Genomic DNA, 55,426 nt, shown 5'->3' with positions numbered 1-55,426 from the left:
GCGGCCCGCAACGCGGTCGACTGCGCCCTCTGGGATCTCGACGCTAAGCGTTCCGGCATCCGTGCCCATGTGACCGCAGGCCTCACCCGCTGGCCGCCGGTGACCACCGCCTACACGATCAGCCTCGACACGCCGGACGGTATGGCCGAGGCCGCCGCAAAGGCTGCAGAGCGGCCGATCCTGAAAGTGAAATTCGGCGCTCCCGACGGTGACATCGAGCGGATCAAAGCCGTGCGCCGGGCGGCCCCCCAGGCAACTCTGATCGCCGACGCCAACGAGGGCTGGACCGAGGCCAATATCGAACAGCACCTCGCCGCCTGCGCCGAGGCCGGCTACGCCCTGGTCGAGCAGCCCCTGCCGGCCAAGGAGGATGGTTATTTAAGCCGTATCTCCCGTCCCGTGCCGATCCTGGCGGACGAGAGCGTGCACGACCGGGCGAGCCTGGACCGGCTAGTGGGGCTCTACGATCTCGTCAACATCAAGCTCGACAAGACCGGAGGCCTTACAGAAGCCCTGGCCCTGGCCGATGCTGCGGAGGCCAAGGGCTTTTCCATCATGATCGGCTGCATGGTCGGCACCTCGCTCGCTATGGCGCCCGCCCTGGTGCTCGCGCCCCGCTCCCGCTTCGTCGATCTCGACGGCCCGCTCCTGCTGGCCAAGGACCGCGAGCCGGGCCTGCGCTACGAGGGCAGCATCGTCTATCCGCCGGAGCCCGCCCTCTGGGGCTGATTTTTCTGCATCCGTACGACGATCAGCATCAGCAGAACCCCGATGGCGCCCAAGGGAGCCATCGCGGCAAAGACGCCCGCCCCTACTTCGCTGTAGATCAGACCGCTCACCATGGTGGAGACGGCCGTGGTCAGGGCCGCGAGCGATCCGTAGATGCCCTGCGCCCGGCCCCTGGCCTGCATGGGGGCAAGCGCCGTCAGGGCCGCCATGGTGCCGATATGGGTCGCGGCAAACGACAGGGCGTGCATGGCCTGGAGCACGAACATGAGTTCGATGCCGGGCTGGAGGGACATGATCGTGAAGCGGACCACCGCCGCGGCCGACCCGATCAGGATGAGCCCAACGCCCGATCCGCGCCCGACCGCCTGGCCAAGGAAGAGGAAGACCAGGATCTCGGTGATCACGCCGGCGGCCCAGAAATAGCCGATGACTTCATCGGAGAAGCCGATGGAGCGCCAGTAGATGCTGGCGAAGGCGTTCAGCGCACCGTGGCTGCCCTGGGTCGCTGCACCCGCGATCAGTACGATCCAGAGGATCGTCGACAGTTTCGGAGGTGCGCTGTCCTTCCTGGGCTCAGCTTCGACCGAGGGTTCGGGAATGTCGTGAGGAACCACCATGAGGGTGGCGACGGTGCCCAAGACCGGAATGAGCGTCAGTGCAACGATCACGGCATCCGCCCCGAAAGCCCCCACCAGATAGCCGCCGATGATGTTTGTCACGAAGAAGGCCACCGACCCGGCACCCCGGATCCGGCCGTAGTTCAAGCCTGGATGCTTCTGAACCGCATTGGTGGAGACGAGGTCGTTGCCCGGAATGATGCAGGATTGCGCAACGGCCACGAGGGCCACGAGGGCGATGATCGCGACGCTGCTGTCGCTGAGCAGGAACAGGGGAAAGCCGATCAGCTGACCCAGATGACTCGCCAGGAGCAGCCGCCGCGCCCCGAAGGAGCGATCCGCGAGGCTCATGAGCGGCGCGGTCGCCAGAATGCGCACGATGATGGGAATGGCGACCACGAACCCGATCAGCGTCGGGGACAGATCTTTGCTCTGCAGCCAGAGCGGGAAGAACGGCAGGTACATCCCATGGCTGGTGAAGCTTGCGGCCTGAAGGGAGCCCAGCCGGAATTCGAGAGCAGTGAGCGGACGCATCGCCGAGGGGGTCTTCCGGGGTCGAAAATGGCGCAAATCAACAAGAATACGGTGCAAGACCCCCTCTCTAAAGCGTTAGAGGGGTTGAGCGTGCACCGGCTTTGGACCCATCTGATGAGAGAGTGGAATCAGCCCCTGGCGCAGATGGATCCCGGCACCATGCCTGATGAAGAGACAGACGTCACGCTCAGCGACCTGGATTTCGACACCATCGAAGCCGCCGTCATGGAGACTGCCCGCGGCCGCTGGTTCCTGAAGGAATACGCCAGGCGCAACCGCAATGCCGATACCCAGGCCGTGCTGGAGGCCTTGTATCAACTGAAGGACAGCCCGCTCGACGCCAGCACCGTGGCGCCGCTCAAGGCCTATCTGGAGGAGATGGCCGCCACCATTCGGCGGACCATGGAGGAGGTGCGATCCTTCTCCGCGACGGAGTCAGCCGACCTGTCGGAGGCGGAGCTTCAGCAGGCCGCCGAACAGCGCATCCGGCACATGATCCAGACGATCCTCTATGTCGAAGGGCGAATCCAGCACATGATCGACCTCGACAAGGTCGAGATCGAACGGACAACCGTCTCGTTGGAATCCGGCCCTTTCGACGGTGAGAAGGCCCGGCACCTCCATCCTCACCCTGCTCTCCTGATGTAGCGAAGGCTAAGGCCCTGCGTGGGCGATCTCGATGTTGGAGAAGAATTGCCGGGCGCTCTCGTGCCAAGTGAAGGTTTCCCCATAAGCCCGGCACCGATCTTTGGGGATGCTGAGCGCCTCAAGGGCTGCCTCCCTTAAGCTCTCCTTGAGGATTCCGCAGCCGGACGCGCCGATCACATCCATGGGCCCCGTCACCGGAAAGGCCGCGATGGGCAGTCCGGAGGCGAGCGCCTCGAGCAGGACGATGCCGAACGTATCGGTGAGGCTCGGGAAGACGAACACATCCGCTGAGGCATAGACCCGCGCGAGATCTTCGCCCGTCAGTGGGCCGAGGAAGCGGACCGCAGGGTATTTGGCCTCCAGCTCCCGGCGCGAAGGGCCATCGCCGACCACCACCTTGGTGCCCGGAAGGTCCAGCCTCAGAAAGGCCTCCAGGTTCTTCTCCACGGCAACGCGGCCGACATAGAGGAAGACCGGTGCCACCGCGTCCAGAACCCGCTCCCTGCGCGGCCGGAACAGAGTGGTGTCGACGCCGCGGGTCCAGCGCATGATGTTTCTGAAGCCACGTCCCGTCAGTTCCCGCTCAAGAGAGGGTGTGCTCACCATCATGGCGCGAGCACTTTGATGAAAGCGCAGAAGCGCCTGGTAGGACCAGGATTCAGGGATCGGCGTCCGGGCTGCAACATATTCGGGAAAGCGCGTGTGATAGCTGGTGGTGAAAGCCCGTCCCTGCCGTGCGCAGGCGAGGCGCATGGCCAGACCGATCGGCCCCTCGGTCGCGATGTGGACATGGGTGGGCTTCACCTCGTCGAGTATGCGGGCGACGGTCCCTGGCCGTGTCAGCGAGAGACGAATTTCCGGATAGGTCGGCATGGGAAGGGAGCGGAAGCGCTCCGGCGTGAGGAAGACGACTTGGGCGCCATAGCGCGGCGCCTCCTCGACCATGTGCTCCAGCGAGCGCACCACGCCGTTGATCTGCGGCCGCCAGGCGTCGGTAGCGATCAGCACGCGCATCAAGCGGCCCTCTCGCTGACCGCAGGATTCATGACGTTCTGTTCTGCAGCTTTCTCCAGCTGGACATCCGTCCACCGGACCAGCTGGAAGGAGCCGTTGTAATGCTCCACCACGGCGGTGCAGGACTCGACCCAGTCGCCGGTGTTCACATATGCGACCCCGAACTGGTCGTGCATGACCGCATGGTGGATATGCCCGCAGATCACGCCGTCGGCTTCATGGCGCCCGGCCTCTGCTGCGAGCAGTTCCTCGAACCGACTGATGTAGTTGACCGCGTTCTTGACCCTCAGCTTGGCCCAGGACGACAGGGACCAGTAGGTCAGCCCGAGCCGGCGCCGGATCATGTTGAGATGGGTGTTGATGAAGAGGGCGGCCGTATAGGCGCCGTCCCCGAGGAGCGCCAGCCAGCGGGCGTGCCGGACCACGAGATCGAACTGGTCCCCATGGATCACGAGGTAGCGCTTGCCGTCGGCGGCCTCGTGCAGGGCGTAATCCGCCAGCTCGATGCCCCCAAGATTGACCCCGAGATAGTCGCGCAGGAACTCGTCGTGGTTGCCGGGAAGGTAGATGAGGCGGGCGCCTTTCCGGACTTTGCGCAGGAGCTTCTGCACCACGTCGTTATGCGCCTGCGGCCAGTACCAGCCCGATTTCAGCTTCCATCCATCGACGATGTCGCCGACGAGATAGATGGTGTCCGCATCATAGGCCTTGAGGAAGTCGAGCAGGGCCTCTGCCTGACACCCCCTGGTGCCGAGATGGAGGTCCGACAGGAACAGCGTTCGCACGCGTATGGGATCTGGATCCTGAGCCATGGGCTTTCCCGACGAGTTTGCCGGTTCCAGCCAGACCGGATTCGCGTCTCGTCCCCGTGACGGTTTCCCTGCAGATTTGTGACGGTGCACAAAATCGATTCCAACACGGCTCGATTTGCCATAGAGGCTCCGTCGCGGATTGGACGGAGATCATGATGAGCGTGCCTGACATCGTAGGCCTCGTGGGCGTTGCAGCCTATTTGTCCGCCTACGGCCTGCTGCAGATCGGTATTCTGAAGGTGGAGGATCTGCGTTACGCTCTTCTCAATGCCCTTGGGGCGCTTCTTATTCTTTACTCGCTGATCTTCGATTTCAATCTGGCGTCCTTCGTGACGCAGGCCGCTTGGCTTGTTCTTACGCCTTTAGGCTACATACGCTCACGCATAAGGAAACCCGGGGCAGCCTGAGAATGCTTCGGCATCATGGCTCATCGCAACACGGAAAGAGGTCTTTGAGTTCGAGCCCATGCACCCGGCGCAGGGGCTTTCGACCTGAATGAGGCTTCACGCGGCCGCCTGACCGTGGTTGTCTGCACTCCCCTCGCCCATGCCAGCCTCATGACGATGCGCCTCCTGTGAAACCTCTCCTAGGGATATCCCTCAAGGTCCTCTCCGCCCTCGTCTTCACGATGATGTCGGCGACGCTCAAGACGATGATGATCCGCTACCCCGTGGGAGAGGTCGTGTTCTTCCGCTCGGCTTTCGCGCTGCTGCCGCTTCTGGTCTGGCTCAAATGGCAGGGGGATCTCATCAATGCGGTTAGGACGAAGAACGTAGTCGGGCATTTCAAGCGCGGCTTCATCGGCACGAGCGGCATGTATCTCGGCTTCGCAGCGCTGTCCTACCTGCCGCTCCATGACGCCATCGCCATCGGATATGCCTCCCCGCTCATCGTCGTGATCCTGGCGGCGCTTCTCCTCAACGAACGGGTTCGGGCCTATCGCTGGACGGCCGTCGGCGTCGGGTTCGTGGGCGTCCTGATCATGCTCGCGCCCTATCTGAAGCTTGAGACCTTCTCAGGCGGTTTGGCTGCCGGTCCGAGCCTGGGAGCGATCTGCGCGTTCGCAGGCGCCTTCTGCTCTGCAGGAGCCATGATCCAGGTTCGCCGCCTGACGGCCACTGAGAAGACGGGCGCCATCGTGTTCTATTTCTTCATCCTGGCGTCTGTCCTGTCCCTCTGCACGATCGCCTTCGGCTGGCGCATGCCCGATGCCCAGGATTGGGCCCTGTTCGTGGTTGCCGGGATCCTCGGTGGGATCGGGCAGATCCTGCTCACCCAGAGCTATCGTTTCGCGGACACGTCCGTCATTGCCCCCTTCGAGTACACCACCATGATCTGGGCGCTTCTGTTCGGCTGGTTCGTGTTCGGGGACCTGCCCACCGCGACCGTGCTTACCGGCGCCACCATCGTGGCGGCGACAGGCCTGTTCATCGTGTGGCGCGAACACCAGCTCGGATTGCTGCGCACCAAGGAATTCCAGGCTTCGCCCCAGCGGCCAGGGGTCTGAAAGCCTCAGCTAGAGACGACCATGCCTTGGCAGCGCTTGACCCGCCCTGCCGATTACCCCACAACCGTTTTGAGGAACGAGCGTACGGTTTTTCAGAACAGAGGCAGCAATGGGCGTCGAGGGCAAAGAGCGGAGCAGGGAGCTGGAAACGGGCGCGCAGGTTCTGTCCGGCAACATGGGCAAGACGATCCAGCGCCTGCGCAAGGCCTACAACCTGTCTCTGTCGGAGCTTGCCGAGCAGTCCGGGGTCGCCAAGTCCATCATCAGCCAGATCGAGCGCAACGAGACCAACCCGACGCTGGCCACCATCTGGCGGCTGAGCCAGGCCCTCGACGTCTCGATCGAGCGGGTTCTGGCCTCAGGGGACGAGGAGCCCTTCATCGAGAAGTCGTCCAAGGCCGACACGCCGATCCTCGTTTCCGAGGACGGCAAGATGCGGCTTGCCATCATTGGCTGGTTGAAGACCATCGAGTGGCTGCAATGGTACGACGTGCAGTCGGAGCCCGGCGGCGTGCTCGATTCCGACAGCCACCAGCGCGGCTCGGTGGAATGCCTGTCGGTCCTCGAGGGCGAGTTCGAGGTCGAGGTGGGCGGCGTCGTCCAGCAGGCGAAGGCCGGCGAAAGCCTGCGCTATCGCTGCGACCGCCCCCATTCCGTGCGCTGCATCGGCGACAAGCCCGGCCGCGCCACCATGGTCTGCATCCTCAAAGCCGCCGTGATGGATTGAGGTCTGTCCTCAACCCATCCCCAGGCTCTTCCACAGCTTATTCAGCCCCCTTGAAGCCCTGCCTCGGCGGCAGGGACAGAAGGTACTCCGCCATGGCCTGACGGTCCGCGTCGGGCAGTTGGGCCGTGTTGGCGACCACGGCGCCCATCGGTCCGCCGACCGTATCGAACAGCGGCGTCTCGCCGGTCTTGAGCAGTGTCGCCAGTTCCTCAGGGCTCCAGCCGCCAATGCCGGTCTGGTGCGGCGTGATGTTGGGAACGACGCCCCTGCCCTCCGGGTCAGGACCACCGGCGAAGCGGCGCTCCTCGATGATGGCGCCGGCAACATTGCGCTCGCTGTGGCACTCGACGCAGTGTCCAGGGCCATTCACCAGATAGGCTCCCCTGTTCAGGCTGGCCGATTTCGATGCATCCGGCGTGAAGACCTGTCCGTCAAGGAAGGCCAGCTTCCACAAGCCAATACCCCGGCGGATGTTGAAGGGGAACGGCAGTTCGTGATCCCGCACCCGGCCTTCGACGGCGGGCAGCGTCTGCATGAAGGCGAAGAGATCGGAAAGGTCCTCCGCATTCATGCGCTGATAGGACGTATAGGGAAAGGCCGGATAGTAGTGGCGTCCATCCGGAGACACGCCCTCGCGCATGGCGCGGATGAAGTCCGCCGTCGTCCAGGAGCCGATGCCGTCCTGTTTGTGGGCTGAGATGTTCGGGACATGGAAGGTGCCGAAGGGAGACTTCAGGGCATAGCCGCCGCCGAGCCGCAGCTTGTCGTCGTTGTTGGGAACGGCATGGCAGGAGGTGCAGCCTCCAGCGAAGAACAGGACGCGACCGTTCTCCGCATTCGGGGTCCGGTTGGCATCCGGTGTGTGCGCTTCAGCGCGGATGAAGCGATAGGCCGACGGCGAGGTGAGGGCCACGAAGCCGATCACGCCGAGGATAATCAGGGCAACCAGCCCGATGAGCGCCTTACGCATCGCCTGCTCTCCAAATGAAATAGGCGGCCCAAAGGCCGCCCATTACTCAGCATTGTCCGATCAGGAGGTCTTCTTACGGAACTCGTTATGGCAGGCACCGCAGTTCTGAAGCACCTTGGGCATCTCGGTCTTGAAGGAGGCCTCGTCCTTGATCGTCGTCATAGCGGTCTGAGCGTCCTGGCTCATCTTATTTCCGAGCGACTCGAACTTGGCCTTGTTCTCCCAGATTGTCGGCAGGGCCTCGGTCTTCTCCGCGTTCTTCGAGCTTTCCGGGAAGAGCGTGACGAACTTCTTGGGGTTCTCGGCAAACACCTTCAGGCCGGCCTGGACTTTGGCAAGATCGAAGGGCTCCTGCCCGCGCATCATGGCGCCGATGGGCCGGGTCTGCGCGCCCATCTCCTTCATCAGAGCCTGACGCTGCTCGACCACATTGCTCTGGGCAATGGCGGCGGTCACTCCGATCGCCAGAAGGCTGGCGACGAACATTGTACGCTTCATATATGTTTTTCCCTCATGGGCGCGATAGACAGGCTCCTGACGAACCATCCTCGGCGGGGCAACATTAGCGCATAAGTTCACAAGCTTGAGCACTCTACTTTAGAACACATCTATGTGATCGTGCGGGGTCTGGAGTCTCACTCAACGGGCTCGCCCGCAGAAGCCCAATCCTTGAACCCGCCCTTGTAGTGCTCGCGGATGTCGCGACCTGCACCTTGAGCAAGCTCGATGGCCCGAACGGACCGGACGCCTGCCGCGCAGGAAAAGACGATTCGCTTACCCTCCGGCAGAGTTGTTGGATCGAACACCGACAGCGGATGGGACACGGCGCCCGGAATATGGCCGGCGGCGAACTCATGCGGCTCACGGACATCGACCAGGACGAAGGAGCCTTCCTGAAGCCCCTGCTTGATGGCCTCGCGGTCGAGATCGATGACTTGCGGCGCTTCGCTCATGAAAAGTCCTCCCTGCGTTCGGTGTTTCATACCGGGATCACAGGGAGGAGCGCAATCAGGCCGCTCTCAGGCGAGAGGGGGGATCCGAAGCACCCAGCCCGGCTGGATCATGTCGGGATCCTTGACCGGGGGCGAATTGGCTTTGACGATCTCCGTATACTTCGCGCCCTTGCCCTTGCCGTAGTGCTTCTCGGCGATCTCCCAGAGCGTGTCGCCCTTCTGCACCGTGTACATGGTGGACTCGGCCGAAGGCTGCTGAATCTGGAGTTCGGAAGTGTCGACCTCGGCCACGCCATAGGTGTTGCCAAGCGACAGGATCAGCTTCTCGGCCTCTTCCTGGCTCATGGCCTGGCCCGACAGCTTTACCTTGTCGCCCTCGACCTGGATCCCGAGCTTGCTTGCATCGAAGCCGTGTCCCTGGACCTCCTGCTGCAGTTTCTCCGGGGTGGCCGCGGCGGCACTTCCGCCGAAGATCTTCGCTCCGGCCTCCTTGATGAACTTGAACAGACCCATGTCGTCCTCCTCTCACTGTGCCCAGCTGTAGACAGCCAAGCTGAGACGATGACGCGCAGGGGCCCGAACGGTTCCGCTCTAGGCGAGGCTCGAGAACACATCCGCCAGCGAGGGCAGCCGATCCTTGAGCCGCAGAAGCCCGATCAGCTCGATCTGCACGATGGCCGTGGCGAACTCCCGCTCCGGGTCATGTTCGAGCCGCTCCTCGAAAGCCGTGAGGATCTCGTCCTTGGAACGCCCCTTGACCGCCATGATGAACGGGAAGCCGAATTTCTCCTTGTAGAGGTCGTTGAGGGCCAGGAAACGGTCGCGCTCCTCCTCCGTCAGGCTGGTCAGCCCCGCGGAGGATTGCTCGTTGCGGGAATCCGCCGTGAGATCGGCGAGCTTGAGGCGTCCGGCAAGATCCGGATGGGCATTGATCAGCGCCAGCTTCTGCCCGTGGTTTGCGCCCGAGAGCACATGCACCATCGCGGCATGAAGCCCTTCGGCCGTGTCCTGCCCGGTGGTGAGGCCGGCGTCAAAAGCGCGCTCGGCGATCCAGGACGAATGCTCGAAGATGTCGCCGAAGGCCTCCACGAAGAGCGCACGGGTCATGGTGCTGGGCTTCAGTCCTGCCGGGCGGTGCTGCCGGAGCCAGTGGCGTGCGATATCGATGCGACGGGCCACCCAGACATCCTCATGGGATGCGACATAGTCCAGAAAGCGCGCCAGCGCCGCTGCTCGCCCGGGACGCCCGACGAGACGGCAATGGAGACCAACTGAGAGCATTTTCGGCGCAGTCTCGCCTTCGGCGTAGAGCGTATCGAACGAGTCCTTCAGATAGGCGAAGAACTGGTCGCCCGCATTGAAGCCCTGCGGCGTCGCAAAGCGCATGTCGTTGGCGTCCAAACTATAGGGCACGATGAGCTGCTGCCTGTCGCCGTGCTGCTCCCAGTAGGGCAGCTCGTCGGCATAGGAATCGGCGCTGTAGAGGAAGCCGCCCTCCTCCGCCACGAGGCGATTGGTGTGCTCCGAGGTGCGGCCCGTATACCAGCCGAGCGGCCGCTCGCCCGTCACTTCGGTGTGGATGCGGATCGCCTCCTTCATATGCGCCCGCTCTTCCTCCGAGGAGAAGTCGCGATAGTCGATCCACTTGAGCCCATGGCTCGCGATTTCCCAACCGGCCTCCTTCATGGCCGCGACCGCTTCCGGGTTGCGCATCAGGGCCGTGGCAACGCCATAGACCGTGACAGGCATGCCGCGTTCGGTAAACATCCGCCACAGGCGCCAGAAGCCGGCGCGGGAGCCGTACTCGTAGATCGACTCCATGCTCATGTGCCGCTGGCCGGGCCAAGCCTGAGCGCCGACGATCTCCGACAGGAAGGCCTCGGAGGCGCGGTCGCCATGAAGGATGTTGTTCTCGCCGCCCTCCTCGTAGTTGATCACGAACTGCACGCAGATGCGGGCGCCGTTCGGCCAGCGCGGATGTGGAGCGTTGCGGCCATAGCCGACGAGGTCGCGGGGATAGGAGGTCGGCATGGTCAGCTTCCTCGATAGGTGGAATAGCTCCAGGGGGAGGCGAGGAGCGGAACATGGTAATGGCCATCGGGCTCGGCGATAGTGAAGCGGATGGGCACGACGTCCAGGAACGGCGGATCGGCCATTGCGGACCCGAGCGCCTTGAAATAGGCCCCGATCTCGAAAACGAGCTCATAGGTGCCGATGCGGAAGGCATCGCCGATCATCAGCGGCGCATCCGTGCGCCCATCCGCATTGGTGACGGTGCGCAGGATCAAGCGGCGCCCCTCGCCCTCGATGGCGAACAGCTCGATGGCGACGCCGCGGGCGGGCTTGCCGTTGACGGTATCCAGAACGTGGGTGGACAGGCGGCCCATGAAACCTCGCGGATAGAGAAGGGACGGAACGAGCCTGGAACTCTTTCGGGCCTGAGCGTTCCGCGTCAAGCCGCATCCACTGACGCCGCGCGGAAAGGGAGGATTCTCCGGACAGGGTTCCTGTTGAAAAAGCTGCCGCCACGGCCTATCGCAAACCCAGCCGCCGCCCTAGGCTAAGCATTCCTTCATCAATCAAGCAGCTGCATGATCGACCCGCAAATCTCCGAATGGATCAGCCAGATCATCCGCTGGGTCCATGTGATCACAGCCATCGCGTGGATCGGCTCGTCCTTCTACTTCATCCACCTGGACCTCAGCCTGAAGAAGCGGGACGGTCTGCCTGAAGGCGTTGGCGGCGAGGCCTGGCAGGTCCATGGCGGCGGGTTCTACAACATGCGCAAGTATCTCGTTGCGCCGCCCGAACTGCCGAAGGAGCTGACCTGGTTCAAGTGGGAGAGCTATTCCACCTGGATCAGCGGGTTCTTCCTCATCGTCTGGGTGTATTATCTCCACGCCGATCTCTATACCGTCGACCCGGCCGTGCGCGCCCTCGAGCCTTGGCAGGCTGCAGCCATCGGCATCGGCGGCCTTGCCCTCAGCTGGATCGTCTACGAGGGCCTGTGCCGCTCCCCGCTAGGACGGAATGGGCTTTTGCTGGGCGCCGTGCTTTTCGTCTACATCCTGCTGGCGGCCTTCGCCTTCACCCAGGTCTTCAACGGGCGCGCCGCCTTTCTGCACACGGGCGCGATGATCGCCACCTGGATGTCGGCGAGCGTTTTCTTCATCATCATCCCGAACCAGAAGAAGGTGGTGGCCACCCTCCTGGCCGGGCGAATTCCCGACCCGAAGCTCGGCAAGGAAGCCAAGCTCCGGTCGACCCACAACAACTACCTGACGCTGCCCGTCATATTCCTGATGCTGTCGAACCACTATCCCCTGGCATGGTCGTCCACCTATTCGGTCGCCATCGTGGGGCTGATCGTGATTGCCGGCGCGGCGATCCGGCATTTCTTCAACTCGCAGCATGCGGGCAAGGGCTCGCCCTGGTGGACCTGGGCCCTGGCTGCGCTCTGCCTCTGGGCCGCGATATGGCTCTCGATCATCGGCAAGCCCGGTTATGCCAATCTGGCCGGGGCTCCGGCCGATGCGACGCCTGAGGTCGTGACGGCTTCCTTCGACGAGGCTGTCCTGGCGATCCAGTCCCGCTGCTCCATGTGCCACGCGGCAGAGCCCGTCTGGGACGGCATCGCAATCGCCCCGAGAGGCGTTCGCCTCGATACGCCGGAAGAGATCGAGCGGCATCGGGACATGATCCGGGTTCAGAGCGTGCTCACCCATGCCATGCCGCCCAACAACATCACCGAGATGACCCTCGACGAGCGTAGGGCTGTGGCAGCCTGGCTGGCGGCCCGCGACACGGCCACCCGATGAGTTTCCGCATCGTGCGGCCAGCAATCTATGATGGAGAAGACGAGTGACCGAACTCACCCTGGAAGCAGCTCAGAAAATTGCCGCCACCGCCCTCAAGACGGCGCGGGAGAAATCCTTCAAGCCTCTCGCCGTGGTGGTTTATGACGACCGTGGCGCGCTCAAGGCCCTCCTGGCGGAGGACGGCACCAGCATCAAGCGGGCCGAGATCGCCATGGGCAAGGCCTATGGCGCCCTGGCGCTCGGCATCGGCTCCCGCGCCCTGCACAAGATGGCAACCGACCGCCCCTACTTCATCGCGTCCGCCACCCACGCGGTGGGCGGACAGCTCGTCCCGGTTCCGGGCGGCGTGCTGATCAAGGACGGTCAGGGCCGGATCCTGGGATCGGTGGGCGTTTCAGGCGACACATCCGACAATGACGAGATCGCCGCCGCCGCCGGGATCGAGGCCGTCGGTCTGGTCTTCGACACGGGCGCCTGAGCCGTCTTCACAGGCTCAACCCCTTGTTATCCCAGTAATTCCTTAATTTTTTGGATAGTACTGGACATAAACAGTTGATTGATCAACAAATAGGACAAGGTTACTGCCTTACCGGCTTTGACCGAAACATTTAAAAAACCCTGAGATAATCAGAAAGGGAACGCGTCCAATGTCATCATGGTTGAAACGTACCGCTCTGGCGGCTGCCGCAACGGTAGCTTTTTCGAGCTTCGCGGTCGCCCAAGTCGTCTATAACCGCGGCAATACCGGCGATCCGGAGACGCTCGACACCCACAAGACGTCGACCGTCCAGGAATCCCACATTCTGCGCGACATGCTTGAAGGTCTCGTGGCCTACAACGCCAAAGCAGAAGCCGTTCCAGGACAGGCTGAGAAGTGGGAAATCGGCGACGACGGCAAGACCTATCGCTTTACGTTACGTAGTGGCCTGAAATGGTCGAACGGCGATCCGATCACGGCTGAGGACTTCGTCTATTCCTATCGCCGCATCATGGATCCGGCGACGGGCTCGAAGTACGCCAACATCCTCTACCCGATCAAGAACGCCGAGAAGATCAACAAGGGCCAAGCCAAAGTCGAAGAACTGGGCGTGAAGGCCGTCGATGCGAAGACGGTCGAGATCACTCTCGAGTCCCCGACCCCCTATTTCATCGAGCTGCTGACCCACCAAACCAGCCTGCCCGTGCACAAGGCCTCGGTCGAGAAGTTCGGCAAGGACTTCGTGAAGCCGGGCAACATGGTGTCGAACGGCGCCTACAAGCTTGCCGAGTTCGCTCCGAACTCGCACATCAAACTCGTGAAGAACGAAAACTATTGGGACGCAAAAAACGTCAAGATCGACACGGTCAACTTCATCCCGCATCCTGACCTTGCCGCCGGCGTGCGCCGCTATGAAGCCGGTGAACTCGACAGCATGGATGAGCTTCCGGCCGACCAGATCAAGGCGCTCAAGGAGCGCTTCAAGGAGCAGGTCAGGCTGGGTCCGTATCTCGGCACCTGGTTCTTCATCGTGAACTCGTCCAAGGCGCCCTTCAACGACGTGAAGGTGCGTCAGGCCCTCTCCATGCTGATCGATCGCGAGTTCGTCGCCGAGCAGATCTGGGGCCAGACTATGCAGCCGGGCTACTCGTTCATGCCTCCGGGCGTGGGCAACTATGGCGAGCCGGCCTACATGAGCTACAAGGACCAGTCTCCGATCGACCGTGAAGAGGCCGCCAAAAAGCTTCTGACGGAAGCAGGCTTCGGCCCCGGAAAGCCGCTGAAGGTCGAGGTCCGCTACAACACCACGGACAACAACCGCAACTCGGTGATCGCTATTGCCGAGCAGTGGAAGCAGGCCGGCGTCGAAACCTCGTTCATCAACACGGACGGCAAGACCCACTTCGCTCACCTGCGCGACGGCGGCGATTTCGACGTGGCCCGCTACGGCTGGATCGCTGACGTCAATGATCCGAGCAACTTCCTGTTCCTGCTCAAGAGCGACAACAAGGGCTTCAACGCGGGCAAGTACAACAACCCGCAGTTCGACAAGCTTCTCGATCAGGCCGCGACCGAACTCGACCTGAAGAAGCGCGCCGACATTATGAGGCAGGCCGAGGCAATCGCCATGAAGGATATGCCCTGGATCCCGATCATGTACTACGGCAAGAGCAACCTGATCTCGCCGAAGATCCAAGGCTTCGTGCAGAATACGCGCGGCGTCTATCCGTCGCGGTTCCTGTCGAAGACGCAGTAAAAATAATTCTGACAAAGGGGCGGTCTGTTCTTCAGGCCGCCCTATTCTTTTACTGTTATGCTGTAGCAGCAGGAGGAGCTTGCCGTGCTCTCCTTTATCCTTCGCCGTTTTTTATCGGCCATCCCTACCCTCTTCATCATCATCACGATCTCCTTCTTCCTGATCCGGCTTGCTCCTGGCGGACCGTTCGATCTGGAGAGGCCCCTCGAGGCCAAGGTGATGGAGAACCTGAACCGGATCTATCAGCTCGATAAGCCGCTCATTCAGCAATACCTGCTTTATCTGGGGTCCGTTCTGCAGGGTGATTTCGGCCCCTCTTTCATCCTCCGTGACTTCTCGGTTGGCGAGCTCTTCGCTCAAGGACTGCCTGTTTCCATGACGCTAGGAGCCTTGGCTCTAACCTTCGCCATCATCGTCGGGGCCACCCTCGGCTCCATCGCCGCTTTGCGCCAGAACAGCACCATCGACTATCTGGTCACCGGCTTTGGCGCACTAGGCCTGACCATTCCGAGCTTCGTGGTGGCCCCGATCTTCCAGATCGTCTTCGGCCTAGCGCTGGCCTGGTTGCCGGTTGCCGGGTGGGGCAACGGGAATTTGCGCAACCTCATCCTTCCGGTTCTGGTCCTCGCATTGCCGCAGGTTGCGGTCGTTGCCCGCATGACCCGCGCGGCCATGATCGAGAACCTGCGGTCGAACCATATCCGCACCCTGCGGTCGCTGGGCCTCCCCACCCGGGTGATTGTTGCCCACGCCCTGCGCGGCGCTGCTCTGCCGGTGGTATCCTATCTCGGCCCCGCGGCAGCCGCCCTGCTGACGGGATCGGTGGTGGTGGAAACCATTTTCGGCCTGCCGGGGATCGGGCGCTATTTCGTCGAAGGCGCACTCAATCGCGACTACACGCTCGTGATGGGCACGGTCGTGGTGGTTGCCGTCTTCGTTCTGCTCTTCAACCTCGTGGTCGATATTCTCTACGCCCTTATCGATCCGCGCATTCGCTACGAGTGAGGTCCGCCATGGCTGAAGGCGCCGTTCTTCCCGTCGAGACCATGACGGGACCTGTCACAACCGGACGTTCCCTCTGGGCCGAAGCCCGTGGGCGTCTCGTCCGCAACCGGGCGGCTCTCACAAGCATCATCGTGCTGGGGCTGATCGCGCTCGCCTGTATCTTCGGACCGTTCCTCACCGGTCACCCCTTCGACCGGGTCTATCCGGACTACGTGAAGGTGCCTGCGAGCCTTGAGGCTTATCCCAAGGCCGACCAGATCGAGCCGAACATTGAGCGCATCGGAGCGCGCGTTCGCGCGAAGGCCGAGAATATCACCATCGACGGCGACGTCGCTCACATGACGCTCGTAAGCTCCAGCTCCCGTCCGATCGACGAGCGGCTTCTCGCCTATTTCGAGCGCTCCGACCTGTTCGGGCCCGCCAAGGTCGTCGAGAAACAACAGGATGGCCAGCGTCTCGTTGTCGATGTGCCGCTCAAGCGGCAACACTTCCTCTTCGGCACGGATACCAACGGGCGCGATCTCCTGACCCGCACCATGAAGGCCGGTCAGGTGTCGCTCGCCATCGGCCTGCTCGCCACCTTCGTGGCCATCCTCATCGGCGTGATCTACGGCGCGACCTCGGGCTATCTCGGAGGACGGATCGACCTCGTGATGATGCGCGTCGTCGACATTCTGTACTCGCTGCCCTTCATCTTCTTCGTCATCATGCTGGTCGTGTTCTTCGGCCGCAATTTCGTGCTCATGTTCATCGCGGTCGGCGCGGTCGAGTGGCTCGACATGGCCCGCATTGTCCGCGGGCAGACGCTGTCGATCAAGCGGCAGGAATATGTCCAGGCCGCCGAGGCCTTGGGGGTCGAGAGCAAGGGCATCATCAGGCGCCACGTGATCCCCAATACCCTGGGACCCGTGGTCGTCTATATGACGCTTCTCGTGCCGAAGGTGATCCTGCTGGAGAGCTTCCTCTCCTTCCTGGGGCTCGGGGTTCAGGAGCCCTATACCAGCCTGGGCGTTCTGATCTCGGAAGGCGCCAAGAACATCCAGGGCGCCACCTGGATGCTGATCTATCCCTCCATCACGCTTGTCGCGATCCTGTTCTGCCTGAACTTCATCGGCGATGGCCTGCGCGATGCTCTTGACCCGAAGGATCGCTGACATGGCCGAACCTGTTCTTTCCGTTCGCAACCTTCATGTCCGCTTCCGCACCGGCGACGGCATTCTCCATGCGGTGAAGGGCATCGACCTCGACATCAACCCGGGCGAGACCGTCGCCATCGTGGGCGAATCCGGCTCGGGCAAGAGCCAGACCATGATGTCGGTCATGGGCCTGCTCGCCTCGAACGGCTGGGCTGAGGGTTCGGTCAAGTATCGCGGCGAGGAGCTGGTCGGCCTTTCTCCCGGCAGGCTCAACCACTACCGCGGCTCCAAACTGACGATGATCTTCCAGGAGCCGATGACGTCGCTCGATCCGCTCTACCGGATCGGTGACCAGCTTGCTCTTCCGCTCACCACCCATGGCGGCCTGAGCAAGGCCGATGCGCGCAAGCGCGCCATCGAGCTGCTGGAGCTCGTGCGCATCCCGGATCCTGCCCGCCGGATCGACGCCTACCCGCATGAGATGTCCGGCGGCCAGCGTCAGCGCGTAATGATCGCCATGGCGCTTGCCAACAATCCCGACGTGCTGATCGCCGACGAGCCGACAACGGCCCTCGACGTGACGGTCCAGGCCCGCATCCTCGAACTGCTGGCAGATCTGCAGAAGCGGCTCGGCATGTCCATCGTGTTCATCACGCACGATCTCGGTGTCGTCCGCCGCTTCGCCGACCGGACCTATGTGATGAAACGCGGTGAGGTTGTCGAAAGCGGCCGCACCGCCGACATCTTTGCGGCCCCTAAGCATCCCTACACCCAGATGCTCATCGACTCCGAGCCGACCGGCCGCAAACAACCTGTTGCGCCCAACGCTCCGGTGATCCTGGACGCGCAGAACATGTCGGTTCAGTTCACCCTGGAGAAGAGCTTCTTCGGCAAGGCGACCCATGTGCTTCGCGCCGTCGATGACGTGAGCCTGAGGGTTCGCGCCGGCGAGACGGTGGGCGTGGTGGGAGAGTCGGGCTCAGGCAAGTCGACGCTTGGCCGCGCCATCCTGCGCCTGCAGCCGGCCTCCGGGCTTGTCCGCTTCGAGGACCGCAACCTCATGCCCCTCGATCGCCATGGCATGCAGCCTCTGAGGCGGCACCTGCAACTCGTGTTCCAGGACCCCTTCGGCTCCCTCTCCCCGCGCATGACGGCCGGCGAGATCGTGACCGAGGGCCTCCTCGTCCATGAGCCGAGCATTTCCCGCAAGGAGCGCGATCGACGCGCTGCCCAGGCGTTCGACGAGGTGCAACTCGATCCCGCGTGGCGCAACCGCTTCCCGCACGAGTTCTCCGGCGGCCAGCGCCAGCGCATTGCGATTGCCCGCGCCATAATCCTGCATCCGAAGCTCGTGGTTCTCGACGAGCCGACATCGGCTCTCGACCGTTCGGTGCAGAAGGAGATCGTCGAGCTTCTGCGCAACCTGCAGAAGGCTCATGGCCTCGCCTATGTCTTCATCAGCCACGACCTCGCCGTCGTGCGCGCCCTCTCGGACGAGATCATGGTCATGAAGAGCGGCAAGGTGGTGGAGCGCGGCACGGCCGAGGAGATCTTCGACCGGCCCAGCGAGGAATACACCCGCGACCTGATCGCGGCCGCCTTCCTCACCAAGGGCGACAAGACCGAGGCGGCAATCCAGCCCCTGGCCTCCTGAGGGTTGGAACCAGAGACCATGGCGTGGATTTGACTCCACGTCATGGCAAAGCTCGCAGCCTATCGCGCCAAGCGCGACTTCACCAAAACCTCGGAGCCGGCAGGCAAGGCCTCCCGGCGTCTGGGCGCCTCGTTCGTCGTGCAGAAGCACGATGCCTCCCGCCTGCACTATGATTTCCGCCTTGAGCTCGATGGCGTGCTGAAGAGCTGGGCGGTGGCCAAGGGCCCCAGCCTCGTCAAGGGCGAGAAGCGGCTGGCGGTCGAGGTCGAGGATCATCCGCTGGCATATGGCGGCTTCGAAGGCACTATCCCCGACGGCCAATATGGTGGCGGTACCGTGCTGTTGTGGGATCGGGGAACCTGGGAGCCGGAAGGTAATCCCCAGGAGGCGTACGAGAAAGGCCGCCTCACCTTCCGCCTCGAGGGCGAGAAGCTGAAAGGCACATGGCATCTCGTTCGCATGGCGAAGCGTCCGCGCGAGCGCCAGCCGTCCTGGCTGCTGATCAAAGCCGACGATGCGCAGGCAAGGAGCGAGGACGACCCGGACATTCTCGAGGAAGCGCCGCTCTCGGTGAAGACCGGGCGCTCGCTTGAGGAAATTGCGCCTGGACGTTCCACCAAGAGTCCCGCGAAACAGAAAGCCACCGCGAAAAAGGCTCCGCCGGCGAAGATTGCAAAGCCTCCGAAGCGCGCCTCAAGCGCAAAGACGGCAAAGGCTGGCGACATCGTAATAGCTGGCGTGCCTCTTACCCATCCCGACCGCGTGCTGTGGGAGGATCAGGGGCTCACGAAGCAGGAGTTGGCGGAATTCTACCTCGACATCGGCGAGTGGCTCCTGCCGCATCTGGCCAACCGCCCCCTCACCCTCATCCGCTGTCCAGGCGGCACGGAGAAGAAGTGCTTCGTCCAGCGGCATTCGTGGGCGGGCATGAGCGACTTCATCCACCGCACCACGATTCCGGACAACAGCGGCACGCAGGAAGCTTTGACGGTCACCGACATCCAGGGCGTGATCGCCCTTGTGCAGTCGGGCGTTCTGGAGATGCATGTCTGGGGCGCAACCCTCGCCGATCTCGAACGCCCCGACCGCCTCATCTTCGATCTCGATCCCGGCGAGGGCGTGGATTGGCCGCGCGTGATCGAGGGCGCTCTTGCGGTTCGCGAGCGTTTGAAAGCCCTGGGACTGGAGAGCGTCGTCAAGACCACGGGCGGCAAGGGCCTGCATGTGGTCGTGCCCCTGACGCCGAAGGCGCCTTGGAAGGAGGCGCTCGCCTTCTCCCGCGGCGTCGCCGAAGCCATGGCGGCCGACGAATCGGATCGCTACACCACCACGTCCGTCAAGCAGGAGCGCGAGGGCCGCATCTTCATCGACTACCTGCGCAACAACCGCGAGGCCTCGGCCGTCGCGCCCTACTCCACCCGCTCACGCCCCGGCGCGCCTGTCGCAACGCCGGTGCTCTGGGAAGAGCTTTCGCCCGATCTCAGGCCCAACGGCTTCACCGTCGAGAACCTGGGCAAACGCCTCTCCTCGCTCAAGAAGGATCCCTGGGCGGCTATTGGCAAGATCGATCAGGCCCTGCCTGAGGCCAAACCCGCGAAACGCACATCGCGCAAGAAGTAGCGTTCAGAAGACCGGAGCCTTGATCCCTTCCGCCTCGAGCGCCTGTTGCACCGCAGGCCGCGCCAGAACGCGTTCGGCGAAGGCGTTCAGGTTCGGCAGGCTGCGCGGCGGACGCGGCATGCCCCGACCCCAGCGGATCAGCATGAACAGGAAGAGATCGGCGGCGGAGAACCGATCTCCGAGAAGCCATGTCTTGTCGCCGAGCTGCTCGGAAATCACGTCGAACATGTGATTGAGGCGTTCATTGGCCGCCTGCTTCACCGCCGGTGCGGCGGCCTCGTCGCTCACATGCTCATGGGGATAGAACCAGGCCCGGTATTCCGCCTGAGGCGTGTTCGTCAGGTGGATCATCCACTTGTAGAACTCGGCCCGCTCCGCAGTTCCGACGGCAGGCGCAAGACCGGCCTGCGGGAACTTGTCGGCCAGATGCATGGCAACGGCAGCCGTCTCGAACAGCACGAGATCGCCGTCGATCAGAACCGGGATGCGGCCGTTGGGATTGAGCTTCAGATACTCGCCGCTCTTCTGGGCATTCTGGCCGCGGTCCACGAGGCGCAGCTCGAACTCGGCTCCGATCTCACGCAGCATCATGTGCGGCAGAAGGCTGGCATTGCCGGGATAGTAATAGAGAGCGAGCATCGTGAGCCCCTGAATTGTCGTTGGCACTCTGTTGGTAGACGGCGCCACGGGGGTCGTAAAGGGCATCCTGCCGGCGATCCCAACCTTCCTTTCATGCCGTGATGCCCTATCGTCCTTCAGAGGAACGGGAGATGACGATGACGGATCTGGCCAAGACCTTGATTGAGAAGCTGCGGGTCGAACCCGGCGAAAAGGCTCGTCTTCGTGACCGTAATCCTCGCGACAAATCCCTCTTCGGCGATGAGGATCAGACCAAGGCAGACACGGCCTCCCTCGCCAAGGAGATCGACACCCTGCAGGACCGGCTCTATGCCGAGGGATCCCGGTCCCTTCTCGTGATCCTCCAGGGCACGGACACCTCGGGCAAGGACGGGACGATCCGCAGCGTCTTCAACGCGACGGGCCCCTTGGGCGTCTCGGTCCATGCCTTTGGTCCACCCACGAAGCTCGAACTGGAGCATGACTATCTCTGGCGCGTACACGCCGTCTGCCCCCGGCGCGGCACCATCGGCATCTTCAATCGCTCCCATTACGAGGATGTGCTGATCGGCAAGGTGCGGAAGTTCGCCCCCGAGGCGGTGATCGAGCAGCGCTACGAGCAGATCAACGCGTTCGAGAAGATGCTGGCCGAGAACGGCACCACGATCCTCAAGTTCATGCTCCATATCTCGAAGGACGAGCAGAAGGAGCGCCTGCAGGCGCGTCTCGACGACCCAACGAAGAACTGGAAGTTCAACCCCGGTGACCTGGAGGACAGGGAGCACTGGGACGATTATCAGGAAGCCTACGAGACGATGCTCCATCGCTGCTCGACCGAATGGGCGCCCTGGCACGTCATCCCGGCCGATCGCAAATGGGTCCGCAACGCCGCCATTGCGAATATCGTCAAGGCAACCCTTGAGGAGATGAACCCGCAATATCCGGAAGTCTCCTGGAATCCAGGAGACTTCCACGTCGAATGAAGCGGCGGATTACTGCTGGATGCCCGGATAGGCCCAGAGCCCTGAGACGCGCATGAGGTCACGATACACGACCATGCGCTCATCCTTCGAGACCTTGGCCGCCTCTTCCACTGACGGCGCATCGAGCGCCACCACCGGGACGATCTGTACGCTCAGGTCGTATTGCCGGAAAGCGTCCTCGAGCAGCGTGCGGGCACGACGCATGTGGCTGGAACTGGTCACGAGAATGACCGCGTCGGCCGTATGGCGCTTCAGAAGATTGGCGACATTGAGCACGTTGCCGACCGTGTCCTTCGACTTGTCTTCGATCAGGATGCGGTCCCGATCGATGCCCTTCTCCACGAGCCACTTCATCATGACGTCGCCCTCGGTGACGCCCGCCTGAGGCTGGCCGCCGGTGACCATGATCCGGGCGGACGGATTGGCCAGCGCGGCTTTCAGGGCAACATCGAGGCGGTCGAGGAGCGGCTTTTCAGCGGTGCCGTCCTTCGCCAGCGCATAGCCGAGGGTGACGATCATCACCCGACCCGGCAGTGTCGGCACCTCGGTGTTGGGACGCTCGGCCATGATGGCTTCAGCCCGCGCGAAGCGCTGGCGGTAAGCCTCCGCCCGCGCCCGGTCGAGACCGGCGAGAGCCTGCTCCCTCAAGGACACTTCGTCGGCGTTGCCCTCGATTCGAGCCAGAGCGGCGAGCCAGGCCTGAGCGTCGAAGGATGCAGGGCTTTTGCCAAGGATTTCTTCGTAGGTGGCACGGGCGCCCGTGAGGTTCTTCTGCAGGATCTGGGACGAGGCGACTGCAAAGCGGAAGTCCAGCCGCTCGGGCGCCAGCGAGGAAGCCTCGGCGAACGCCTTCTCCACCACATCGTAGCGGCCGTGCAGGGTGATGCCCTTGAAAACCTCGGCCTCCGCCTTCTTCACGTCGCCGCCGGACCAGTAATACTGCATCCCCGTGTCCACGAGGGTCTTGATCCGGCTCGTATTGCCGGGCTCGAAGGCGCTCGCTGTGAACGATGCGGACAGGGTGAGGAAAGTGGCTGCGCCAAGTACTGCGATCTTACGCATGATGGGGGCTCCTTGATTTGCAGGCGCATTCAAGCTGGAGCCGACGACAACCGGATGTCAAACCCGATCCCGTCCACAGGCAGGGGTGAACTTTCGAATAGTCTTGCCGAGAGAAGGTTTAAGCGCGACAATAATCCTTATGAAAAGCATCCTTGTCCCGATCGAAGACCACGGTGTCATCGAGCCCCAGCTGGAAGCTGCGCTGCAGCTCGCCCAGCTGTTCGACAGCTATATCGAGGGGATTGCCATCACGCCGGATTACCCGGTGGTCCTGCCGGTGGACATCGCCATCGGCGTTCCCTCCCCCATCACTCCCGAGAACCGCCTCGAGATGGCCCGTGCCTGCCGCGAGCGTTTCGAGGCCTTCATGACCGGAAAGCAGATTTCTCGCGCTGCAGCCGGCATGGCGGGCCTGAGCTCCGGCTGGCGCCAGGATGGCCTGATGGAGGATGCCTTCCTGGGAGCCTATGGGCGGGTCTTCGACATGATCGTCGTGGGACGCCCCGATGGATCGAACGGCCAGACCCGCCTGTCCACGGCGGAGGCCGCCCTCTTCGAGGCTGGACGGCCCGTCCTGATCGCCCCGCCTGTTCCGACCCGCAGCTTCGGCGAGACGGCCGTCATCGCCTGGAACCGGAGCACGGAGACGGCCCGTGCGGTGCTGGATTCGATGCCCCTGCTCCGGAAGGCCAAGCGGATCGTGGTTCTCGAGCTCGAGGACTGGGGTGTTCCCGGTCCTTCCGGCTCGGAGCTTGCCCGTCACCTTCGGATGCATGACCTGCCGGCGGAAGCCATCACGGCCCCCGATCCGTCCAACCGGCCCGGCGAGGCCATCCTGAAGGAAGCCGCGGCTCTTGGCTGCGATCTGCTGGTGAAGGGCGCTTATACCCAGAGCCGCCTGCGGCAGATGTTCTTCGGCGGTGCCACGAGCCACATCCTCGGCAACACGACCATCCCCGTTCTGATGGCGCATTAACGGTAGGTGCCGGTTTCCATGTTCCGGGATATCGCCGTCGTTCTCGACGATCGGTTCCAGCGTCTTCACATCGGATCTGCGCGTCTGGAGAAACTGGCGGAGGGATGCCGCTGGGCGGAAGGTCCGGCCTATTTTCCGGCCGGGCGCTACCTGGTCTGGAGCGACGTGCCCAACGACCAGATGATGCGCTTCGATGAAACCTCGGGCGCCGTCAGCGTGTTCCGCCATTCATCCGGCTATTCCAACGGGAACACGGTGGATCGACAAGGCCGCCTGGTCACCTGCGAGCACGGCAACCGGCGCGTGACCCGCACCGAACATGACGGCTCGATCACGGTGCTCGCCAGCCACTACCAGGGCGGGCGCTTCAACAGCCCCAACGACGTGGTGGTGAAGTCCGATGGATCGATCTGGTTCACGGACCCCGCCTATGGGATCGATTCCGACTATGAGGGGCACAAGGCGGAAAGTGAAATCGGTGACTGCCACGTCTACCGGATCGATCCGCATACGGGCGACGTCCGCGTTGTCGCCGACGATTTCGTGCGCCCGAACGGGATCGCCTTCTCGCCCGACGAGAGACGCCTCTATGTGGCTGACACCGGCGCCACCCATGTGAAGGACGGACCACGGCACATCCGGGTTTTCGATGTCGACGATCAGGGGAGCCTCTCGGGCGGCAATGTCTTCGCCACCTGCACACAAGGCTTGTTCGACGGGTTCAGGCTCGACGAAGCCGGGCGGATCTGGACCAGCGCCGGCGACGGCGTGCACTGCTACGAGAGCGACGGCACCCTCATCGGCAAGATCCTGGTTCCGGAAGCCGTCGCCAACGTGGTGTTCGGCGGACCGAAGCGGAACCGTCTCTACATCTGCGCCACGACATCGCTCTATGCCATCATGCTGCCCGTGAACGGGGCGAAGACCTTTTAACAATGCCCGCTGTGTCATTCCCGGCCGGAGCGCAGCGGAGGGGAAGGGAATCCATAGCGCTGTGCCTGTGAGTGGATCCCCTTCCCTCGCCTTTGGCTCGCCGGGGATGACAAGGTGGCTCGTACCGTCCTCTAGCTGCTCACGCCCTCGCGCCCCTCGATGGCCATGAGCGTGGCGGTTAAAAGAGCGATCTGCTTCTCTCGGCCTTCGTGAATGGCAAAGACGTCGGTCTGAGCCAGGGTCAGCGTCCTCCCGGCCTTGATGACCCTGCCCCGTGCGATCATACGCTCGCCGACACCCGGCGCCATCAGGTTGATCTTGAATTCGGCCGTGAGAACGCCGGCACTGGGCGGCATGAGAGTTAGGGCCGCATAGCCGGCAGCGGAATCGGCAATGCTGGCCAGGGCTCCCGCATGAACGAAGCCATGCTGCTGCGAGACAGCCGACGACGCGGGCATGGCAATCTCCACCACCCCGGGAGCGACATGGGTCAGAGATGCGCCCAGCGTCACCATCAGCCCTTGACGCGCAAAGCTCTCCCGCACGCGCGCCTCGAAGTCAGGGTCTTTCGGTGCCGGATCGTTCATGAGGTTTCTCCAGGGGGCTTCAACCTCAATCATCGCTCATTGGGCTAGGAATCAAGCCAGTTTTCTCGCATTTATCCTCACCATGTCTCATTCCGGTTCCTCCCCAGCCCACAAAGTTCGTTCAGGCGTTCTTGTCGGCATCGGCCTGATGCTGCTCGGCGTCTTCATGTTCGCCATGAACGACGTCATGGGCAAATGGCTCGTCGCCACCTATTCCGTCGGGCAGGTGCTGCTCCTGCGCAGCATCGCGGCCCTCATGGTCCTCCTGCCCCTCATGCGCCGGCAGAAGGTCCCGTTCGAGATCCCGCCGCAGCCGGGTCTGCATTTGGTGCGCATCACGCTCTCGACCCTGGAGGTCGCCTGCTTCTACTGGGCCGTCACCTATCTGCCGCTCGCGGACGTGATGACCTACTACCTGGCCGGGCCCATCTATGTGGCGGCCTTCGCGGCTTTCTGGCTCGGTGAGAAGATCGACAAGCCGCGCATGCTCGCCATTGCCGGCGGCTTCGTCGGCGTGCTGATCGCCCTGCGCCCGTCGACCGCCACCCTGTCGCTGCCTGCGCTCATCGCGCTCGCGGGAAGCCTGTTCTACTCGCTTCTCATGATCACGACCCGCAAGCTGCGGGACACCCATGACGCCACCCTCGTGCTCGGCCAGATCCTCGGAGCCCTGATCTTCGGCCTTGTCGCAGCGCCGCTCGCCTGGGTCACGCCGAGTCCGCTCGATCTCGCTGGCCTCTTCCTGCTCGGCATCGTGTCCATGGTGGCGCATGTCTGCGTGAACAGGTCCCTGAAGATCGCGCCTGCATCCGTCGTCGCTCCCTACCAGTACACCCTCATCGTCTGGGCGATCGTGCTGGGCTATCTGTTCTTCGGCGATGTCGTGGGGTTCTGGACGCTTGTGGGCGCTGCCGTGATCTGCGGGGCGGGGCTGGTCCTCCTGCTGCTCGAACGCGAGGCCGCGCGACGCGGGCGCGAGGCGAAGGACATCGAAACGCCGGTGCTGCCGGAGGCTTGAGCCTGACCCGTTGCATCATCCTTTCTGACTAGGGACGGTGTGGGACCAGCGCTTGACATGCTGCAACGCAAAGCCGTCAATGGCGCAATAACAGAACGGGGAGACCGATGCGCCTGGGACTCAAAATCGCTGCCGCTACGGCAGGAATTTTCTTTGCATCTTCAGCTTTTGCTCAAGACATCAAGATCGCTCTGATTGCCGGCAAAACCGGTCCGCTCGAGGCTTATGCCAAGCAGACCGAAGCCGGCTTCATGATGGGCCTCGAGTATCTGACCAAGGGCACGATGGCCATCAACGGCCGCAAGATCAACGTGATCGTGAAGGACGACCAGCTCAAGGCAGATCTTTCCAAGACGCTGCTGGAGCAGGCCTATAACGACGACAAGGTTGACCTTGCTGTGGGCACCACCTCGTCCGCCGCGGCTCTCGCCATGCTTCCCGTGGCCGAGGAGAACGGCAAGGTCCTGATTGTGGAGCCCGCTGTGGCCGACGCGATCACCGGCGAGAAGTGGAACCGCTTCATCTTCCGCACTGCCCGCAACTCGACCCAGGACGCCTATGGCGCGGCGGCTGCGGTGCCGGCCAGCGGTGACGTGTCGATCGCGACCCTCGCGCAGGATTACGCCTTCGGCAAGGATGGCGTCGCGGCTCTGAAAAACGCGCTCGCCCAGATCCGCCCGAACGCCAAGGTCGTGTTCGAGGAATATGCTCCGCAGAACGCCACCGACTTCACCGCCTCCGCCCAGCGCATCTTCGACGCGCTGAAGGACAAGCCGGGCAAGAAGATCATCAACATCATCTGGGCCGGCCAGCATCCGCTGCCGAAGATCGCCGACCTGAAGCCCGAGCGCTTCGGCATCGAGATTGCGCCCGGCGGCAACATCCTGCCGGCCATGCAGATCTACAAGAACTACCCCGGCATGGAAGGCGCAGTGTACTACTACTATGCCTTCCCGAAGAACGCGATGAACGACTGGCTCGTGGCCGAGCACCAGAAGCGCTTCAACGCACCGCCGGACTTCTTCACCGCAGGCGGCTTCGCTGCGGCCTCCGCTGCCGTCACGGCCATCCAGAAGGCCGGCGGCACCGACACCGAGAAGCTGATCACGGCCATGGAGGGCATGTCCTTCGAAACGCCGAAGGGAACCATGACCTTCCGCAAGGAAGATCACCAGGCCCTGCAGGAGATGTATCACTTCAAGGTCAAGGCCAACGGCAAGGACGCGAACGACCTGCTCGATCTCGTCGCCACCATCCCGGCCGACAAGATGCCGGTCCCGGTTCGGAACAAGCGTTAAAAAGACCAGTGACCGCATCAACGACAACGACGCCCGCGCTTGAAACGCGCGGGCTTACGATTCGCTTCGGCGGCCATGTGGCCGTCAACGACGTGTCGTGCCGCTTCACCCCCGGCACGCTCACGGCGATTGTCGGCCCGAATGGCGCCGGCAAGACCACCTACTTCAACCTGATCTCCGGCCAGCTACGCGCCTCATCGGGTCAGGTGATCGTCGGTGGCGAGGACATCACGGGCCTTGCGCCCTCGGCTCGTACCAAGCGCGGGCTCGGCCGCGCCTTCCAGCTCACCAATCTTTTTCCGCAGCTCAGCGCGCTGGAGAACGTTCGCCTGGCGGTGCAGAGCCGCGCCGACGCAGGCTGGTCGCTCCTCAAGGTGTGGAACACGCGCCGCGACCTGATCGAGCAGGCCGAGGCGGTTCTGGAGCGCGTGCGCCTGGCGGACAAGCGGCACATCGCGCCGAAAGCCCTCTCGCACGGGGATCAGCGCAAGCTCGAGGTGGCGCTTCTCATCGCCATGGAGCCGAAGGTCTTCATGTTCGACGAGCCGACCGCCGGCATGAGCGTCGACGAAGTGCCGACCGTGCTCGAACTCATCAACGACATCAGGCAGCGCGGGGACGCGACCGTGCTTCTCGTGGAGCACAAGATGGACGTGGTGCGTTCGCTCTCCGACCGCATCATCGTGCTGCACAACGGCGCCCTCGTGGCGGATGGCGATCCCGCCGAGGTCATCGCCTCGCCGGTAGTGCAGGAAGCCTATCTCGGCGTGGAGGTCGCCCGTGACTGAGCCTCTGCTGCAGCTCTCCGGCGTACACACGCATATCGGCCCCTATCATATTCTTCATGGTGTGGACTTCACGGTGCCTGCCGGCGAGCTCACCATGCTGCTCGGCCGCAACGGCGCCGGCAAAACTACGACCCTGCGCACCATCATGGGCCTGTGGCAGGCCTCCTCGGGCAACATCCGCTTCGACGGCAGCGACATCACCACCCGGTCGACGCCCGACATCGCCCGCGCCGGCATCGCCTATGTGCCGGAAGCGATGGGCATCTTCACCGATCTCACGGTGCGCGAGAACATCGTGCTGGCGGCTCGCAGCGGTCCTGTCGACAAGAATCGGCTCGATTGGATCCTCGGTCTTTTCCCGGCTCTCAAACGCTTCTGGAACCTGCCCGCCGGCAATCTCTCGGGCGGACAGAAGCAGATGCTGGCCATCGCCCGCGCCATCGCGGAACCTCGCCGCCTGCTGCTCATCGACGAGCCCACCAAGGGTCTGGCTCCCGTCATGGTGCGCAGCATGATCGAGGCGTTCCGGGCCCTCAAATCATCGGGCGAGACGATCCTGCTCGTGGAACAGAATTTCTATGCCGCCTCGGCGCTTGGCGACAATGTGGTCGTGATGGACGATGGGCGCATCGTGCATTCCGGTGCCATGAGTGACCTTGTGGCGGACAAGGACATGCAGCAGCGCCTGCTCGGCCTCTCTCTGGATGCTCACCAATGAGTGACATGGCTGCCCAACCCTCGGCCCCGGCCGAACTCCCCAGCGCAAAGACGGATTGGCTGCCGCTACTGCTCATTCCGGCCCTCGGCCTTCTGGCGCTGCCCTTCGTCGGCAGTCCTTCGACCTGGGTGACGCTGACCGTGGCAGGGCTCGCCATGGGCATGATGATCTTCCTGATGGCCTCGGGGCTCACCCTTGTGTTCGGCCTCATGGACATCATCAATTTCGGGCACGGCGTCTTCATCTCGCTCGGCGCCTACGCAACTCTTCTGGTCCTGGGGCCGCTCGCCGGTTGGGCAACGGCGGATTCCATCGGGCTGAACCTCGCTCTCCTGGCATTGTGCATACTCGTCGCCATGGGCGTCACGGCCCTTGCCGGAGCGGTCTTCGAGCGCGTGATCGTGCGCCCGGTCTATGGCAGCCACCTGAAGCAGATCCTGGTGACCATGGGCGGCCTGATCGTCACCGAGCAGCTGATCCATGCTCTATGGGGCGCATCGCCGATCCCGATCCCGCTGCCGCAATCCCTGCGCGGCGCCTTCGTGCTCGGCGATATCGTCATGGAGCGCTACCGGGTGGTGGCGGTCATCATCGGGCTCGTGGTGTTCGTCGGCATGCAGCTGCTGCTCAACCGCACCCGGATCGGCCTGCTCATCCGCGCCGGCGTCGAGAACCCCGAGATGGTCGAGGCGCTCGGCTACCGCATCCGCCGGCTCTTCGTCAGCGTCTTCATTGCCGGTTCGGCGCTCGCCGGTCTTGGCGGCGTCATGTGGGCGTTCTACCGCCAGACGCTCACCGCCGGCATGGGCATGGAGGTGATGGTGCTGGTGTTCATCGTCATCATCATCGGCGGCCTCGGTTCCGTGGGCGGCTGCTTCGTCGGCTCCATCCTCGTGGCGCTCGTGGCCAATTATGTCGGCTTCATCGAGCCGAAGCTGGCCCTGATCTCCAACATTCTCGTCATGGCCCTCGTCCTGATCTGGCGTCCCCAGGGCCTGTTTCCGGTAGCACGCCGATGAGCACGTCTCCCGCCCTCTCCCTTGCCTTCGACGAGACCCGCCGGCGCGGTGGTCTCCTGACCGGTCTTTTGTCCTCCGACCTGCCCCGCTCGCGGGCACTCAGCTTTATCCTGCTCGCCATCTTCGTGCTCCTGGCCGCGACCCCGTTCCTGTTCTCGGGCAGCCAGCCCGTGGGCACGGCGGCGAAGATCTGCGTGTTCATCGTGCTGGTCGCAAGCTACGACCTCCTACTCGGCTATTCCGGCATCGTGTCCTTCGCCCACACCATGTTCTACGGCATCGGCGGCTACGGCATTGCCATCGCGCTCGAGCGTATCAGCCCCACCTGGGGTTCGGTCGCGATCGGTCTGGTATCGGCTCTTGCCCTATCAGCCCTTCTGGCAGTTGCCATCGGTCTCCTATCACTTCGAGTGCGCGCCATCTTCTTCTCGATGATCACCCTGGCGGTCGCCTCCGCGGCGGCCGTTCTGGCCTCCCAGCTGTCCGACATCACCGGCGGCGAGGATGGCCTGTCGTTTCAGCTTCCGCCGGCACTTCGCCCAGCCTTCCGGGTCCTCTCGGAGCCAGTCTTCGGCACCATGATCAACGGGCGCCTGCTCGCCTATTACCTCGTCTTTGTCGTCTCGCTTGTCGTCTTCCTCCTCCTGCTGCGGATCGTGAACTCACCCTTCGGTCGCGTGCTCCAGGCGATCCGCGAAAACGAGTTCCGGGCCGAGGCCTTGGGCTACCGGGTAGTCGCCTATCGCACCGCCGCCTCCGTCATCTCCGCGCTTGCCGCGACCGCCGCGGGCGCCCTCATGGCCTTGTGGCTGCGCTATAACGGGCCAGACACCACCCTGTCCTTCTCGATCATGATCGACATCCTGCTCATGGTCGTGATCGGCGGCATGGGCACCATGTACGGCGCCGTCATCGGGGCTGCCGTGTTCGTGCTGGCCCAAAGCTACCTGCAGGTGCTGATGGGGGCTGGCAGCGCTGCTCTCGCCGGTATCCCGCTCCTGCCCAACCTTATCCATCCGGACCGCTGGCTGCTGTGGCTCGGCGCCTTGTTCATCATCAGCGTCTATGCCTTTCCCGGCGGCATCGTGGGTCGTCTGAGGCAGTCAAAGTCCTAAAGGCCAACTCGGAAACTTAGCCGGGCTCGAATCGTTTCCTTCTCAGGCGGAGGAAGCGCCATGAGTCGTGCCTTTGTTCGTGAGCCTGAGGGTGGAGAAGCCTTCGAGGACCTGCCTGATCGGTCGATCAGCCCTCACCACCTCGTCACGCCGGCGGGTCTGGTCCGCATGGACGCGGAAATCGAAGCCCTTGAGAAGCGCGTCAGAGATGCCCAGGTCAGGGACGATAAGGCCGAGGTCGCCCGTCTCTCCCGCGATCTACGCTACTGGTCGGCCCGCCGGGTCTCGGCCGAGGTGGTGCCCCCGCCCACAGACACGTCTCACGTCCGCTTTGGAGCCGAAGTCACCTTCGAGCGCGAGGACGGACGACGACAGACCTACCGCATCGTCGGTGAAGATGAGGCCGATCCCGCCAGGGGCAGCCTCTCCTACATCTCGCCTCTTGCACAATCCCTCATGGGCAAGGAGGTCGGGGATACGGTCACCGTCGGACAGGGGCAGGCCGAGATCGTCTCGATCAGGATCTGAGAGCCTCGACCCTCAGCTCAGGCAGGATCTTTAAGCGATACGACGTTGTCCGTTGTGCCGGAGGCTGACTCGTTAACAGGCGCGGCAGCCAGCAGCTTGTCCCGCAGCATGAGGTCGAGCTCCTGCTGGATCTGCAGGAATTCACCCCATTTCGAGGTCGAGATCAGAGCGCAGATCTCGACCTTGGGCTTCTCCTCGTGCCCCTCCCGCAACCTCACCTGGACGGAGCCGTGCTCAATCCGCGGATGCTCCGCCACAAGGGCGGCAGTGGCTTCGATCTCCTGGCGGATCCCTGCCGTATCAGTGGCCGCCAGCCCGATCACACGGTCGTATGGCATCCGATCCCGGTTGGTCAGGTTGATGATGTTCATATTCACGAAGGTTGCGTTCGGGATCGTGATCAGAGTCCGGTCAAGCCCTCTGATCCGGGTCGAGCGGATCCCGATCTCCTCGACCCGGCCTTCGAGCGTGCCGAACCGGCAGAGGTCGCCCACCCGGACCGGCCGGTCCGCATAGAGGATCAAGCCGCCGATGAAGTTCTCCAGAGTCGGTTTGGCCGCAAGAGCGACCGCCAAGCCACCGACTCCGAGGCCTGCCAGGAGACCAGCCAGCGGAATTCCGAGATGGGAGGCACCGTAGATGAGCAGAGTAACGGCAACGGTAAGGCCGGCAATCCGAACGGCAGCTCGTGCCAGATGGGCATCGATGCTTTTCGTCGCCGTCAGGTAGAGCCTTCCGGCAAGAGCATTGGAGAACACAAGCACGGCCCAGATCATGGCGATATAGGCGATCCCCTCGGCAATCTCCTCGACGGTGTTGTTAACTTGGCCCGTCAGGTTGATCTGGTTGTCGCTCATGTAGCGCACGAACAAAGCCGCAACTGCAACGGCACAGGGAACGAGCACATCCGCCAGAACCTGCACTGCTCCGCTTTGAGACGAGGCGCCATCACGAGCGAGGTAGCGCACTCCGAGGACGGCAAAGACGGCGAGACATGCCACGAGAAAGAATGCAATCCACTGCCAACCCGCCTGCCCCTCGATCTCCACCTTCAGGGGTGCCGGCAGGGCTTCGATCACGCTGAACCATTTCGGCGGCAGCAGATGGCCGGGCGACTGGCTGAAGAAATCGTAGAAATCGGTCTTTACGCCGCTCAGGTTGGGCTCGCTGCGGATCATGCGATAGAAGCTCTCGAGCCCCAGCACGGTCCCGCTGGAGAAGAGGTACTCCCCGGCTCTCGCGCCATCTGCCATGCGCACGATCCGAAGATCCGTTCCGGGAACATTCCAGCTTGCCGGCGGCTTTGCCGCGACCTCATCGTCTCCCGGGATCGGGCTTGAGCCAGACAACGGAACACGGTCCAGGATCTCTTTCAGGAGAATGACGGATTCGAGACGCCGATGCTCCAGTTCGACCGGAGGAATATCCCGCAGGTCGAGGGTTTGGGAGGCTCTCGCCAGCAGAGCATCTGCCTCCGCGGCCTTTCGGGTGACGCTCTCGCTTAAGGACAGGCCGGCTTCGGACCTGCTCTCCCGGTAAGCTTCCATGAGCAGAGCCGTTGCCCGCGATGCATCGGCGCGGAAGCTCTCCAGGGTCGCCCTGGGGCTCGATGTCTGTGCCGGAGAGAGGAAGCCGAGACTGCCAAGCGCCTGCGGCGTGCCGAGAACCTGCAAGACGATGAAAAGGACCAGCAGAAGCGCGCTCACTAGCGGGATTGCCGTCTCGCGGAGGGCTTGTCGCAGGGAGATCATCATGGCGCTTTCCGGTCGTGGAGATCCAAGCCCCCAATCCTAGGCCAACAGACAGGACCTTCCAACCGACGGCAGACATTAACCCCTTTGGGAAAGGAGTCAGCTTGTTGTCTGATGGGGCAAGACCGCGGTTGCTTCGATCTCGATGCGGGCGGCTTTTTCCACGAGGCGCACGACCTGAACCAGCGCCATAGCCGGGTAATGGGTGCCGAAGACATCCCGATACGCACGGCCGAGGTCGCGCAGATTCGCGAGATATTCCTCGATGTCGACAACATACCAGGTCAGCCGCACCAGATGCCGCGGCTCGGCTCCTGCCACGGCCAGGATGGCGCTGATGTTCTCGAAGATCTGACGCGCCTGTCCGACGAAGCTGTCGGCGAAAGCACCGCTCTCGTCCCATCCGACGACTCCGCCGGTCACCACGATCCTGCCTTCGGCCATCATGCCGTTGGCATAACCTTTCGGCGCCGGCCAATGCTTCGGGTTCAGAACTTCGGGGCCATCATCGGCGGACGAGGGAGCATCTCCAACAGAAGCTGTCACTGGTATCCTCCCTTTTAGGAATTGGATTGCTTGGCGTGCATCTTCAGGAGCTCCCGTGCAATCACGATCTTCTGCACTTCCGTTGCTCCCTCATAAATCCTCAGAGCCCTGATCTCCCGATAGAGCTCTTCGACCTTCACGCCCTTGGTGACGCCGAGGCCGCCGAAGATCTGCACTGCTTTGTCGATCACACACTGCGCCTCTTCCGTAGCATGCATCTTTGCCATGGCGGCCTCGCGGGTCACGCGCTCCGCACCCTGGTCCTTGGTCCAAGCGGCGCGATAGACGAGGAGCGCAGCAGTGTCCACCCCGGTTGCCATGTCGGCGAGGGAGGCTTGGGTCAATTGCAAATCCCCCAGAGGAGCCCCGAAGAGCTTGCGGGAGGAAGCGTGCTGAAGCGCCTCGTCAAGGGCACGGCGGGCTAGTCCGAGAGCCGCAGCTCCCACGGTCGAGCGGAAAACGTCCAAGGTCGCCATGGCCACCCTGAACCCATCACCCCGTCCCCCGACACGCTGCGAAAGCGGCACCCGGCATCCTTCAAACCGAAGGGTCGCGAGGGGATGAGGCGCGATGACATCGATCCGGTTCTCGATCGTCAGTCCCGGCGTCTGTGCATCGACCACATAGGCCGACAGCCCCTTCGCTCCGGGAGCCTCACCCGACCGCGCGAAGACCACGTAGTGGTCCGCAATGCCGCCATTCGAGATCCATGTCTTCACGCCCTCGAGGCGCACATGATGCGGCCCATCGGGAGTCGCCGTCGTGCTCATGGCAGCGACATCCGACCCAGCTTCCGGTTCGGACAGCGCGAAAGCCGCAATCGCCTCGCCGCGGGCAACAGGCGGCAGGTATCTCTCCTTCAGCTCTTCAGAGCCGAACAAGGTGATCGGCCCCGTTCCAAGGCCCTGCATGGCGAACGCGAAATCCGCCAAGCCGTCCTGGAAGGCCAGCGTCTCGCGGGCGAGACACAGGGTGCGGACATCGAAGGTGGGTAACAGACCGCCATAAGCCCTGGGGACGACAGCCTTGAGCCACCCGTCTTCGCCAAGGCGGTGTACGAGATTGCGGCAGGACGCGTCGACGTCAGAGTGATCCACAAGGGAATGGACCTCCCGTGCAGCCCAGTCGCGCAAGCCGTCAGCAAATTGCCGATGACGAGCCTCGAAGAAGGGCCAGGAGAGAAAGCTCGTATCGACCACGTCAATCTCCCTTGAAGACCGGCTTTTCCTTCGCCGCGAAGGCGCGATAAGCGCGCGCGAAGTCCTCGGTGGTCATGCATAGAGCCTGGGCAACAGCCTCGGCCTCGATGGCCTCCTCGACCGACATGGCCCATTCCATGGCGAGCATGCGCTTCGTCATCGCGTTGGCATAGGTTGGTCCGGTGCCGATCATCCGAGCCAGGTTGTGCGCCTCGCTCAGGAGTTCGCCGGACTCGACCATGCGGCTGAAAAAGCCCCACCGCTCGCCTTCCTCGGCGCTCATGAAGCGGCCGGTATAGAGCAACTCCGAGGCCCGCCCCTGCCCGATGATGCGAGGGAGAATGGCACAGGCGCCCATATCGCAGCCTGCAAGCCCCACCTTGTTGAACAGGAACGCCACCTTCGCGCCAGGGACCGCAAGACGAATGTCCGATGCCATCGCCACAATGGCGCCTGCGCCGGCACAAATGCCCTCAACGGCCGCGATGATCGGCTGCGGCGCCGCCCGCATGGCCTTGACCAGTTCCCCGGTCATGCGGGTGAAGGCCGTGAGGCCCTTCGTGTCCATTTCGACCAATGGGCCGATGATTTCGAAGACATCGCCGCCTGACGAGAAATTTCCGCCAGCTCCGGTTACCACGATGGTTTTGACTTCCTCGTCCTTTGCACAGGCATGGAAGAAATCCGCCAGTTCACGATAGCTCTCGAAGGTAAGGGGGTTCTTCTTCTCCGGGCGATTGAGCGTGACTGTCGCAACGGGTCCGTCGACAGACAGCAGAAAATGGCGCGGCTCATAGGTTGCGAGCGGCAGCGTAACGGAATTGGCAAACTGCATCACTGACCTTCTCCTTGGATGGCGCGCCGTGCCGACAGCTTGGTTTTACCGAGAAGCCGCATGAGATCGCCCCGGTCCTTCTCCGTAAGACCGCCGAACAGATCAGCGATCCAGAGCTCATGCTCGGCCGCCATGGCGCAAAACTCGCCGCGGCCGCTCTCCGTCAGGCTGATCACCGTGGCCCTGCGATCTGTCGGGGAAGCCGTGCGCACGATGTGGCCGGACGCGACGAGCCGGTCGACGAGGCCGGTGAGATTACCGTTCGAGACCATCATGCGCTTCGAGAGATCGGACAGGGTCATGCCATCCGGAGCCTTGTCGAGCTGCGCCATCAGATCGAAGCGGGGCAAGGTGACGTCGAACCGCTCGCGCAGGCGACCGCGCACCTCCCCCTCGATGAGGGTTGTGCAGGTGAGAAGGCGCAGCCAGAGGCGCAGTTCTTCCCGGTGATCCTCCGGCATCTCGACAGCCTTGGTTTCGGCGTCGAGCGGAATCGCCTGATCGTCCATCTTCAGATTTCTCCCCCGGCCACCACGATGGCCTGCCCTGTCACGGATCGCGCTTCCTCGCTGCAGAGCCAGAGCACGGCAGCGGCGACCTCCGATGGGTCGATCAACCGGCCCTGCGGGTTGTGCTTCACGAGTTCCCCCAAAGCGTCCTCTCGGGTCCGGCCCGTTTTTCTCATGATTGTCTCGAGGCTCTCTGCCACGAGATCGGTATCGGTGAAACCAGGACAGACGGCATTCACGGTCACGCCGGTTTTGGCGGTCTCCAGCGCCAGGGCACGAACGAAGCCGATTACGGCGTGCTTGGCGGCGCAATAAGCGCTCACATAGGGATAGCCCTTCAGGCCCGCCGTGGACGCGACAGCGACGATCCGTCCGAAGCCCCGCTCCGCCATGGAATGCAGCACGGCCTGAGCCACATTCGTGACGCCAAGCAGGTTCACATCCAGCATCTGTCGGAAGACCTCCGGACCGGATTTCATGAAAGGCGCGGAAGCCGCACCACCGGCATTGGCGATCATCAGGTCGACAGGACCGTAGCGCGAAACCGATTCCTGCACGGCGGCTTGCACTCTTTGCGCATCCGACACGTCCGCCACGGCAGCCGCGTGAGCATCGCCTTGCATGATGGCCTGCTCGAGCGTCGCGGGGTTGCGTCCGACGATCGTTACGGTCGCGCCTGCCTTCATGAGCGATGCTGCAATAGCCCGACCGATTCCGCGGCCGCCGCCCGTAACCAATGCATGCCGGCCTTTGAGAGTTGTCATGGTCATCTCATTCCGCCGCGAGAGGCTTCTCACCGGCCTCCATCTTCAGCTCGGCGCGGGTCTTGGGCTTGGCCTTGATCTTCAACTCGTCCAGATCCTGACGATCACGCACGGAGTTGCGGAAGATCTGGTCACGGCCGGCATGATATTGCGGCGGGCAATGGATGCTGGCCGCGCCATACCAGGCGGCAGCCTTCATGGTGAAGAACGGATCGACCAGATGCGGCCGGCCGAGCGCAACGAGATCGGCGCGGCCTGCGGCCAGAATCGTGTTCACCTGATCGGCCGTCGTGATGTTGCCGACGCACATTGTGGCTACACGCGCCTCGTTGCGCACCTGATCCGAGAACGGCGTCTGGAACATGCGTCCGTAAATAGGCCGCGCCTCGCGCACGGTCTGTCCCGTCGAAACATCGACGAGATCGACTCCGTGCTCAGCGAACGCGCGGGCAACTTCGACCGCATCCTCGCCCGTGACACCGCCCTCAGCCCAATCGGTTGCGGAAATGCGCACCGACATCGGCTTGTGCGCGGGCCAGACCTCGCGCATGGCGTCAAACACCTCCAGCGGATAGCGCAGACGGTTTTCGAGGGAGCCCCCATATTCATCCATGCGCCGGTTGGTGAGCGGCGAGATGAAGCTCGCCAGAAGGTATCCGTGAGCGCAGTGGAGTTCGAGCATATCGAAACCGGCACGCTCACCACGGATGGACGCCTCGACAAACTGCGCCTTGATGGTGTCGAGCTCCGCCCGCGTCACCTCGCGCGGCACCTGGCTGTCCGGGAAATATGGGATGGGCGATGCAGAACAGATGTCCCAGGCACCCTGCTCCAGCGGCCGGTCGATGCCCTCCCACATGAGCTTGGTGGCGCCTTTCCGGCCCGCATGCCCGAGCTGCAGGCAGATCTTCGTCTCGGAGTTCGCATGAACGAAGTCGACGATCCGCTTCCAGGCAGCCTCCTGCTCATCGTTCCACAGGCCGGTGCAGCCGAGCGTGATGCGGGATTCAGGCGAGACGCAGGTCATTTCCGTGAACACGAGCCCCGCACCGCCCGTGGCGCGCGAGCCGTAATGCACGAGATGAAAGTCGTTCGGCACGCCGTCTTTGGCCGAATACATGTCCATCGGCGAAACCACCACCCGATTGGCGACATTCATCTCCCGCAACCGGAACGGCTGAAACATCGGAACCGTGGGGCTCTCGACCGATACGTCAAAGCCCTCCCGGCGCACCTGTTTGGCAAAGGTCTGATCGACGGCCGCGACGAAATCGGGCGCCCTCAGACGCAGGTTGTCGTAGGTGATCGCTTTTGCGCGCGTCATCACGCCGAAGGCGAACTGAACCGGGTCGAAATCCCAGAAGCGCGCCACATGCTCGAACCAGACCAGCGATACGTCGGCGGCATGCTGGGTCTTTTCGACCTCCTCGCGCCGTCCTGTCTCATACAGCGCCAAGGCGCCCTCGACGCTTGGGTTGCGGCGGATGGCTTCGTAGAGCGCGATGGCATCTTCCATGGCGAGCTTTGTGCCCGAGCCGATGGAGAAATGTGCCGAGGCCTTGGCGTCGCCGAGCAACACCTTGTTGCCCATGACCCAACGCTTGTTGCGGATCATCGGGAAGTTGCGCCAGATCGAGCGGTTGGTGAGAACGCGGTGCCCGCCGAGGAACCAGCCGAAAATCTGCTCCATGAGCGCGGCAGATTCCGCCTCGCTTTTGTCATTCAGGCCGGCCCGCTCGAAGGTCTCCGGGTCGGTCTCGAACACCCAGGTAGAGCGGTTCGCCTCGTACTGGTAGGCATGGGCGATGAAGGGCCCCCACTCCGTCTCCTGGAAGATGAAGGTGAAGGCGTCGAGCGGCTTGGTCGAGCCCATCCAGGTGAACTTGTTGGGTCTCAGATCGACCTCGGGCTGGAAGTGGTCGGCATAACGCTCACGGAAACGGCTGTTGATGCCGTCGGCCACAACGACGAGATCCGCATCGGCGAACAGGCTCTCGTCATCGACATCCGCTTCGTAGCGCAACGTGACGCCGATTTCCTCCGCCCTATCCTGCAGGATCAGGAGCAGCGTGCGCCGCGAGCAGCCACAGAATCCGTTGCCGCCAATCCGGTGCTCGGTTCCCCTGAAATGGATGGCGATGTCGTCCCAATAGGCGAACTCGCGAACGATCCTTTGGTAGCTCGGCAGGTCGTACTTTTCGAAATTGTCGAGCGTCGCATCGGAAAAGACAACGCCGAAGCCGAAGGTCTCATCGGCCCGGTTGCGCTCATAGACCGTAACGTCGGCCTCCGGCCTGAGCTTCTTCAGCAGGATCGCGAAATAGAGCCCTGCGGGGCCGCCGCCGATGATTGCCGTCTTCATGGGATTCCTACCCGAAATTGCAGATTTGTTTTAAGCTTAAAATAATTTCTGTTCAACCTCAAAGCCGGCCTATGAAACACTGGGCCTCGTCATCAGGCCCTCATTGCCTCCTGCGGCTTAGCCTCATCCAGAGCAATACGGCGCAATTCGAAACGCTGGAGCTTGCCTGTCTGGGTTCGTGGCAGCGCATCCACAAATTCGATCACGCGCGGATATTTATACGGGGCGATTTCCTGCTTCACGTGGTCCTGCAGCGCCTTCGTCAGTTCGGCGCTTGGACCGTGATCCGGCCGGAGAACCACATAGGCCTTGACCACGGTGCCGCGCCCATCGTCGGGTGCCCCGACGACGCCGCATTCTGCTACGGCCGGGTGCGTGAGGAGCGCGGCCTCGACCTCGGGCCCTGCGATATTGTAACCCGCGGAGATGATCATGTCGTCGGAGCGCGCCTGATACCAAAAGTACCCTTCCTCATCCATGAGGTAGGTGTCGCCAGTGACGTTCCAGCCGTCCTGCACATATTTCTGCTGCCGCTCGTCGGCGAGATACCGGCATCCGGTCGGCCCGCGCACAGCCAGACGGCCGATACTGCCGGGCGGCAGATCACGGCCTTCCTCGTCGATGACTTTGGCTTCATAGCCAGGGACGGGCTTGCCAGTGGCGCCGGGGCGGATCTCCTCCTCGGTGGCGGCGATGAAGATGTGGAGCATCTCGGTAGCGCCGATCCCATCCATCAGCCGGATATTCGTTGCATCCCTCCAGGCTTCAAAGGTTCCTTTCGGCAGAGGCTCGCCGGCCGAGACGCATTTACGCAAGGAGGAAATGTCATAGCCTTCCAGCTTCGACAGGATGGCGCGATAAGCTGTGGGCGCGGTGAAGCAGATGGTGGCCTTGTACTGCATGATCGCCGGCAGGAGATCGTCAGGTCCCGCCTTCTCCAGCAGCACAGTCGAAGCGCCGACCCGCATCGGAAACAGCACAATGCCGCCGAGCCCAAATGTGAAGGCAAGCGGTGGCGAGCCGATGAAGCGGTCGCTGGGCTCAGGCCGCAGCACGTTGCGTGAATACGCATCGCAGATCGCCAGCATGTCGCGATGGAAGTGCATGGTGCCCTTCGGCTCGCCCGTGGTGCCTGAGGTAAAGCCGATCAGGCACACATCGTCCGCGGCCGTATCGACAGCGGAGAAGTCCGGCGAAGCGCCGGCAATCATCGCCTCCAGGCTATCGTGTTTGCCTGAGCCCCAATAAACGACGTGCTGGAGGTCGGGTGCCAGGGCCTTGGCGCGATCCATGTCCTCCGCGAGGCGATGATCGCAGAGCGCTATCGTGATCCTGGCCTTGTTCAGCGGATAGGCAATCTCCCGGGCGCGCAGGAGCGGCATGGTGGCAACGACGATGCCGCCGGCCTTCAGCACCGCCAGATAGACCGCCACCATCATGGGGTTGTTGGCAGACCGCAGGAGAACCCGGTTGCCTGGAACGAGACCAAGGCGTCCGACCAGCACGTTGCAAATCCGGTTCACCCGCTCTTGAAGTTCGCGATAGGTGAGCGTCTCTGACGGGCCGATGAGGCAGGGCTCTTCGCCCCTGCCCTCCTCGACCCACCGGTCGAGGAACGCCACGGCGCAGTTCAGTCGCTCGGCATACTGGAGCTCGGGCCGTGTGAAGATGAATGTCGGCCACTGGTCCCGGGGCGGAAGGTTGTCTCTCGCGAAGGTATCCACATGTGCCGTGTCCGCCATCGTCCGCACCTCCGTTCGATTGTGAAGCAGGTGAGCTATGCCGCGCAGGCCTGGGGAGCTTGGGCCGATATACCGAGGGTCGCAAACGCGCTCCTCGGGCTCTCTCGTCCCGTTCCCTACGCAGTTGTCATCCCACTGGCCTTCCCCTGCGAAACAATCCACTTGAAGAAGGCAGAAATTATTTTAAACTTAAAACAATCCTTGGCAATCCCAATTTTGGGGAAGCCGCTGCGAGGGCTCCAACAAAGGGAGTGTTCGGCAGAAACGTTTTGCGGCAGAGTAGCGCCGCCCCTTCCGTCGAGGCGCCTCACGTCCCGCCGGGAACAATCACGTCAAGCACGGCAAACGTGCGCAGGGAACAGTCACTCGGGAGATCATGATGAACGCAACAATCAAAACCCTTGGCCTTGCAGCGGCCGTGACCCTGGCCGCTGCACCGGCCGTGGCGCAGGAGAAGCTGAAGGTCGGCCTTCTTCTCACCCTTTCCGGCCCCTCGGCCGTGCTCGGCCAGCATGCGCGGGACGGCTTCCAGCTCGCCATGAAGGATCTCGGCGGCAAGCTCGGTGGACGCGATGTCGAAGTGATCGTCGTCGATGACGAGTTAAAGCCGGATGTCGCCGTGACGAAGGTCAAAGGCCTCATCGAACGCGACAAGGTCGACTTCGTGGTCGGCCCGATCTTCTCGAACGTGGCGGTTGCCACCCACAAGCCGATCGTCGATTCCAAGACCTTCTACATCAGCGTGAATGCCGGCCCCTCGAACCTCGCCGGCAAGAGCTGCAACCCGTATTTCTTCGCCACTTCCTACCAGAATGACCAGAACCACGAGGTTCTCGGCAAGGTGGCCCAGGACCGCGGCTACAAGAAGGTTTATCTGCTGGCGCCAAACTATCAGGCCGGCAAGGATGCGCTGGCAGGCTTCAAGCGCCACTACAAGGGCGAGATCGTCGAGGAATCCTACACTCCGCTCAACACCCTCGACTTCCAGCCCGAGCTGGCGAAGATCGCCTCCATGCAGCCGGATGCCATCTTCACCTTCATGCCCGGCGGCATGGGCGTGAACCTCGTCAAGCAGTACCGCGCTGCGGGTCTTGCCGACCGTATTCCGTTCCTCTCAGCCTTCACGGTCGACGAGACGAACCTGCCGGCGCAGCAGGACGCTGCCGTCAACATGCTCAGCGGCTCGAATTGGGCTCCGAACATGGACACCCCGGCGAATAAGAAGTTCGTTGCCGCCTTCGAGGCTGCCTACAATGCGGTGCCGGCGTCCTATGCGATGCACTCCTATGATGCGGCTCTCCTGATCGACGCTGCTCTGAAGGCAACAGGTGGCAAGACCGACAACAAGGACGCGCTTCGTGCGGCTATTCAGAAGGCCGAGTTCAAGTCCCTCCGTGGCGATTTCAAGCTCGGCGCCAACGGGTTCCCGATCCAGGACTTCTATCTGGTGAAGGCCGCCAAGCGGTCGGACGGCAAGATGCAGACGGAGATCGTCGAGAAGGTGTTCGACGACTACACGGATGCTTATGCCAAGGAATGCGCACCGACGAACTAAGCCCATTGGGCTGACGCGGCCTGTCTTGGAGAACTCCCGGACAGGCCGTCTTTCTTCGATGCACCTTTCATGATGCTCTCGCCTGAGGGCACGCAAGCGGAGGCTCGGTTGATGCAGGCCAGCAGCCAGTGACGCGCCGATGACAGCAACCCTCTTTTTCGTCCAGGCTCTGAACGGCCTTCAGTTCGGCCTCATCCTCTTCCTCATCGCCGCCGGCCTGACCCTTGTCTTTGGGGTGATGGACTTCATCAACCTGGCACATGGCGTTCAGTACATGGTCGGCGCCTATCTGGTCGCAGCGTTCAGCGCCTGGACCGGCAGCTTCGGCTGGGCGCTGCTCCTCGCCCTTCCGACGGCACTGGCCTTTGGCCTGCTCCTGGAAGCCCTCGTGTTCCGCCACCTCTATGATCGCGATCATCTCGATCAGGTGCTCGCCACGTTCGGGGTGATCCTGTTTCTGAACCAGGGCGTGAAGTTCGTCTGGGGCGCGGCGCCTTTGAGCGTTCCCGTGCCCGAAATCCTCTCCGGCTCGGTGGAGATCGCAAACGGCCTTCTCTACCCGGTCTACCGTCTTGCCATCATCGCGGCCGGCCTCGTGATTGCCGCATTGCTCTACGTTCTAGTGAACCACACACGCGTCGGCATGCTGGTGCGCGCAGGCGCCAGCAACGCCGCCATGGTTTCGGCGCTCGGCGTCAACATCCAGCGCCTGTTCATGGTGGTGTTCGGTTTCGGCGCCATGCTGGCGGGCTTTGCCGGCGCCATGGTTGCGCCCATCCTGTCCGTTGAGCCCGGCATGGGTGACAACATCCTCATCCTGGCCTTCGTGGTGATCGTCATCGGCGGCATCGGGTCGATCCGCGGCGCGTTCCTGGCCGCGCTCCTGATCGGCCTCGTGGACACAGTCGGCCGCTCGTTCGCGCCCAACCTGCTGCGCCTTGTCCTCGATCCCGCAGCCGCAAGCCAAACGGGGCGCGCCATTGCGCCAATGCTGATCTACGTCTTCATGGCCGCCGTGCTGTTCTTCCGTCCCTCCGGCCTGTTCCCTGTTAAGCGTTGAGGGCGGAGTTAATGACCGAGATCGCCGAAACCCACTCTGCTCCGTCGCTCGGCGCGCGGCTTGAGATCATTCCTGTGGTGCTCTTTGCGGCCTTTGCGGCGGCACCCCTCCTCGCAACCTTCTCGGGCGCCGAGGGCTATGTCCTCTCCCTGCTCACACGGGTGATGATCTTCGGCGTAGCCGCCATGGCGCTCGATCTTATCCTCGGCTATGGCGCCCTTGTGAGCTTCGGCCATGCGGCCTTTCTCGGCCTCGGCGGCTATGCGGTCGGCATCCTCGCAAGCCACGGCTTCGAGGATGCCCTGATTCAAGTTCCTGTTGCGCTCGTTGCCTCTGCCGCCTTCGCTCTTGTCACAGGCGCCATCTCGCTGCGGACAAAAGGCGTCTATTTCATCATGATCACCCTGGCCTTCGGGCAAATGGTGTATTTTCTCGCAACATCTCTGGCGCCTTATGGCGGGGATGACGGCATGACCCTGGCGTCCCGCAGCCTCATCGCCGGATCAGGCTGGCTGGAGAACGACTTCACCTTCTACTGGGTCTGCCTGCTCTGTCTGTTCGCTGCTTATGCCCTCTCCCGCTCCATCGTCGCCTCCCGGTTCGGCCGCGTCCTGCGCGGGACGCGGGAGAACGCCGTGCGCATGGAAGCGATCGGATTTCGCCCCTTCCGCTTTCAGCTCGCAGCCTATGTAATCAGCGGCATGATGGCGGGTCTCGCCGGGTGCCTCCTGGCCAATCAGGCGGAATTCGTCAGCCCAGCCTTCATGACATGGCAGCGTTCGGGCGAGTTGATCTTCATGGTGGTGCTCGGCGGGCTCGGCTCACTGCACGGGGCGATTATCGGAGCAGCCGCCTTTCTGCTGCTGGAGGAGTTTCTGCCCGAAATCCTGCATACGGTGAGCTTCTTCCTCAGCGAGGAAACACGATCGCATCTCGCCGAGAACTGGAAGATGGTGTTCGGGCCCCTGCTGATCCTGATTGTGCTGTTCGTCAGAGGCGGGATCATGGGGCTTTTGCGGAGGTCGCACTATGGCTGAGCCGCTGCTCGAACTCCGCAACCTGCGCAAGAACTATGGCGCACTCGTCGTCACCGACGATGTCAGCCTCTCGGTTGAGCCCGGCGAGTTGCACGCCATCATCGGCCCAAACGGCGCGGGCAAGACAACCCTCATCCACCAGATTTCAGGGATGCTGCCGTCCAACTCGGGCCAGATCCTGTTCGCCGGCGAGGACATCACGAACCTCGCCATGCCGCAGAGGGTTGACCGCGGGCTGGCGCGCTCGTTCCAGATCACCTCGATCCTGCCCGGGTTCTCCGCTCTGGAAAACGTAGCCCTCGCGGTCCAGGCCCGCTCCGGCTCAAGCTTCCGCTTCTTCGGCACTGCCGCACAGGAGAAGGACTTGAACATTCCGGCGATGGAGTGCCTGAGCGAGGTCGGGCTTGGCGCACGCGCCCACATTCCGGCCGGACTTCTCTCCCATGGCGAGAAGCGCCAGCTGGAGCTTGCCATCGGGCTTGCAACAGCCCCGAAGCTGCTCCTGCTCGACGAGCCCTTGGCTGGCACCGGGCATGACGAGTCCCAACGCGTTGTCGAGACCCTGCGCCGCCTGAAGAGCCGTTTGACCATCATGCTAATCGAGCATGACATGGAAGCAGTCTTCTCCCTTGCCGATCGTGTCTCCGTTCTCGTCTATGGGCGCGTCATTGCCACCGACACGCCGGAGCGGATCAGAGCCAATCCTGATGTCCGCGCCGCCTATCTCGGCGAAGAGGAGATGGTCTGATGCTTTCCGTCCGCCAGCTCCAGGCCTCCTACGGAGCCGCCCAGGTCCTCTTCGACATCTCGCTCGACGTGGACGCCGGCGAAGTGGTGACGCTGCTCGGGCGAAACGGCATGGGCAAGACCACCACCGTGCGCTCCATCATGGGCCTGCTGCGCCCGCGGGGGGGCGAAGTGCGCTTCGACGGCGCTGTCGTGACCGGGTTCGCTCCCTATCGCATTGCCAAGACCGGCATCGGCCTCGTACCGGAGGGGCGCCAGATCTTCCCGACCCTGACGGTCGAGGAAAATCTCGTCGCCACGGCCTCCAACAGGACAGGCGCCGGCCGCTGGACGCTCGATGCCATCTACGACCTGTTCCCGCGCCTGAAGGAGCGCCGGAGCAATCTCGGAACGCAGCTCTCCGGCGGCGAGCAGCAGATGCTTGCCATCGGCCGCGCCCTGATGACGAACCCCAAGCTGCTCATTCTTGACGAGGCGACAGAAGGGCTGGCGCCACTGATCCGCGCCGAGATCTGGACCTGCCTCAAGCGTCTTAAAGGCGAGCGCCAGTCGATCCTGGTCATCGATAAGAACGTGGGCGTTCTGGCGACCTTCGCCGACCGCCACGTGATCATCGAGAAGGGCCGCTCGGTCTGGACAGGAACCAGCGAAGAACTCATGACGGATGCCAGCCTCAAGGATCGGTATCTGCACGTCTAAGGACAGGCATCATGGCATCCGAGGAACTCGATCTCGAAGCCGAGTACAACAACCGTGCGCGGGTGCCCGACCACCCGGTTCATATCGCCGGCTGGCAACGGGATGCCGCTGCCTATCGGGAGACGGCACGAAGCGAACTCGATCTGGCCTATGGCCCTCGCGAACGGCACAGGCTCGATCTGTTCCACCCCGGGGATGGCGACAACGACCGGCCCGTCGTGTTGTTCATCCATGGCGGCTACTGGCAGGCCTTCGACAAGTCGTCTTCCAGCCATCTCGCCCGTGGCGCCAACGTGCGCGGGCTGACAGTCGCGGTACCGAGCTACACCCTCGCGCCTGCAGCCACACTCGCCGACATCGTTGCCGAGATGGAAATGGCCGCCGACTTCATTATGCAGCGCACAGGCCGTCCCATCGTCGCCACAGGTCATTCGGCCGGTGGGCACCTTGCCGCCTGCCTCATGGCGCGCCCTGCGCCGCAGCAGCGTCCTATCCGAGCTGCCATGCCGATCTCTGGTTTGTTCGATCTCCCACCGCTGGTAGGAACCTCAATCAACAAGGCTCTTGGGCTCACGATTGAGGAGGCGCATCGCCTGAGCCCCCTTGAATGGGCGCCGCCAGGCAGCGGGCATCTCGTCGCCGTTGTCGGAGGCGCGGAGAGCAGCGAGTTCTTGCGTCAGTCCCGCGACATCGTCGATCAGTGGGGTCAAGCCGGGGTGACGACCCGCTACCATGAGGTGCAGGGCGCTCACCACTTCGATGTGATTGCCGGCCTTGCGGATCCGGCAGACCCGCTCGTTGATATCGTGGTCGAACTAACGGCTGTAGCCTGATCCTTCCGCGCAGAAGGGTCAGCCACGCTTCTTGCGCGAGACAACCTGCGCGACCGGCAGATCGGCAACAGGCTCGCTTGTCCTCTCACCCGAAGCCGTAACCCAGGCGCGCCCGGATTGCCGCGCATAAAAAACATGACCCGTCCGCTCAGGCGAGAGGATGGACGAGGTGAGGTTATCGAGGACGTATTGTCCCTGGGCTGTGGCCACGAGAAGCACCGCATGAGCTTCGCCTTGTGCGGTGGAACCAACCGCAATTGAGAGCGCCGCCGAAGGCCAGCCACGCTCAATCAGCATCTTGCGCTTCAGCAGCGCGAAGTCCTCGCAATCGCCCTTCCCGCTGGTCGGAAGCGCCCAGACGTCTTCACGGCCATATTGCTCCAGATCCGAGACCTCGCGGATGGTGCTGTTCACGTGACTATTGATCTGCTGCAGCTGCGACATCCGCTCAGCAGTCAGAACAAAAGAATGGCCAGGCTTCGCCTGCGCGGAAGCGCCCGAATAGATCATCAGGCCGGCAGCCAAGCCGAGCGCAGCCCTCTGTGTGATGGAATTCATTGAACATACCCCTGTGCCACTTGTTGGCTTTTGCCGGAGCTGTAGATCCGCTCCAGTTCTGCTTTATCTTGCGACAGGTAGATCTAGTTTATGAGACAACATTGAGGCAGCTTGGCCGTTTGAACCAGAGGCTTATCATGCGCTTGTCCGTAGCTCTGGTCCTCATGACCCTGACAAGCTGGTCCCAACCCGTTTGGCCGTCTGAAGACGCTTGGCAGGCCTTGAAGCAGGGAGGCGCGGTAGCCGTGTTTCGACATGCCCGTGCCACGGGAACGGGCGATCCCGCCATTTTCCGGCTGGGTGATTGCTCAACCCAGCGCAATCTCTCGAAAGAGGGCCGACGACAGGCGCAACAAATCGGAGATCAGTTCAGAGCCCGACAGGTGCCTGTCGAGCGCGTGCTCTCAAGCCGCTGGTGCCGTGCTCTGGATACGGCACGTTTGGCGTTTGGAGCTCTGACAGAGCCAACTCCTTCCCTGGACTCTTTCTTCTCAGGGAGAGATCAGGAACCCGCACAGACTCAGGCCGTACGTCGGACCATCGAGGGGTGGCGCTCGACCGGCGTTCTGGTGCTCGTGACTCATCAGGTCAACATCACGGCCCTGACAGGCATCTTCCCCAGCGAAGGCGAAATGCTCGTGCTTAGGCCACGGGCCGATTCAGGGTTCGATGTTGTTGGACGAATAAAACTTTAGGATCTAGTCTTCGGCCCGGAGCTGATCGACGACGCCTTGGCTCATATAGGGATGACCCGCTTCGTTCAGGGCCCGGTCCAGAGCCTCGATAGCAACCAGAATCTTGGTGAGTTCCTCGGCCATTTCGACGGACGGAAGCGGCGCCTCAGATATCTGCCGCGCCATTTCCCTGCGACGCTTCACGAGGCTCTCTCGTGCCGCATTCAATTCCTTGATTTCTTCCGAGGTCATCGGCTCCTCACGCTGGAAAATTGTGTGAAGGGATAAGTCTTACAGGCACAATCCGTTCACAGATGAACGGATCTACCTTGCATCAATGTTCGAGCCGCGCGAGAAGGTCAAGGATATGCCTCTCCCTTGCGCCAACCTGCTCCTCGGCGATATCAAGAATGAGCCGCTCCCCGCTCCAGCGAATAGTTCCTTGTGAGTCTGCAATCACGCCCTGCACAGATCGCTTCTTTGCGGCTCCCGGCCAGAAGCTCAGAGCAATCGCCTGGGGGCCTGCATCAATGCGGACGATACCCAACCGTCGACAGACCTGCCTCATGCTCGTGAGGCGGAGAAGATTTCCCAAAGCCTCCGGCAACGGCCCGAACCGATCCTCGATCTCCTCTTCAAGGTCATCAATGGACTCAGAGGCATCCATACGTGCAATGCGTGCATAGAGGTTGATCCGCACCTCGTCCTCATGAACGTACTCTGCCGGAATGGAGCCTGTGAGACCGATACTGAGTTCAGGCGTCCAGTCATCCGCGTAGGTCTCTCCACGCAGGGCGCGCTTGAGCAGGTGCTGATAGAAGTCCGCGCCGATAAGCTTGATATGTCCTGCCTGCTCTTCTCCCAGCAGGGCACCGGCTCCGCGCTGATCGAGGTCCTGCGCGCTGATGGCGAACCCGGCTCCAAGGCGGTCGAGCGCCTCCAACGTGCGCAGACGCTTCTCCGTCGCTTTCGGCAGTTGCTGCCCTAGTTCCGTCAAGAGATAGGTGGTCCCGCGGATGCGGCCGCGTCCCACGCGGCCGCGTAGCTGATGGAGTTGCGAAAGCCCGAAGCGGTCGGCACGCCACACCAGCATGGTGTTGGCGCGAGGAACATCGAGACCGCTTTCGATGATGTTGGTAGCAAGCAGGATGTCACCTTCGCCATCAGCGAAGCGCACCATCACGTCATCCGTCTCAGTCGGCGGCATTTGGCCATGGGCAACAAGGATCTCCAGTTCAGGCACGATCTTTGCAAGCTGCTCGCGCATCGGCTCGATTTCTTCCACACGGGAGCAGACCACGAAGCTCTGCCCACGGCGGCGACGCTCACGCATGAGAGCCTGCCGAGCGGTTGCAGGGTCGAATTCCGTCAGGAAGGTGCGAATAGGCTGTCGTCGGGCCGGGGGCGTCGCGATGATGCTCAGCTTCTGCAAACCGACCAGAGCCGATTGCAACGTGCGCGGAATAGGCGTTGCCGTCAGTGTCAGCACATGCCCGCCTGATGCCATCGCCCGGAGCTTAGATTTATGAGCAGCACCGAACCTCTGCTCTTCGTCGATGATGACGAGGCCAAGATCTTTGAAAATTACACCCTTGGCAGCCAAGGCGTGCGTGCCGATCACGATCCGCACCGACCCGTCGGCCAATCCCTTCTTCACAGCCCGCGCTTCGGATGCCGTCACCAGGCGTGACAGATGCGCGACATCAATGCCGAACCCGGCAAAGCGCCTCTGGAAGCTGCGCACGTGCTGGCGCGCCAGAACCGTCGTGGGCGCGATCACGGCAACCTGTTTGCCTGACAGCGCCGCGACTGCCGCGGCGCGCAACGCAACCTCTGTCTTGCCGAAGCCCACATCACCGCAAACAAGCCGATCCATGGGGTGCCCTGAGGCCAGGTCTTCGAGGATTTCCCCAATGGCACGCAGCTGATCCGGTGTTTCCGAGAACGGAAATCGCGCCACAAACCGCTCGTACTCGCGGTCCGGAGGCACAAGGGGCTCCAGCTTCACCGATTCACGAGCCTTGACCAGTTTGCCCAAACGGTCGGCTGTTTCCCGCGTCTCCGCTTCGATTGCAGCTAGCTTCGTGGTCCAGGCGTCGCTCTTCAGCTTGTCGAGCTGCAGTTTTTCGGACATGCGACCATACCGCCATACGCGACCCATATCCGTCGCAGGAATCATGAGAGTCGTGTCGCCGGCATAGGTCAGCCGGATGGTATCGCTCACCTCCTCATCACCTGCACCGATGATTTCGGTTCCCTCCAGAACTCCAAGCCCGTGATCGACGTGGATGACCGCATCGCCGATTTGAAACTGCATGTCGTTGAACTGATGAGCGGTTGACCGGATCTCTTGACCTTGTCCGCTAGACGCGCGGCTTCCCAGGACCTCAGCAGCAGTGACAACGACAATGCCCTGACGCTCATCGATAAATCCGCTCCGAATATCGGCTTGAAGAGCGAACGATCCCTTCGGCTGACCAGCCATGGCCTCACTCCAGCGCTCGATCAGAATCGGGCTGGGTTGAAGGGACTGGACCCGGCGTCTCATGCGATTGAGGTCTTCCTTTGTGGCTGCCACCAGAACGATCTTACGGTCGTTGTGCTGCTGTTCCTCGATAAAATTTGCGAGCGCACGCGTTGGCTTCGCTGCAGCGGCGAAGCGTGGAACAATGCTCTTTTTGGCTCCCTCGTCCGATGCGACATGGATGAGAATCAGACGGTGCTTGCACAGGGTTTCTCGCCATTCGCCATCCTCGATGAACAGCCGCTCTGGAGCTACGGCAGAACCACTGCCGCTCTCAGCACGCAGCGACATACGGCTTTCATAGGCATCGGCAACCTGCTCCATCACCAGTTGACGCCGCTCCTCCACTCCGGAGGACATCACGATGGGAGCGTCCGGCCAATAATCGAAAACCGTTTCCAGAGATGCGTAATGCTCCGGCAACCGATGCTCCATTCCGTCGGCGCGTTCCGGGATCGAACCGTCGTCTGTTCTCTCGAGCAGAATCTCAGAGGCGGGATCCAGAAAGAGGTCTTCAACCTCCGCCTCTGTCCGCTGCGAAACGGGATCATACGAGCGGATGGCAACGATGACTTGCCCATCGTGCTCGATGCGATAGGGCAAGGGGCTGCTCGCTGGAAAGACATCGATAACCTGCCCGCGGATGGCAGCCTCGCCTGGCTCGTCCACTCTCTCATCCAGAATGTATCCTGCACGTAGAAGGTAGAGTTCCAGTTCATCCTGCGAAAAGGCTTCACCCGCCTTGAGATGGAGGCATGCTTGCTTCCAGACGCTTCGCGGCGGCACACGCTGGACGATGGCGGCACTGCTCGCGATCAGCAGCCGCGCACCTTTTGCCGGTTCGCTCATGCGCCGCAGGACGGACATGCGTCGACCCATTGCTTCCCGCGAGGGCGAAGTGTTGTCATAGGGAAGACAATCCCAGGGTGGCAACAGACAAACCTCAAGGTCCGGCGCCAGTCCCTTTACGGCCTGAGCCATCTGCTCGGCCCGGTTCTCGCCTTCAGACACGTAGATGAGTTGCCGTTGATCCATACCTGATGCCTGCTCGATCAGGCGAACCGCATGGAGGCCGATGGAAGATGGCAAGGTGAGGTCGATCCGCCGGATGTCCTGGGAGGGCGCGGGCGTCACGTGCATGAAAGAACTCGTACGCGAGAGGGCTGAGGCGATGACAACGCGTTGGGCCTCACGCCAGTTGCAGAGGGCTCCATCTTCGCCTGAAGCAGCACTTTGTAAACCATCCTCAATCATAGTCTCCCGATGACCTATCGGAATGCGGCCCGCCTCACTGTTGCCTTAAGCTTGATGGTTCTCTCGTGCGCAGCGTTGAGCAGCCTGGACGACGCGTCGGCGGCCTCTGAGCCGGCGCCTGCGATCATTCCAGCCCGTCAGTCGGCGAGCCCCGCTGCATCCTCATCAGAGCCCGCTCTGCGACAGAAAGCTGCAGTTCCGGCAGCCGCTGAGTCCAATCCACCGGCGCCTCCCCCAAAAGCCCCTGCAGCGACCATTTCGCAGGACACCCGCCCGACCCTGGATGCCAGCACCTTCATCAGTACCATGCGGGCCGCTTGGACCTACAAGCGCATTGTCGAAACAGGAGGCTGGCCTACGCTCCCCGATGGCACCGTCATGAAGGCCGGCGACAAGGGGCCGCTCGTTCCGGTTCTTCGGCAGCGTCTCGCCGTCGAGGGAGATCTCTCCGCCGAACTCGCGACCGGCACCACCTTCGACGCCGCTCTCACAAGCGCGGTCAAGCGGTTCCAGGCGCGGCACGGCCTTTCGGAATCCGGTGCAGTGCGCGCCAGAACACTCGAGGCTCTCAACGTCCCCGCCGCAACACGTCATCGCCAGCTCACTGCCTCCGCACAACGGCTGGCAGGTTCCACTTTCTCGTTCGGCGACCGGTATGTGGTGGTCAACATTCCCTCGGCCGCCGTGGAGGCTGTCGAGCAAGGTCAGGTTGTTCGGCGTTACGTCGCCATCGTCGGCAAAGCCGACAGGCCCTCGCCCGCCGTCGAAACTCGCGTCACGGCAGTCAATCTTAATCCGACATGGACGGTGCCGGTCTCCCTCATCAAGAAGGACATCATTCCCCATGTCAGGAAGGATCCGGATTATCTCCAGAAGATGAAGATCCGCATCCTGGACGCGAAGGGACAAGAAGTCGATCCGAAGACTATCGACTGGTCGACGCAGAACGCCGTGAACTACACACTGCGACAGGATCCAGGCGCGATCAATTCACTCGGTCAGATCAGGATCGACATGCCGAACAAGCATGCAGTTTACATGCATGACACACCCAAGAAGCAGCTTTTCGCGCAGGATATTCGCTTTCACTCCTCTGGCTGCGTTCGTGTCGCTGATGTAGGCGACTTCGCCGAGTGGCTGCTGCGCAGCATCAACGGACCTTCGGGTTCTTGGACGAAGTCGGGCATTGATGCAGCCATCGCCAGTACAGCACGTCAGGACATTCGGCTCGACAAGCCCGTTCCGGTCGCGTGGGTTTACCTGACGGGGTACGCAACGGCCGACGGTACGGTGCATTTCAGGAGCGATGTGTACGGGCTCGATGCGCCGAAAAGCGAGCCTGTTCCTGAACCGGAGGTTGTCGACGTGCCGGCGACAGCATCCATCAAACCCAAGCGCCTGTGACGCCCGCAGGTCTGAAGACGCTCAATTTCTCACAAGCTCTTTCTGCGCAGCAATCGCCCGGACGATGGCACGATCATGCGAGATCTGCGCCATTCGAACACCACATCCTGGAGCCTGTCGATGGCAGCCATCGCTTGAGCCCGTGAGGCTGCGATCACGGCAGGGTCACGCAATGCAAAACGATCGGTGTCTTGAGCAAGGCGCCTGCAACGGTCTTCCACGAGGCGCCTCGCCTCTTGCAGGCGCGGATGCGGAATTCCGGCTTCTGTCATCTCATCGCAGGAGCGCAAAACATCGCGCGCGAGGTTCTCTCCGGAATACAGGCCTGAATAATTATCGATCATGCTGCGTATGTAGCCGATCGAGTAACGAATTTCCTGTCTCAGTATCGTGTCGCTGCTCATCGCGCTTCCCCGGACGTGGAGTTGCATTCCTGCCTGCATGGGCGATGAAATGGGTTATGCCCTACGGATCTCTAAAAAGGCGTTAGCCCGGCTTGCCGGTATGCTGCTCGGAAGGATTATCGGCTGGAGGCAGCAGGGGCAGAGTGCTCCGCTCCGTCACTGTGACCTGGGAAAACAAAACTTTCTCAAGGAGAGGCCCTGCAACGATACTGGCGACAAACGCGAATGCAGCGACGATCAAGCCAATTCGTCCACAAAGGCTCAGCATATCTCGCAATGCCATGGACCCGCCTCCTGCTTGCTTCGTTGGATAAAAGCTTAGGAGACGATGCCGCCGACGCCAATAGACTAAAGCATAAGATCAGGTGAACACCCGATGCGAATGCTTGAGCAATGTGCCCGAACGTCTGGCAACCAAAGAGGTTTCGGAATCAGACCCCTATTGGAAAAAATTTTTTAGATTATCCACAGAGTCGGCCTCTGTTCGCAAATTTTGAAACATTGTTTTAGACAAGTTTCCGCGTATCCGCCCTCGCGATTCTGACAGTCAGGCCCAATCGAACAGGGTGCGCTGCGCATCAGTCCCTCGGCTGATCAGATGAACAATTCAGCGTCGGTCGACTTGAACATAGGTTCAACCGGATGGATCGAATGTCCTACTCGCCTTCCTTTTCCGCCTCAAAGCATCACGAGGAACTTGGACCTTCCTTCTACGACATTGTCGAACCGGCAAGCTTTCCGCAGCACATCCTGCGCTATCGCAACCAGCGTTGGGCGGAGCGGGTTGGCCTCGATACTCTCACCAATCAGGAATGGATCGATCATCTTGGTCGCTTCACGCCATTGCCCGGGAGTTTCGAGCGGCCGCTGGCCCTGCGCTACCACGGCCATCAGTTCAGAACCTACAATCCCCATCTCGGCGATGGACGCGGATTTCTCTTCGCGCAGCTTAAGGATGCCGAGGATGGGCGGCTTCTCGACCTCGGAACCAAGGGAAGCGGGCAGACACCATGGTCGCGCCATGCGGATGGCAGGCTTACGCTCAAGGGCGGTGTACGGGAAACCCTGGCGACTGAGATGCTGGAGGCACTCGGTGTCGAAACCTCCAAGTCTTTCAGCCTGATCGAGACGGGCGAGGAACTTGAAAGAGGCGATGAGCCGTCTCCCACCCGATCATCCGTCCTGGTTCGCCTCAGCCATTCGCATATCCGCATCGGAACGTTTCAGCGGTTTCTCTATCTCAACGAAGCCGACAATCTCCGCACGCTGCTCGACCATTCCGTTCGAACCTACCTGCCCGACGCGTGGCGTGATGAGGAACCGGCACGGGCGGCCGCGTTTCTCGAAC

55 protein-coding genes (2 of these 55 running past the window's edge) are annotated in these 55,426 nt (G+C 62.4%); 31 read left to right on the top strand and 24 right to left on the bottom strand.

Going from position 1 to position 55,426, the window contains the following annotated elements:
• Window positions 1-729: the 3' portion of an N-acetyl-D-Glu racemase DgcA gene (gene dgcA / locus JKL45_RS05285; RefSeq protein ID WP_201860065.1), read on the top strand. The gene continues 255 nt to the left of window position 1, outside the view; the window shows 729 of its 984 coding nt (coding positions 256-984); its start codon lies beyond the left edge, outside the window; it ends in the stop codon at window positions 727-729.
• Here dgcA and JKL45_RS05280 read toward each other — a convergent pair.
• A complete protein-coding gene (locus JKL45_RS05280; RefSeq protein WP_201860064.1) occupies window positions 699-1,880 on the bottom strand; it encodes an MFS transporter in 1,182 nt (393 codons plus the stop codon). The two genes, dgcA and JKL45_RS05280, sit on opposite strands and share 31 nt — an antisense overlap.
• Window positions 1,881-1,994: 114 nt before the next feature.
• On the opposite strand from JKL45_RS05280, the gene JKL45_RS05275 reads away from it, so the two are divergent.
• Window positions 1,995-2,528, top strand: coding sequence for a hypothetical protein (locus tag JKL45_RS05275; RefSeq protein ID WP_201860063.1), 534 nt, complete (start codon window positions 1,995-1,997; stop codon window positions 2,526-2,528).
• A 6-nt stretch (window positions 2,529-2,534) separates the two neighbouring features.
• Here JKL45_RS05275 and JKL45_RS05270 read toward each other — a convergent pair whose 3' ends face one another.
• Entirely contained in the window at window positions 2,535-3,542 is a 1,008-nt protein-coding gene (locus JKL45_RS05270) for a glycosyltransferase family 4 protein (protein ID WP_281401699.1), read from the bottom strand.
• Window positions 3,542-4,354: a UDP-2,3-diacylglucosamine diphosphatase gene (locus JKL45_RS05265; protein WP_201860061.1), complete on the bottom strand. Its 813-nt coding sequence runs from the start codon at window positions 4,352-4,354 to the stop codon at window positions 3,542-3,544. The genes JKL45_RS05270 and JKL45_RS05265 overlap by 1 nt, the downstream gene beginning before the upstream one ends.
• Before the next feature lie 152 nt (window positions 4,355-4,506).
• Here JKL45_RS05265 and JKL45_RS05260 point away from each other — a divergent pair, with 152 nt between their 5' ends.
• From JKL45_RS05260 to JKL45_RS05250, 3 genes are all read left to right on the top strand, one after another.
• On the top strand, window positions 4,507-4,761 hold the full coding sequence (locus tag JKL45_RS05260; RefSeq protein WP_246498308.1) for a CBU_0592 family membrane protein: 255 nt from the start codon (window positions 4,507-4,509) through the stop codon (window positions 4,759-4,761).
• A gap of 167 nt (window positions 4,762-4,928) precedes the next feature.
• The gene (locus JKL45_RS05255) at window positions 4,929-5,861 is read left to right on the top strand and encodes a DMT family transporter (protein WP_201860060.1); all 933 of its coding nucleotides are present in this window, start codon (window positions 4,929-4,931) and stop codon (window positions 5,859-5,861) included.
• Between the two features lie 109 nt (window positions 5,862-5,970).
• Window positions 5,971-6,588 (top strand): helix-turn-helix domain-containing protein, encoded by a 618-nt coding sequence (locus JKL45_RS05250; RefSeq protein WP_201860059.1) that lies wholly within the window; start codon window positions 5,971-5,973, stop codon window positions 6,586-6,588.
• 37 nt (window positions 6,589-6,625) lie between these two features.
• Here JKL45_RS05250 and JKL45_RS05245 read toward each other — a convergent pair whose 3' ends face one another.
• The 6 genes from JKL45_RS05245 to uraH form a co-directional block, all read right to left on the bottom strand.
• Complete coding sequence (locus JKL45_RS05245; protein ID WP_201860058.1) at window positions 6,626-7,558, bottom strand: c-type cytochrome; 933 nt, start codon at window positions 7,556-7,558, stop codon at window positions 6,626-6,628.
• 60 nt (window positions 7,559-7,618) lie between these two features.
• On the bottom strand, window positions 7,619-8,056 hold the full coding sequence (locus JKL45_RS05240; protein WP_201860057.1) for a c-type cytochrome: 438 nt from the start codon (window positions 8,054-8,056) through the stop codon (window positions 7,619-7,621).
• Between the two features lie 137 nt (window positions 8,057-8,193).
• A complete protein-coding gene (locus JKL45_RS05235) occupies window positions 8,194-8,511 on the bottom strand; it encodes a rhodanese-like domain-containing protein (RefSeq protein WP_201860056.1) in 318 nt (105 codons plus the stop codon).
• A 66-nt stretch (window positions 8,512-8,577) separates the two neighbouring features.
• The gene (gene lysM / locus JKL45_RS05230) at window positions 8,578-9,024 is read right to left on the bottom strand and encodes a peptidoglycan-binding protein LysM (RefSeq protein ID WP_201860055.1); all 447 of its coding nucleotides are present in this window, start codon (window positions 9,022-9,024) and stop codon (window positions 8,578-8,580) included.
• Window positions 9,025-9,102: 78 nt separating this feature from the next.
• Complete coding sequence (puuE, locus tag JKL45_RS05225; protein ID WP_201860054.1) at window positions 9,103-10,542, bottom strand: allantoinase PuuE; 1,440 nt, start codon at window positions 10,540-10,542, stop codon at window positions 9,103-9,105.
• Between the two features lie 2 nt (window positions 10,543-10,544).
• On the bottom strand, window positions 10,545-10,898 hold the full coding sequence (gene uraH / locus JKL45_RS05220; protein ID WP_201860053.1) for a hydroxyisourate hydrolase: 354 nt from the start codon (window positions 10,896-10,898) through the stop codon (window positions 10,545-10,547).
• A gap of 204 nt (window positions 10,899-11,102) precedes the next feature.
• On the opposite strand from uraH, the gene JKL45_RS05215 reads away from it, so the two are divergent.
• The 7 genes from JKL45_RS05215 (at window position 11,103) to ligD (ending at window position 19,978) form a co-directional block, all read left to right on the top strand.
• Window positions 11,103-12,329 (top strand): urate hydroxylase PuuD, encoded by a 1,227-nt coding sequence (locus JKL45_RS05215; protein WP_201860052.1) that lies wholly within the window; start codon window positions 11,103-11,105, stop codon window positions 12,327-12,329.
• Window positions 12,330-12,372: 43 nt separating this feature from the next.
• Entirely contained in the window at window positions 12,373-12,807 is a 435-nt protein-coding gene (locus JKL45_RS05210; protein WP_201860051.1) for a GlcG/HbpS family heme-binding protein, read from the top strand.
• 169 nt (window positions 12,808-12,976) lie between these two features.
• On the top strand, window positions 12,977-14,563 hold the full coding sequence (locus JKL45_RS05205; protein WP_201860050.1) for a peptide ABC transporter substrate-binding protein: 1,587 nt from the start codon (window positions 12,977-12,979) through the stop codon (window positions 14,561-14,563).
• An 84-nt stretch (window positions 14,564-14,647) separates the two neighbouring features.
• Window positions 14,648-15,568 (top strand): oligopeptide ABC transporter permease OppB, encoded by a 921-nt coding sequence (gene oppB / locus JKL45_RS05200; RefSeq protein ID WP_201860049.1) that lies wholly within the window; start codon window positions 14,648-14,650, stop codon window positions 15,566-15,568.
• Window positions 15,569-15,576: 8 nt separating this feature from the next.
• Window positions 15,577-16,722 (top strand): ABC transporter permease subunit, encoded by a 1,146-nt coding sequence (locus JKL45_RS05195; protein ID WP_201860048.1) that lies wholly within the window; start codon window positions 15,577-15,579, stop codon window positions 16,720-16,722.
• Between the two features lies 1 nt (window position 16,723).
• Window positions 16,724-18,358: an ABC transporter ATP-binding protein gene (locus tag JKL45_RS05190; protein WP_201860047.1), complete on the top strand. Its 1,635-nt coding sequence runs from the start codon at window positions 16,724-16,726 to the stop codon at window positions 18,356-18,358.
• Window positions 18,359-18,400: 42 nt separating this feature from the next.
• Window positions 18,401-19,978: a non-homologous end-joining DNA ligase gene (gene ligD / locus JKL45_RS05185; RefSeq protein ID WP_201860046.1), complete on the top strand. Its 1,578-nt coding sequence runs from the start codon at window positions 18,401-18,403 to the stop codon at window positions 19,976-19,978.
• A gap of 3 nt (window positions 19,979-19,981) precedes the next feature.
• Here the strand turns inward: ligD and JKL45_RS05180 are convergent, their stop codons facing one another.
• Entirely contained in the window at window positions 19,982-20,617 is a 636-nt protein-coding gene (locus tag JKL45_RS05180; protein WP_201860045.1) for a glutathione S-transferase family protein, read from the bottom strand.
• 137 nt (window positions 20,618-20,754) lie between these two features.
• Here JKL45_RS05180 and JKL45_RS05175 point away from each other — a divergent pair, with 137 nt between their 5' ends.
• Window positions 20,755-21,579 (top strand): polyphosphate kinase 2 family protein, encoded by an 825-nt coding sequence (locus JKL45_RS05175; RefSeq protein WP_201860044.1) that lies wholly within the window; start codon window positions 20,755-20,757, stop codon window positions 21,577-21,579.
• 9 nt (window positions 21,580-21,588) lie between these two features.
• Here JKL45_RS05175 and JKL45_RS05170 read toward each other — a convergent pair whose 3' ends face one another.
• On the bottom strand, window positions 21,589-22,641 hold the full coding sequence (locus JKL45_RS05170) for a YdcF family protein (protein ID WP_201860043.1): 1,053 nt from the start codon (window positions 22,639-22,641) through the stop codon (window positions 21,589-21,591).
• A gap of 139 nt (window positions 22,642-22,780) precedes the next feature.
• Here JKL45_RS05170 and JKL45_RS05165 point away from each other — a divergent pair, with 139 nt between their 5' ends.
• Complete coding sequence (locus JKL45_RS05165; RefSeq protein WP_201860042.1) at window positions 22,781-23,617, top strand: universal stress protein; 837 nt, start codon at window positions 22,781-22,783, stop codon at window positions 23,615-23,617.
• An 18-nt stretch (window positions 23,618-23,635) separates the two neighbouring features.
• Window positions 23,636-24,550: an SMP-30/gluconolactonase/LRE family protein gene (locus JKL45_RS05160; protein WP_201860041.1), complete on the top strand. Its 915-nt coding sequence runs from the start codon at window positions 23,636-23,638 to the stop codon at window positions 24,548-24,550.
• Window positions 24,551-24,681: 131 nt separating this feature from the next.
• Here the strand turns inward: JKL45_RS05160 and JKL45_RS05155 are convergent, their stop codons facing one another.
• The gene (locus tag JKL45_RS05155) at window positions 24,682-25,137 is read right to left on the bottom strand and encodes a PaaI family thioesterase (RefSeq protein ID WP_201860040.1); all 456 of its coding nucleotides are present in this window, start codon (window positions 25,135-25,137) and stop codon (window positions 24,682-24,684) included.
• 82 nt (window positions 25,138-25,219) lie between these two features.
• On the opposite strand from JKL45_RS05155, the gene JKL45_RS05150 reads away from it, so the two are divergent.
• The 7 genes from JKL45_RS05150 (at window position 25,220) to greA (ending at window position 31,621) form a co-directional block, all read left to right on the top strand.
• Window positions 25,220-26,155 carry a DMT family transporter gene (locus JKL45_RS05150; RefSeq protein WP_201860039.1) on the top strand — a complete coding sequence of 312 codons (936 nt, stop codon included), beginning with the start codon at window positions 25,220-25,222 and terminating at the stop codon, window positions 26,153-26,155.
• Window positions 26,156-26,262: 107 nt separating this feature from the next.
• Window positions 26,263-27,453: a substrate-binding domain-containing protein gene (locus JKL45_RS05145; protein ID WP_201860038.1), complete on the top strand. Its 1,191-nt coding sequence runs from the start codon at window positions 26,263-26,265 to the stop codon at window positions 27,451-27,453.
• An 8-nt stretch (window positions 27,454-27,461) separates the two neighbouring features.
• The gene (locus tag JKL45_RS05140) at window positions 27,462-28,241 is read left to right on the top strand and encodes an ABC transporter ATP-binding protein (RefSeq protein ID WP_201860037.1); all 780 of its coding nucleotides are present in this window, start codon (window positions 27,462-27,464) and stop codon (window positions 28,239-28,241) included.
• Window positions 28,234-28,959, top strand: a complete 726-nt coding sequence (locus tag JKL45_RS05135) for an ABC transporter ATP-binding protein (protein ID WP_201860036.1) — start codon at window positions 28,234-28,236, stop codon at window positions 28,957-28,959. Before JKL45_RS05140 ends, JKL45_RS05135 begins: the two co-directional genes overlap by 8 nt.
• The gene (locus JKL45_RS05130; RefSeq protein WP_201860035.1) at window positions 28,956-29,978 is read left to right on the top strand and encodes a branched-chain amino acid ABC transporter permease; all 1,023 of its coding nucleotides are present in this window, start codon (window positions 28,956-28,958) and stop codon (window positions 29,976-29,978) included. The genes JKL45_RS05135 and JKL45_RS05130 overlap by 4 nt, the downstream gene beginning before the upstream one ends.
• Window positions 29,975-31,093 (top strand): branched-chain amino acid ABC transporter permease, encoded by a 1,119-nt coding sequence (locus JKL45_RS05125; protein ID WP_246498307.1) that lies wholly within the window; start codon window positions 29,975-29,977, stop codon window positions 31,091-31,093. The genes JKL45_RS05130 and JKL45_RS05125 overlap by 4 nt, the downstream gene beginning before the upstream one ends.
• 60 nt (window positions 31,094-31,153) lie before the next feature.
• Window positions 31,154-31,621 (top strand): transcription elongation factor GreA, encoded by a 468-nt coding sequence (gene greA / locus JKL45_RS05120; RefSeq protein WP_201860034.1) that lies wholly within the window; start codon window positions 31,154-31,156, stop codon window positions 31,619-31,621.
• A 17-nt stretch (window positions 31,622-31,638) separates the two neighbouring features.
• Here the strand turns inward: greA and JKL45_RS05115 are convergent, their stop codons facing one another.
• The 8 genes from JKL45_RS05115 to JKL45_RS05080 form a co-directional block, all read right to left on the bottom strand.
• On the bottom strand, window positions 31,639-33,375 hold the full coding sequence (locus JKL45_RS05115; protein ID WP_201860033.1) for a mechanosensitive ion channel family protein: 1,737 nt from the start codon (window positions 33,373-33,375) through the stop codon (window positions 31,639-31,641).
• 96 nt (window positions 33,376-33,471) lie between these two features.
• Complete coding sequence (locus tag JKL45_RS05110) at window positions 33,472-33,918, bottom strand: RidA family protein (protein ID WP_201860032.1); 447 nt, start codon at window positions 33,916-33,918, stop codon at window positions 33,472-33,474.
• 14 nt (window positions 33,919-33,932) lie between these two features.
• Window positions 33,933-35,117 carry an acyl-CoA dehydrogenase family protein gene (locus JKL45_RS05105; protein ID WP_201860031.1) on the bottom strand — a complete coding sequence of 395 codons (1,185 nt, stop codon included), beginning with the start codon at window positions 35,115-35,117 and terminating at the stop codon, window positions 33,933-33,935.
• Window position 35,118: 1 nt separating this feature from the next.
• Window positions 35,119-35,952, bottom strand: a complete 834-nt coding sequence (locus JKL45_RS05100) for an enoyl-CoA hydratase family protein (protein WP_210345670.1) — start codon at window positions 35,950-35,952, stop codon at window positions 35,119-35,121.
• Window positions 35,952-36,461 carry a MarR family winged helix-turn-helix transcriptional regulator gene (locus JKL45_RS05095; protein WP_201860029.1) on the bottom strand — a complete coding sequence of 170 codons (510 nt, stop codon included), beginning with the start codon at window positions 36,459-36,461 and terminating at the stop codon, window positions 35,952-35,954. The genes JKL45_RS05100 and JKL45_RS05095 overlap by 1 nt, the downstream gene beginning before the upstream one ends.
• A 2-nt stretch (window positions 36,462-36,463) precedes the next feature.
• On the bottom strand, window positions 36,464-37,231 hold the full coding sequence (locus JKL45_RS05090; RefSeq protein ID WP_201860028.1) for an SDR family NAD(P)-dependent oxidoreductase: 768 nt from the start codon (window positions 37,229-37,231) through the stop codon (window positions 36,464-36,466).
• A gap of 1 nt (window position 37,232) precedes the next feature.
• Window positions 37,233-39,587 carry a bifunctional salicylyl-CoA 5-hydroxylase/oxidoreductase gene (locus JKL45_RS05085; RefSeq protein WP_201860027.1) on the bottom strand — a complete coding sequence of 785 codons (2,355 nt, stop codon included), beginning with the start codon at window positions 39,585-39,587 and terminating at the stop codon, window positions 37,233-37,235.
• A 92-nt stretch (window positions 39,588-39,679) separates the two neighbouring features.
• Window positions 39,680-41,329 carry a benzoate-CoA ligase family protein gene (locus JKL45_RS05080; protein ID WP_201860026.1) on the bottom strand — a complete coding sequence of 550 codons (1,650 nt, stop codon included), beginning with the start codon at window positions 41,327-41,329 and terminating at the stop codon, window positions 39,680-39,682.
• Between the two features lie 379 nt (window positions 41,330-41,708).
• On the opposite strand from JKL45_RS05080, the gene JKL45_RS05075 reads away from it, so the two are divergent.
• The 6 genes from JKL45_RS05075 (at window position 41,709) to JKL45_RS05050 (ending at window position 47,260) form a co-directional block, all read left to right on the top strand.
• Window positions 41,709-42,884 (top strand): ABC transporter substrate-binding protein, encoded by a 1,176-nt coding sequence (locus JKL45_RS05075; RefSeq protein WP_201860088.1) that lies wholly within the window; start codon window positions 41,709-41,711, stop codon window positions 42,882-42,884.
• 139 nt (window positions 42,885-43,023) lie between these two features.
• Window positions 43,024-43,944 carry a branched-chain amino acid ABC transporter permease gene (locus JKL45_RS05070; protein ID WP_201860025.1) on the top strand — a complete coding sequence of 307 codons (921 nt, stop codon included), beginning with the start codon at window positions 43,024-43,026 and terminating at the stop codon, window positions 43,942-43,944.
• 11 nt (window positions 43,945-43,955) lie between these two features.
• Window positions 43,956-44,981, top strand: a complete 1,026-nt coding sequence (locus JKL45_RS05065; RefSeq protein WP_201860024.1) for a branched-chain amino acid ABC transporter permease — start codon at window positions 43,956-43,958, stop codon at window positions 44,979-44,981.
• Window positions 44,974-45,729: an ABC transporter ATP-binding protein gene (locus tag JKL45_RS05060; protein ID WP_201860023.1), complete on the top strand. Its 756-nt coding sequence runs from the start codon at window positions 44,974-44,976 to the stop codon at window positions 45,727-45,729. Before JKL45_RS05065 ends, JKL45_RS05060 begins: the two co-directional genes overlap by 8 nt.
• Window positions 45,729-46,427: an ABC transporter ATP-binding protein gene (locus JKL45_RS05055; protein WP_201860022.1), complete on the top strand. Its 699-nt coding sequence runs from the start codon at window positions 45,729-45,731 to the stop codon at window positions 46,425-46,427. Before JKL45_RS05060 ends, JKL45_RS05055 begins: the two co-directional genes overlap by 1 nt.
• Window positions 46,428-46,438: 11 nt before the next feature.
• Window positions 46,439-47,260 (top strand): alpha/beta hydrolase, encoded by an 822-nt coding sequence (locus tag JKL45_RS05050; protein WP_201860021.1) that lies wholly within the window; start codon window positions 46,439-46,441, stop codon window positions 47,258-47,260.
• A gap of 18 nt (window positions 47,261-47,278) precedes the next feature.
• On the opposite strand, the gene JKL45_RS05045 is transcribed toward JKL45_RS05050, so the two are convergent.
• Window positions 47,279-47,818: a transglutaminase-like cysteine peptidase gene (locus JKL45_RS05045; protein WP_201860020.1), complete on the bottom strand. Its 540-nt coding sequence runs from the start codon at window positions 47,816-47,818 to the stop codon at window positions 47,279-47,281.
• Window positions 47,819-47,955: 137 nt separating this feature from the next.
• On the opposite strand from JKL45_RS05045, the gene JKL45_RS05040 reads away from it, so the two are divergent.
• Window positions 47,956-48,513: a histidine phosphatase family protein gene (locus JKL45_RS05040; RefSeq protein WP_312896908.1), complete on the top strand. Its 558-nt coding sequence runs from the start codon at window positions 47,956-47,958 to the stop codon at window positions 48,511-48,513.
• A gap of 3 nt (window positions 48,514-48,516) precedes the next feature.
• Here the strand turns inward: JKL45_RS05040 and JKL45_RS05035 are convergent, their stop codons facing one another.
• Together JKL45_RS05035 and JKL45_RS05030 are read right to left on the bottom strand one after the other, a co-directional pair.
• Entirely contained in the window at window positions 48,517-48,744 is a 228-nt protein-coding gene (locus JKL45_RS05035; RefSeq protein WP_201860019.1) for a hypothetical protein, read from the bottom strand.
• 82 nt (window positions 48,745-48,826) lie between these two features.
• On the bottom strand, window positions 48,827-52,156 hold the full coding sequence (locus tag JKL45_RS05030) for a DEAD/DEAH box helicase (RefSeq protein ID WP_201860018.1): 3,330 nt from the start codon (window positions 52,154-52,156) through the stop codon (window positions 48,827-48,829).
• A gap of 123 nt (window positions 52,157-52,279) precedes the next feature.
• On the opposite strand from JKL45_RS05030, the gene JKL45_RS05025 reads away from it, so the two are divergent.
• Window positions 52,280-53,674 (top strand): L,D-transpeptidase family protein, encoded by a 1,395-nt coding sequence (locus tag JKL45_RS05025; protein ID WP_201860017.1) that lies wholly within the window; start codon window positions 52,280-52,282, stop codon window positions 53,672-53,674.
• A gap of 29 nt (window positions 53,675-53,703) precedes the next feature.
• Here JKL45_RS05025 and JKL45_RS05020 read toward each other — a convergent pair whose 3' ends face one another.
• On the bottom strand, window positions 53,704-54,078 hold the full coding sequence (locus JKL45_RS05020) for a hypothetical protein (protein WP_201860015.1): 375 nt from the start codon (window positions 54,076-54,078) through the stop codon (window positions 53,704-53,706).
• Between the two features lie 651 nt (window positions 54,079-54,729).
• Here JKL45_RS05020 and JKL45_RS05015 point away from each other — a divergent pair.
• Window positions 54,730-55,426, top strand: partial view of a protein adenylyltransferase SelO gene (locus JKL45_RS05015; protein WP_201860014.1) — the beginning only. The gene runs 725 nt beyond the window's last position; 697 of the gene's 1,422 nt are visible here — the first part of the coding sequence; it begins with the start codon at window positions 54,730-54,732; its stop codon lies beyond the right edge, outside the window.

Origin of the sequence: Microvirga soli (assembly GCF_016734765.1) — a bacterium.
GTDB classification, from domain to species: Bacteria; Pseudomonadota; Alphaproteobacteria; order Rhizobiales; family Beijerinckiaceae; genus Microvirga; species Microvirga soli.
The sequence above is the reverse complement of the archived record's forward strand: the minus strand, read 5'-3'. Positions and strand labels throughout refer to the sequence as shown.

Excerpts from the sequence above, each read along its gene's own strand:
- JKL45_RS05280 (WP_201860064.1), bottom strand. The coding sequence starts at position 1,880 with ATGCGTCCGCTCACTGCTCTCGAATTCCGGCTGGGCTCCCTTCAGGCC.
- JKL45_RS05275 (WP_201860063.1), top strand. The coding sequence starts at position 1,995 with ATGAGAGAGTGGAATCAGCCCCTGGCGCAGATGGATCCCGGCACCATG.
- JKL45_RS05270 (WP_281401699.1), bottom strand. The coding sequence starts at position 3,542 with ATGCGCGTGCTGATCGCTACCGACGCCTGGCGGCCGCAGATCAACGGC.
- JKL45_RS05265 (WP_201860061.1), bottom strand. The coding sequence starts at position 4,354 with ATGGCTCAGGATCCAGATCCCATACGCGTGCGAACGCTGTTCCTGTCG.
- JKL45_RS05260 (WP_246498308.1), top strand. The coding sequence starts at position 4,507 with ATGATGAGCGTGCCTGACATCGTAGGCCTCGTGGGCGTTGCAGCCTAT.
- JKL45_RS05250 (WP_201860059.1), top strand. The coding sequence starts at position 5,971 with ATGGGCGTCGAGGGCAAAGAGCGGAGCAGGGAGCTGGAAACGGGCGCG.
- JKL45_RS05245 (WP_201860058.1), bottom strand. The coding sequence starts at position 7,558 with ATGCGTAAGGCGCTCATCGGGCTGGTTGCCCTGATTATCCTCGGCGTG.
- JKL45_RS05240 (WP_201860057.1), bottom strand. The coding sequence starts at position 8,056 with ATGAAGCGTACAATGTTCGTCGCCAGCCTTCTGGCGATCGGAGTGACC.
- JKL45_RS05235 (WP_201860056.1), bottom strand. The coding sequence starts at position 8,511 with ATGAGCGAAGCGCCGCAAGTCATCGATCTCGACCGCGAGGCCATCAAG.
- lysM (WP_201860055.1), bottom strand. The coding sequence starts at position 9,024 with ATGGGTCTGTTCAAGTTCATCAAGGAGGCCGGAGCGAAGATCTTCGGC.
- puuE (WP_201860054.1), bottom strand. The coding sequence starts at position 10,542 with ATGCCGACCTCCTATCCCCGCGACCTCGTCGGCTATGGCCGCAACGCT.
- uraH (WP_201860053.1), bottom strand. The coding sequence starts at position 10,898 with ATGGGCCGCCTGTCCACCCACGTTCTGGATACCGTCAACGGCAAGCCC.
- JKL45_RS05215 (WP_201860052.1), top strand. The coding sequence starts at position 11,103 with ATGATCGACCCGCAAATCTCCGAATGGATCAGCCAGATCATCCGCTGG.
- JKL45_RS05205 (WP_201860050.1), top strand. The coding sequence starts at position 12,977 with ATGTCATCATGGTTGAAACGTACCGCTCTGGCGGCTGCCGCAACGGTA.
- JKL45_RS05195 (WP_201860048.1), top strand. The coding sequence starts at position 15,577 with ATGGCTGAAGGCGCCGTTCTTCCCGTCGAGACCATGACGGGACCTGTC.
- JKL45_RS05190 (WP_201860047.1), top strand. The coding sequence starts at position 16,724 with ATGGCCGAACCTGTTCTTTCCGTTCGCAACCTTCATGTCCGCTTCCGC.
- ligD (WP_201860046.1), top strand. The coding sequence starts at position 18,401 with ATGGCAAAGCTCGCAGCCTATCGCGCCAAGCGCGACTTCACCAAAACC.
- JKL45_RS05180 (WP_201860045.1), bottom strand. The coding sequence starts at position 20,617 with ATGCTCGCTCTCTATTACTATCCCGGCAATGCCAGCCTTCTGCCGCAC.
- JKL45_RS05175 (WP_201860044.1), top strand. The coding sequence starts at position 20,755 with ATGACGGATCTGGCCAAGACCTTGATTGAGAAGCTGCGGGTCGAACCC.
- JKL45_RS05170 (WP_201860043.1), bottom strand. The coding sequence starts at position 22,641 with ATGCGTAAGATCGCAGTACTTGGCGCAGCCACTTTCCTCACCCTGTCC.
- JKL45_RS05165 (WP_201860042.1), top strand. The coding sequence starts at position 22,781 with ATGAAAAGCATCCTTGTCCCGATCGAAGACCACGGTGTCATCGAGCCC.
- JKL45_RS05160 (WP_201860041.1), top strand. The coding sequence starts at position 23,636 with ATGTTCCGGGATATCGCCGTCGTTCTCGACGATCGGTTCCAGCGTCTT.
- JKL45_RS05155 (WP_201860040.1), bottom strand. The coding sequence starts at position 25,137 with ATGAACGATCCGGCACCGAAAGACCCTGACTTCGAGGCGCGCGTGCGG.
- JKL45_RS05150 (WP_201860039.1), top strand. The coding sequence starts at position 25,220 with ATGTCTCATTCCGGTTCCTCCCCAGCCCACAAAGTTCGTTCAGGCGTT.
- JKL45_RS05145 (WP_201860038.1), top strand. The coding sequence starts at position 26,263 with ATGCGCCTGGGACTCAAAATCGCTGCCGCTACGGCAGGAATTTTCTTT.
- JKL45_RS05130 (WP_201860035.1), top strand. The coding sequence starts at position 28,956 with ATGAGTGACATGGCTGCCCAACCCTCGGCCCCGGCCGAACTCCCCAGC.
- JKL45_RS05125 (WP_246498307.1), top strand. The coding sequence starts at position 29,975 with ATGAGCACGTCTCCCGCCCTCTCCCTTGCCTTCGACGAGACCCGCCGG.
- greA (WP_201860034.1), top strand. The coding sequence starts at position 31,154 with ATGAGTCGTGCCTTTGTTCGTGAGCCTGAGGGTGGAGAAGCCTTCGAG.
- JKL45_RS05115 (WP_201860033.1), bottom strand. The coding sequence starts at position 33,375 with ATGATGATCTCCCTGCGACAAGCCCTCCGCGAGACGGCAATCCCGCTA.
- JKL45_RS05100 (WP_210345670.1), bottom strand. The coding sequence starts at position 35,952 with ATGCAGTTTGCCAATTCCGTTACGCTGCCGCTCGCAACCTATGAGCCG.
- JKL45_RS05095 (WP_201860029.1), bottom strand. The coding sequence starts at position 36,461 with ATGGACGATCAGGCGATTCCGCTCGACGCCGAAACCAAGGCTGTCGAG.
- JKL45_RS05090 (WP_201860028.1), bottom strand. The coding sequence starts at position 37,231 with ATGACCATGACAACTCTCAAAGGCCGGCATGCATTGGTTACGGGCGGC.
- JKL45_RS05085 (WP_201860027.1), bottom strand. The coding sequence starts at position 39,587 with ATGAAGACGGCAATCATCGGCGGCGGCCCCGCAGGGCTCTATTTCGCG.
- JKL45_RS05080 (WP_201860026.1), bottom strand. The coding sequence starts at position 41,329 with ATGGCGGACACGGCACATGTGGATACCTTCGCGAGAGACAACCTTCCG.
- JKL45_RS05075 (WP_201860088.1), top strand. The coding sequence starts at position 41,709 with ATGAACGCAACAATCAAAACCCTTGGCCTTGCAGCGGCCGTGACCCTG.
- JKL45_RS05070 (WP_201860025.1), top strand. The coding sequence starts at position 43,024 with ATGACAGCAACCCTCTTTTTCGTCCAGGCTCTGAACGGCCTTCAGTTC.
- JKL45_RS05065 (WP_201860024.1), top strand. The coding sequence starts at position 43,956 with ATGACCGAGATCGCCGAAACCCACTCTGCTCCGTCGCTCGGCGCGCGG.
- JKL45_RS05060 (WP_201860023.1), top strand. The coding sequence starts at position 44,974 with ATGGCTGAGCCGCTGCTCGAACTCCGCAACCTGCGCAAGAACTATGGC.
- JKL45_RS05055 (WP_201860022.1), top strand. The coding sequence starts at position 45,729 with ATGCTTTCCGTCCGCCAGCTCCAGGCCTCCTACGGAGCCGCCCAGGTC.
- JKL45_RS05050 (WP_201860021.1), top strand. The coding sequence starts at position 46,439 with ATGGCATCCGAGGAACTCGATCTCGAAGCCGAGTACAACAACCGTGCG.
- JKL45_RS05045 (WP_201860020.1), bottom strand. The coding sequence starts at position 47,818 with ATGAATTCCATCACACAGAGGGCTGCGCTCGGCTTGGCTGCCGGCCTG.
- JKL45_RS05040 (WP_312896908.1), top strand. The coding sequence starts at position 47,956 with ATGCGCTTGTCCGTAGCTCTGGTCCTCATGACCCTGACAAGCTGGTCC.
- JKL45_RS05035 (WP_201860019.1), bottom strand. The coding sequence starts at position 48,744 with ATGACCTCGGAAGAAATCAAGGAATTGAATGCGGCACGAGAGAGCCTC.
- JKL45_RS05030 (WP_201860018.1), bottom strand. The coding sequence starts at position 52,156 with ATGCACGTGACGCCCGCGCCCTCCCAGGACATCCGGCGGATCGACCTC.
- JKL45_RS05025 (WP_201860017.1), top strand. The coding sequence starts at position 52,280 with ATGACCTATCGGAATGCGGCCCGCCTCACTGTTGCCTTAAGCTTGATG.
- JKL45_RS05020 (WP_201860015.1), bottom strand. The coding sequence starts at position 54,078 with ATGAGCAGCGACACGATACTGAGACAGGAAATTCGTTACTCGATCGGC.